Annotated in this window: 46 protein-coding genes and 1 pseudogene; 40 read left to right on the top strand and 7 right to left on the bottom strand. The window is 50.0% G+C overall.

Annotated features, from left to right (window positions below):
- The first annotated feature begins 87 nt into the window (after window positions 1–87).
- The 15 genes from DXA87_RS03070 to DXA87_RS03140 all read left to right on the top strand — a co-directional run bounded on the left by DXA87_RS03070 (window position 88) and on the right by DXA87_RS03140 (window position 12,066).
- Entirely contained in the window at window positions 88–858 is a 771-nt protein-coding gene (locus tag DXA87_RS03070) for a helix-hairpin-helix domain-containing protein (RefSeq protein ID WP_242998005.1), read from the top strand.
- Window positions 859–1,129: 271 nt separating this feature from the next.
- Window positions 1,130–1,828, top strand: a complete 699-nt coding sequence (locus DXA87_RS03075) for a response regulator transcription factor (RefSeq protein WP_015553762.1) — start codon at window positions 1,130–1,132, stop codon at window positions 1,826–1,828.
- A gap of 182 nt (window positions 1,829–2,010) precedes the next feature.
- Entirely contained in the window at window positions 2,011–2,514 is a 504-nt protein-coding gene (locus tag DXA87_RS03080; RefSeq protein ID WP_117503204.1) for a GNAT family N-acetyltransferase, read from the top strand.
- The gene (gene rlmH, locus DXA87_RS03085; RefSeq protein WP_015553760.1) at window positions 2,511–2,990 is read left to right on the top strand and encodes a 23S rRNA (pseudouridine(1915)-N(3))-methyltransferase RlmH; all 480 of its coding nucleotides are present in this window, start codon (window positions 2,511–2,513) and stop codon (window positions 2,988–2,990) included. The genes DXA87_RS03080 and rlmH overlap by 4 nt, the downstream gene beginning before the upstream one ends.
- Window positions 2,991–3,021: 31 nt before the next feature.
- Window positions 3,022–4,269: a DUF4272 domain-containing protein gene (locus tag DXA87_RS03090; RefSeq protein ID WP_117470201.1), complete on the top strand. Its 1,248-nt coding sequence runs from the start codon at window positions 3,022–3,024 to the stop codon at window positions 4,267–4,269.
- Window positions 4,270–4,617: 348 nt separating this feature from the next.
- Entirely contained in the window at window positions 4,618–5,910 is a 1,293-nt protein-coding gene (locus DXA87_RS03095) for a homoserine dehydrogenase (RefSeq protein ID WP_117470202.1), read from the top strand.
- 176 nt (window positions 5,911–6,086) lie between these two features.
- Window positions 6,087–7,058, top strand: coding sequence for a stage III sporulation protein AA (gene spoIIIAA, locus DXA87_RS03100; protein ID WP_117503205.1), 972 nt, complete (start codon window positions 6,087–6,089; stop codon window positions 7,056–7,058).
- Between the two features lie 43 nt (window positions 7,059–7,101).
- Window positions 7,102–7,638, top strand: coding sequence for a stage III sporulation protein AB (locus DXA87_RS03105; protein WP_117503206.1), 537 nt, complete (start codon window positions 7,102–7,104; stop codon window positions 7,636–7,638).
- Between the two features lie 10 nt (window positions 7,639–7,648).
- On the top strand, window positions 7,649–7,843 hold the full coding sequence (gene spoIIIAC / locus DXA87_RS03110) for a stage III sporulation protein AC (protein WP_015553756.1): 195 nt from the start codon (window positions 7,649–7,651) through the stop codon (window positions 7,841–7,843).
- A 14-nt stretch (window positions 7,844–7,857) separates the two neighbouring features.
- Complete coding sequence (locus DXA87_RS03115; protein WP_015553755.1) at window positions 7,858–8,244, top strand: SpoIIIAC/SpoIIIAD family protein; 387 nt, start codon at window positions 7,858–7,860, stop codon at window positions 8,242–8,244.
- The gene (locus DXA87_RS03120) at window positions 8,241–9,506 is read left to right on the top strand and encodes a stage III sporulation protein AE (RefSeq protein ID WP_117470205.1); all 1,266 of its coding nucleotides are present in this window, start codon (window positions 8,241–8,243) and stop codon (window positions 9,504–9,506) included. Before DXA87_RS03115 ends, DXA87_RS03120 begins: the two co-directional genes overlap by 4 nt.
- Before the next feature lie 73 nt (window positions 9,507–9,579).
- Window positions 9,580–10,092, top strand: a complete 513-nt coding sequence (locus tag DXA87_RS03125) for a stage III sporulation protein AF (protein ID WP_117470206.1) — start codon at window positions 9,580–9,582, stop codon at window positions 10,090–10,092.
- The gene (locus DXA87_RS03130; RefSeq protein ID WP_117503226.1) at window positions 10,046–10,675 is read left to right on the top strand and encodes a stage III sporulation protein AG; all 630 of its coding nucleotides are present in this window, start codon (window positions 10,046–10,048) and stop codon (window positions 10,673–10,675) included. Before DXA87_RS03125 ends, DXA87_RS03130 begins: the two co-directional genes overlap by 47 nt.
- Window positions 10,676–10,805: 130 nt before the next feature.
- Window positions 10,806–11,534, top strand: a complete 729-nt coding sequence (locus tag DXA87_RS03135; protein WP_015553751.1) for a SpoIIIAH-like family protein — start codon at window positions 10,806–10,808, stop codon at window positions 11,532–11,534.
- Between the two features lie 148 nt (window positions 11,535–11,682).
- Window positions 11,683–12,066, top strand: a complete 384-nt coding sequence (locus DXA87_RS03140; RefSeq protein ID WP_117470208.1) for an Asp23/Gls24 family envelope stress response protein — start codon at window positions 11,683–11,685, stop codon at window positions 12,064–12,066.
- A gap of 65 nt (window positions 12,067–12,131) precedes the next feature.
- Here DXA87_RS03140 and DXA87_RS03145 read toward each other — a convergent pair whose 3' ends face one another.
- Window positions 12,132–13,040: a hypothetical protein gene (locus DXA87_RS03145; protein WP_117503207.1), complete on the bottom strand. Its 909-nt coding sequence runs from the start codon at window positions 13,038–13,040 to the stop codon at window positions 12,132–12,134.
- Window positions 13,041–13,473: 433 nt separating this feature from the next.
- Between DXA87_RS03145 and nusB the strand changes: the two genes are divergently transcribed.
- The 10 genes from nusB (at window position 13,474) to spoIVB (ending at window position 24,101) form a co-directional block, all read left to right on the top strand.
- Window positions 13,474–13,929 carry a transcription antitermination factor NusB gene (gene nusB, locus DXA87_RS03150; RefSeq protein WP_021905440.1) on the top strand — a complete coding sequence of 152 codons (456 nt, stop codon included), beginning with the start codon at window positions 13,474–13,476 and terminating at the stop codon, window positions 13,927–13,929.
- A 3-nt stretch (window positions 13,930–13,932) separates the two neighbouring features.
- Window positions 13,933–15,201, top strand: a complete 1,269-nt coding sequence (gene xseA, locus DXA87_RS03155; protein WP_117503208.1) for an exodeoxyribonuclease VII large subunit — start codon at window positions 13,933–13,935, stop codon at window positions 15,199–15,201.
- Window positions 15,202–15,302: 101 nt separating this feature from the next.
- Window positions 15,303–15,536, top strand: a complete 234-nt coding sequence (xseB, locus tag DXA87_RS03160; protein WP_015553747.1) for an exodeoxyribonuclease VII small subunit — start codon at window positions 15,303–15,305, stop codon at window positions 15,534–15,536.
- Entirely contained in the window at window positions 15,520–16,413 is an 894-nt protein-coding gene (locus DXA87_RS03165) for a polyprenyl synthetase family protein (protein ID WP_117503209.1), read from the top strand. Before xseB ends, DXA87_RS03165 begins: the two co-directional genes overlap by 17 nt.
- Before the next feature lie 37 nt (window positions 16,414–16,450).
- Window positions 16,451–18,322: a 1-deoxy-D-xylulose-5-phosphate synthase gene (gene dxs / locus DXA87_RS03170; RefSeq protein WP_117503210.1), complete on the top strand. Its 1,872-nt coding sequence runs from the start codon at window positions 16,451–16,453 to the stop codon at window positions 18,320–18,322.
- Window positions 18,323–18,334: 12 nt separating this feature from the next.
- The gene (locus tag DXA87_RS03175) at window positions 18,335–19,144 is read left to right on the top strand and encodes a TlyA family RNA methyltransferase (protein ID WP_117470213.1); all 810 of its coding nucleotides are present in this window, start codon (window positions 18,335–18,337) and stop codon (window positions 19,142–19,144) included.
- Between the two features lie 20 nt (window positions 19,145–19,164).
- Entirely contained in the window at window positions 19,165–20,013 is an 849-nt protein-coding gene (locus DXA87_RS03180) for an NAD(+)/NADH kinase (protein WP_117470214.1), read from the top strand.
- Window positions 20,014–20,120: 107 nt separating this feature from the next.
- Window positions 20,121–20,573, top strand: a complete 453-nt coding sequence (argR, locus tag DXA87_RS03185; protein WP_021905435.1) for an arginine repressor — start codon at window positions 20,121–20,123, stop codon at window positions 20,571–20,573.
- A gap of 332 nt (window positions 20,574–20,905) precedes the next feature.
- On the top strand, window positions 20,906–22,597 hold the full coding sequence (gene recN, locus DXA87_RS03190; protein WP_117503211.1) for a DNA repair protein RecN: 1,692 nt from the start codon (window positions 20,906–20,908) through the stop codon (window positions 22,595–22,597).
- A 226-nt stretch (window positions 22,598–22,823) separates the two neighbouring features.
- Window positions 22,824–24,101: a SpoIVB peptidase gene (spoIVB, locus tag DXA87_RS03195; protein WP_117503212.1), complete on the top strand. Its 1,278-nt coding sequence runs from the start codon at window positions 22,824–22,826 to the stop codon at window positions 24,099–24,101.
- Window positions 24,102–24,223: 122 nt separating this feature from the next.
- Here spoIVB and aroD read toward each other — a convergent pair whose 3' ends face one another.
- Window positions 24,224–24,979, bottom strand: coding sequence for a type I 3-dehydroquinate dehydratase (aroD, locus tag DXA87_RS03200; protein WP_117503213.1), 756 nt, complete (start codon window positions 24,977–24,979; stop codon window positions 24,224–24,226).
- A gap of 531 nt (window positions 24,980–25,510) precedes the next feature.
- Here aroD and DXA87_RS03205 point away from each other — a divergent pair.
- The 6 genes from DXA87_RS03205 (at window position 25,511) to DXA87_RS03230 (ending at window position 33,151) form a co-directional block, all read left to right on the top strand.
- The gene (locus tag DXA87_RS03205) at window positions 25,511–26,590 is read left to right on the top strand and encodes a TAXI family TRAP transporter solute-binding subunit (protein WP_242990658.1); all 1,080 of its coding nucleotides are present in this window, start codon (window positions 25,511–25,513) and stop codon (window positions 26,588–26,590) included.
- Window positions 26,571–27,062 carry a DUF1850 domain-containing protein gene (locus DXA87_RS03210; RefSeq protein WP_117503214.1) on the top strand — a complete coding sequence of 164 codons (492 nt, stop codon included), beginning with the start codon at window positions 26,571–26,573 and terminating at the stop codon, window positions 27,060–27,062. The genes DXA87_RS03205 and DXA87_RS03210 overlap by 20 nt, the downstream gene beginning before the upstream one ends.
- A 63-nt stretch (window positions 27,063–27,125) precedes the next feature.
- Complete coding sequence (locus DXA87_RS03215; RefSeq protein ID WP_117503215.1) at window positions 27,126–29,126, top strand: TRAP transporter permease; 2,001 nt, start codon at window positions 27,126–27,128, stop codon at window positions 29,124–29,126.
- A gap of 198 nt (window positions 29,127–29,324) precedes the next feature.
- A complete protein-coding gene (locus DXA87_RS03220; RefSeq protein ID WP_117503216.1) occupies window positions 29,325–31,088 on the top strand; it encodes a LytS/YhcK type 5TM receptor domain-containing protein in 1,764 nt (587 codons plus the stop codon).
- 80 nt (window positions 31,089–31,168) lie between these two features.
- Complete coding sequence (locus DXA87_RS03225; protein WP_117503217.1) at window positions 31,169–31,891, top strand: LytTR family DNA-binding domain-containing protein; 723 nt, start codon at window positions 31,169–31,171, stop codon at window positions 31,889–31,891.
- 183 nt (window positions 31,892–32,074) lie between these two features.
- Window positions 32,075–33,151: a DnaJ C-terminal domain-containing protein gene (locus DXA87_RS03230; RefSeq protein ID WP_117470333.1), complete on the top strand. Its 1,077-nt coding sequence runs from the start codon at window positions 32,075–32,077 to the stop codon at window positions 33,149–33,151.
- A 77-nt stretch (window positions 33,152–33,228) separates the two neighbouring features.
- Here the strand turns inward: DXA87_RS03230 and DXA87_RS03235 are convergent, their stop codons facing one another.
- A complete protein-coding gene (locus DXA87_RS03235; protein WP_015553733.1) occupies window positions 33,229–34,110 on the bottom strand; it encodes an Rpn family recombination-promoting nuclease/putative transposase in 882 nt (293 codons plus the stop codon).
- 266 nt (window positions 34,111–34,376) lie between these two features.
- A complete protein-coding gene (locus tag DXA87_RS03240) occupies window positions 34,377–35,402 on the bottom strand; it encodes a branched-chain amino acid aminotransferase (protein ID WP_117484394.1) in 1,026 nt (341 codons plus the stop codon).
- Window positions 35,403–35,794: 392 nt separating this feature from the next.
- Here DXA87_RS03240 and DXA87_RS03245 point away from each other — a divergent pair, with 392 nt between their 5' ends.
- On the top strand, window positions 35,795–37,069 hold the full coding sequence (locus DXA87_RS03245) for an MFS transporter (protein ID WP_158553001.1): 1,275 nt from the start codon (window positions 35,795–35,797) through the stop codon (window positions 37,067–37,069).
- Here DXA87_RS03245 and DXA87_RS03250 read toward each other — a convergent pair.
- Window positions 37,005–37,922 carry a LysR family transcriptional regulator gene (locus DXA87_RS03250; RefSeq protein WP_117503219.1) on the bottom strand — a complete coding sequence of 306 codons (918 nt, stop codon included), beginning with the start codon at window positions 37,920–37,922 and terminating at the stop codon, window positions 37,005–37,007. The genes DXA87_RS03245 and DXA87_RS03250 overlap by 65 nt on opposite strands.
- Before the next feature lie 216 nt (window positions 37,923–38,138).
- Between DXA87_RS03250 and DXA87_RS03255 the strand changes: the two genes are divergently transcribed.
- From DXA87_RS03255 to DXA87_RS03275, 4 genes are all read left to right on the top strand, one after another.
- Window positions 38,139–39,416 (top strand): L-serine ammonia-lyase, iron-sulfur-dependent, subunit alpha, encoded by a 1,278-nt coding sequence (locus DXA87_RS03255; protein ID WP_117503227.1) that lies wholly within the window; start codon window positions 38,139–38,141, stop codon window positions 39,414–39,416.
- A 260-nt stretch (window positions 39,417–39,676) separates the two neighbouring features.
- Window positions 39,677–40,621, top strand: coding sequence for a LysR family transcriptional regulator (locus tag DXA87_RS03260; protein ID WP_117470338.1), 945 nt, complete (start codon window positions 39,677–39,679; stop codon window positions 40,619–40,621).
- A gap of 106 nt (window positions 40,622–40,727) precedes the next feature.
- A complete protein-coding gene (gene glsA / locus DXA87_RS03265; protein ID WP_117503220.1) occupies window positions 40,728–41,645 on the top strand; it encodes a glutaminase A in 918 nt (305 codons plus the stop codon).
- Between the two features lie 350 nt (window positions 41,646–41,995).
- Window positions 41,996–43,414, top strand: coding sequence for an alanine/glycine:cation symporter family protein (locus DXA87_RS03275; protein WP_117470339.1), 1,419 nt, complete (start codon window positions 41,996–41,998; stop codon window positions 43,412–43,414).
- Between the two features lie 168 nt (window positions 43,415–43,582).
- Here the strand turns inward: DXA87_RS03275 and DXA87_RS03280 are convergent, their stop codons facing one another.
- Complete coding sequence (locus DXA87_RS03280) at window positions 43,583–44,014, bottom strand: Rrf2 family transcriptional regulator (protein WP_015553725.1); 432 nt, start codon at window positions 44,012–44,014, stop codon at window positions 43,583–43,585.
- Window positions 44,015–44,247: 233 nt separating this feature from the next.
- Here DXA87_RS03280 and cysK point away from each other — a divergent pair, with 233 nt between their 5' ends.
- Window positions 44,248–45,180: a cysteine synthase A gene (cysK, locus tag DXA87_RS03285; protein ID WP_015553724.1), complete on the top strand. Its 933-nt coding sequence runs from the start codon at window positions 44,248–44,250 to the stop codon at window positions 45,178–45,180.
- 516 nt (window positions 45,181–45,696) lie between these two features.
- A complete protein-coding gene (gene rbr / locus DXA87_RS03290) occupies window positions 45,697–46,233 on the top strand; it encodes a rubrerythrin (protein WP_015553723.1) in 537 nt (178 codons plus the stop codon).
- Window positions 46,234–46,470: 237 nt separating this feature from the next.
- Here rbr and DXA87_RS18320 read toward each other — a convergent pair.
- Window positions 46,471–47,184: pseudogene (locus tag DXA87_RS18320) on the bottom strand (transposase).
- Between the two features lie 34 nt (window positions 47,185–47,218).
- On the opposite strand from DXA87_RS18320, the gene DXA87_RS03305 reads away from it, so the two are divergent.
- Together DXA87_RS03305 and DXA87_RS03310 are read left to right on the top strand one after the other, a co-directional pair.
- Complete coding sequence (locus DXA87_RS03305; protein WP_015553720.1) at window positions 47,219–47,812, top strand: hypothetical protein; 594 nt, start codon at window positions 47,219–47,221, stop codon at window positions 47,810–47,812.
- Entirely contained in the window at window positions 47,809–48,663 is an 855-nt protein-coding gene (locus tag DXA87_RS03310; protein ID WP_242990660.1) for a nucleotidyl transferase AbiEii/AbiGii toxin family protein, read from the top strand. Before DXA87_RS03305 ends, DXA87_RS03310 begins: the two co-directional genes overlap by 4 nt.
- Window positions 48,664–48,735: the final 72 nt, after the last annotated feature.

Genomic DNA, 48,735 nt, shown 5'->3' on the forward strand with positions numbered 1-48,735 from the left:
ACAAAAATGCCCTTGTTTTTACAGGACTGATTCGGTAAAATAGAGACAGGCAGAACGATCCCCCTGAAAATGTTCAGGAGGGAATGTATGAAAGAAGATAAGAAAAAAATTTTGACGGCCGCGGCTTTCTTGATCGCAGCCGGACTTGTGTTTGGGATGACAAGAAGCCGGAGTGGAATCCAGAAGCTGGATGAATCCGGAGCGGTCGTTATGAGCGGATCACTGGATGCGGATGGGAACATCAGCTGGGAGAAAAACGGCTCTGCAAAAAGCGACGGCCTGCCGCAGGGGGATTCTGGAAGCAGTACCGAAAAACAGGAGCTTCAGGAACCATTCAGGGATGAAAATGGCAGTGTACAGGGAGAAAGTACCGTGGAGACGCAGGAATATGTGGAAAACTCTGAAAAATCCGGAGTTTATGTGTATATCTGCGGAGAGGTGGCAGCCCCAGGTGTGTATGAGCTTTCGGAGGACAGCCGGATCTACGAGGCAGTGGATGCCGCCGGGGGATTTACGGAGAACGCGGCGAGGGAGAGTGTAAATCTCGCCTCAAAAGTTTCTGATGGCATGCAGATCACGATCTACAATAAGGAAGAGGCCGCGTCGCTTCCGGCGGGCAGCGGGTCTGCAGTAGGAAACGCCGGTCAGGGCGGAACTTCCGGTTCCGGGCTTGTGAACCTGAACACGGCGACAAAAGAGGAGCTGATGACCTTAAAGGGCATCGGGGAGGCGAAAGCCGAGGATATTATCCGCTACCGCGAAAAGAGCGGTGGCTTTAAGAAAATCGAGGATATCATGAAGATATCCGGTATCAAAGAGGCCGGGTTTCAGAAGATAAAGGATAATATTACGGTGTGAAAAGATGAAAAAACGGTAACTATTCAGTGCCTTCATAGTTACGTGCAAAAATCCATTCCAGATCAGCTTCGCTGATGGGATTTTTGCCTTCCAGCCTATGTTTTCTTACGGTCAGCGCAGCAAGTGCGCAGACCTACTGAACAGTTACAAAAAACGTATAATTCATGCTGATTGTGACATTTAAAAACACAGGAGGCGGAAATCAGGTCATAGACATTAGAAAAGCAGCAGGAGAGGACCTGCGCATTACAGCATAACGTGGAGGAGAGAAATGGCAAGAGTTCTGGTAGTTGATGATGAAAAACTGATCGTGAAGGGAATCCGCTTCAGTCTGGAACAGGATGGATATGAGGTGGACTGTGCTTACGACGGCGATGAGGCGATCGAGAGGGCAAAAGAACGGGAGTATGACGTGGTTCTTTTGGATGTCATGCTTCCGGGACACGATGGATTTGAGGTCTGCCAGACGATCCGTGAGTTTTCCGAGATGCCGATCATCATGCTGACGGCAAAAGGCGATGATATGGATAAGATCCTGGGACTGGAGTACGGCGCTGACGATTATATCACGAAACCGTTCAATATCCTGGAAGTAAAAGCGCGGATCAAGGCGATCATCCGCAGAAACAATAAGAAGAGCGGCGCCGCGAAACGCCAGAAATCCAGCGTAGTCACAGAGGGCGACTTAAAGCTTGACAGGGAGAGCCGCAGAGTCTTCATTAAAGATAAGGAGATCAACCTGACCGCGAAGGAATTCGACCTGCTGGAACTTCTTGTCACAAATCCGAATAAGGTCTACAGCCGTGAGTCCCTGCTTGAGTATGTATGGGGAAACAAGGCCATGGTAAGCGGGGATGTCCGCACGGTGGATGTGCATGTGAGAAGACTGCGTGAAAAAATTGAGCCTAGCCCGAGTGATCCGAAGTATGTACACACAAAATGGGGCGTAGGCTATTTCTTCCGCGCCTAGCGATGAGCAGTGCAAGATCAACAGGCTGACTTTCGGCGTTGTGCTTGCACATAAGCCGAAAGTCGGACAGTTGATCTTATAGGGCGAATGCCCGCGAGCCCTGAGTTGGGGCCTGCCCCAATTCAGGGCTCCACTGCGGACTAACCAACAAAATTAATTAAAACCTAAAGGAGAAAAATTTTATGACATACACAATTCGCCCAGTCCGCCCGACGGACCTTGCGGCAGTTACCGAGGTGGAAGCAATCTGCTTCCCGGCGGCGGAAGCCGCAGCAGAGGAATCTTTTAAGGCCCGCATCGCGGCATTTCCGGAGTGCTTTTTTGTTGCGGAAGCGGACGGAAAGATCATAGGCTTCATCAATGGCTGCGCCACAGATTCCAAAACGATTTATGACGAGATGTACGAAAATTCCGCCTGCCACAGGCCGGACGGCGCATACCAGTCTATTTTCGGACTGGATGTGATCCCGGACTACCGCTGCCAGGGAATCGCGGCGGCGCTCATGGATCACATGATCGAAGACTCGAAAAATAAAGGAAGAAAGGGCCTGATCCTCACCTGCAAGGACCGTCTGATTCACTATTACGCGAAATTTGGATACAAAAACATGGGCATTTCCAAGTCTGTCCACGGCGGGGCAGTCTGGTACGACATGATCCTGGAATTCGGGGATCAGAAATCATGAAGGTCACATTGATCACAGTCGGAAAGATCAAGGAAAAGTTCTTTCAGGACGCCATCGCGGAATATTCCAAGCGCCTGAGCCGGTACTGTAAGCTGGAGATCGTCCAGGTGGCGGACGAAAAGACGCCGGATGGGGCCAGCGAAGCGGTGGAGACGCAGATCAAGGAGAAAGAGGGCGAGCGGATTCTGTCTAACATCAAGGATGGCAGCTTTGTCGTTGCCCTTGCGATCAACGGAAACATGCTGGATTCTGAGGAACTTGCGGCAAAAATAGAAAAATGGGGTGTGTCGGGGATCAGCCAGATCGTGTTTATCATCGGCGGATCTTTAGGACTTTCCAACCAGGTCCTGGCACGGGCCGACTATAAACTGAGCTTTTCAAAGATGACATTCCCGCACCAGCTCATGCGGGTCATTCTCCTGGAACAGATCTACCGGAGTTACCGGATCATCCAGGGAGAACCATATCATAAGTAAAAAATGGGGACTTGGCAAGGAGGCAAAACGAGTGGCAGAGGAACAGAAAGCGGGGAAGATCTTTCTTTTCTGCAAGGAATCTTCACAGGAGCGGATCATGAAGTGCCTGCGGGACGCCTTTGACGTTCCGGGCAGCGCACATGATACAGGATTGGAACTTCACAATGGGAATCTGAATGTGACGCTTAGGATCTACTGCGAGAGCGCGGGTGACGAGGAGCAGGAGCTGGTCCGAAGCTGGTCTGACCGGGCAAGAGGCCACTTTTCCAGGGTCGAGACCGCGGTGGTGGATGTGAAAACGAATCTTCTCTATCAGCTGGAAGGAACCGAGAGTATCGTTTCGGTGGACTATGTGTTCGAGGGGGAAGAGTCCGAATTCCTGACAGAGACAGAGGAGGCCGCGAAGAGAAATATGGAGCAGACACTGTTTCGTGTTCTTTCCGATCTTCGTGCAGTCATGGCGTTCAGGGGAGAAAAAAGGGGATTTTACTGCCTGGATGCGTCCGGCATGGAGAAGCTGATCCTGGACGGAAACGGAAACAGTGAGATGGAGCGGTTTCTGCCATATAAAGCGGTGGGCTATGTTCCGGGAAATGAGATCGAGACGGAACAGTTGAACCGCAGGGAGAAGAACCGGAGAGAGTTTGAGGCGCGGGGCGTGTATGTTCCGGTATTTTACCCGCTTTTGGAGACGGAGGCGGAGGCAGACTGCCGGACACCATATGAGATCGCGGCGAGAGCGGTGGCGCTCATGCTGGTGGCGGTATTTTCTGAGGCCATGCTGGCGAAAAAGATGAGCCAGAAAGAGGCATTGGAATTCATCCAGAAGCGGATCAACGAGTTCGGGGCGGATGATTTCTTCTCCCTGAAGGAGTGGAATTACCTGCACAACGAGGATCCGAAAGAATCAGAGAAGATATCCTATTCCTGGCAGTACGAGAATCTGTATGTGATGGAGTGGGCGCTGGGACTGATCGACGGGCCGTTAGATTTCCCGGATCACTTCTGCGCAGTGGCGGAGGCGGCGCAGCTTCTGACAGCCTTTCACTCCATGAGGGAGATCCTGGAGGCGGCGAAGCCGAGGAGCGCGAAGGAACTTCTTGATGCCTGCGATATGATCTTCTGCCTGGACTGGGCATGCACCGATACGAGGATGCGGGATCTTCCCGCGCCTGCGGGAATGGACGGAGGTGTGGTCTTTGAGCGCCATAAAGCGTTAAACTGGCTCGTGGGAGCCGGGGAGAAGGCAGACTGGGACCATGTGCCGGTGGATACGTGAGGAGATAAAGCACAGTAACAAAACACATCATGGAGAGATCTATGGTGTGTTTTTTAATTGCATTTATAACTGTTCAGCAGGTCTGCGCACTTGCTGCGCTGACCGTAAGATAACATAAGCGGGAAGGCAAAAATCCCATCGGTGCAGCCGATCTGGAATGGATTTTTGCAAGTAACTATGAAGGTACTGAATAGTTACTTGCATTTTTTAACGTAGTGTAGTATAATTACGTCACTTTGAAAAAAGACAAATGTCCATGGCTCGCGGTCATGGAAGAATAAAAGAGAAGACTGACGGATGTCTGCAGTTACTAATGCGGCTATGCCGGGGATAGAGGAGATACGAACCATGGGAGAGAGAAATGTGATCAAGGCGGCGCTTCTCGGCGCTGGAACGGTTGGAAGCGGCGTGTATGCCCTCGCCGAGATGTTAAAGGATGAGATGTTCCAGAAGACCGGTGCCAGCCTGGAAATTAAGAAGGTTCTGGTGCGGAACACAAAGAAGGACCGCCCGGGGATCCCGAAGGAGATCATGACGGACAACTGGCAGGAGATCCTGGAAGATGAGGAGATCCAGCTTGTGATCGAGCTCATGGGCGGCGTGGAACCGGCGAGAACCTATATCGTGCAGGCCCTGGAAGCCGGAAAACAGGTGGTCACCGCCAACAAGGACGTGCTCGCGGAGCATGGACAGGAGATCCTGTCACTGGCGGAAAACAGCGGCTGCGATATCCAGTTTGAGGCGGCAGTCGCAGGCGCGATCCCGATCATCCGTCCCTTAAAGCAGAGCCTCGCGGGCAGCATGCTGACGGAGATCATGGGAATCGTTAACGGAACCACGAACTACATTCTGACAAAGATGTCGGAAGAGGGGATGGATTACAAGGAAGCGCTGGCAAAGGCCACAGAGCTTGGATATGCGGAGGCGGATCCGACGGCGGACGTGGAAGGCTACGACGCGGGACGAAAGATCGCGATCATGTCCTCCCTGGCGTTCAACTCCAAGGTGACCTTCAGCGATGTCTATATGGAAGGGATCACGAAGATCACCTCCGATGATATCCGCTACGCGAAGGAATTCGGCTATGTGATCAAGCTTCTCGGCGTTACAAAGCTGGTGGACGGAAAAATCGAGGTCAAGGTCCACCCGATGCTGATCCCGGAGCAGCATCCGCTTGCGACGGTCCGCGACTCCTTCAACGCGGTGTTTGTACACGGCGAGGCCTGCGATGACGCGATGTTCATGGGACGCGGTGCGGGAAAGATGCCGACGGCCAGCGCCGTTATGGGTGATATCATCATCGTCATGAGAAATATCGTTCACGACAACTGTGGCTGGAATGGCGGCGTGGCGTACAAGAATTATCCGGTGAAGCCGATCGAGGAGACGAGATCGAGATATTTCCTCCGTCTTCAGGTCGCGGATAAGCCGGGCGCCCTCGCAAATATTGCGGGCGTTCTCGGAAACAACGATGTCAGCATCGCCCAGGTCGTTCAGAAACGCGCGAGGGACGGTGTTGCAGAGCTTGTTGTGATCACGGATTCCGTTCTGGAGCGCCATTTCAACGACGCGCTGATGATCGTGAAGGGCATGTCCGTGCTTCGTGAGGTGTCCGGAATTATCAGGGTTTACGGGGATTAACAGCCGGTATTTGAAATAATGGAATTAGAAAGCATATCTGTCTGGTCAGGTGAAACTGACTGGGTGGATGTGCTTTTTTATTTTCCGAGAAATATCATAAAAATCCGGGGTGTTCATATATTGTATCAATTCCGGGAAAGGCGGACAGGCAGAACACGGGGAGAAAGGAGCGCGGGATGAATACGGAAACTTTTGAAAGACTGCTGAAACAGGCGGTTCCAGACGGGAAAACGATTCGGGAGATCAGAATCCGGACGGAAAAACCGGTGATGATACTGCTGGAAAGCGGGGAAAACCTCCTTTTTTCGGATGGGACCTGTGGAAAGACGGAAAGTTATGGAAAGAAAAAGATGGGGGCGCTGGAGATAAGAGAAGACTGGAGCGTAGTTCTTGCAGACCAGGAGCTGATCCGCGGGATTCTGGAGACCTGTTCCAGACATTCGCTGTACGCCTACGAGCGGGAGATCAGCCAGGGATTCCTCACGATCTGCGGGGGACACCGTGTGGGAATCGCAGGGAAAGCGGTGGTGGAGGACGGACATGTGAGGACGGTCCGGGATCTCTCATCTTTAAATATCCGTGTTGCCCATGAGGTAAAGGGCTGCGCAAAAAACGTGCTGCCGTACCTGATGGATGGGGAAACATTTCTGGACACGCTTTTGATCTCCCCGCCGGGAGCAGGAAAGACAACACTTTTGAGGGATCTGATCCGGGAACTTTCATGCGGGGGAACATGGGGAGCGGGGAAGAATGTGTCCGTGGTGGACGAGCGTTCGGAGATCGCAGCGTGTTTTGGAGGAGTTGCCCAGTGTGACCTGGGGCCCAGGACCGACGTGATGGACGGGTGCCCTAAGTCTGAGGGAATGCTCATGATGCTGCGCTCCATGGCACCCCAGGTGCTGGCGGTGGACGAGGCAGGAGGGGAAGGCGAGATCCTGGCGATGAAGTATGGGATGAACTGCGGGTGCAGGATCCTGGCGACGGTCCATGGTGCAGATGTTGGGGATATCATGAAGCGGCCGGCGTGGCGGGAACTGGCGGAAGCGAAGGTGTTTTCCCGGTATGTGGTTCTTTCCGGAGTTCCGGGACCGGGAACGATAGTGGGAATTTATGATGTGAATTTTCAGCGAATGGATAAAAGAAATTAAGGTTTAAACAAGACATAGATCGTGAGTGGACGGGGGATGAGACATGAAATATTTAGGACTCTTGTGCATGGCGGCAGCGGCGGTAGCTGGAGGTTTTCTGCTGGCGGGGGAGTGGGAGATGCGGGTAAAGATGCTTGGAATCTTCCGACAGATGGCGGTCTATCTGAAGGCGCGGATCCTGTACTCCAACGAGACGCTGCCGGAGGCGCTAAAGGAGATCGGCAGCCGGTTTTCAGACGGGAATTCCGGGATGGCGGCGGAGGCAGGACTCTTTTTTCTACGGGTGGAAAAGCGGATGGAGGAAGAAACTGGGAAGGCGTTTGCTGAGATATGGAAGGAAGAGATGGAAAAATTCCCGGACGACCTTCCTTTAAGAAAACAGGATCTTGAAGCACTCCAGGCACTGGGGGAAAATCTCGGTTACGCGGACAAAAAGACCCAGGAGCGGACGATCCTGTTCTATCTGGAACAGGCGGATGACTCCCTGGCGTTCTTAAAGAAGGAGATGGAGAGCCGGACGAAGCTTTACCGGTCTCTCGGAATGGCGGCAGGACTTTTTATTCTGGTACTCTTTGCGTAAGGGGGAGACTATGGGGGTAAATCTGATATTTAAGATCGCGGCGGTGGGGATCCTGGTGTCGGTGATGTGTCAGGTGTTGAAGCACAGCGGGCGCGAGGACCAGGCATTTCTCACGAGTCTCGCAGGATTGATTCTGGTGCTGTTTTGGATCGTGCCGTATATCTATGATCTGTTTGAGACAATTAAAAATCTGTTTTCGCTGTGAAAGGAGGGAGAGTTATGGCGGTAGTTCAGGCGGCACTTCTGGGGCTTACGGCAGTTTTGCTTGCGGCGCAGTTAAAACCGCTGAAGCCAGAGTACGCGGTGTACCTGGTTCTGGCGGCATCCATCGGAGTCGGATTTCTTGGTCTGGCAAGACTGGGTGTGCTTTTGGACACCCTGCGGGAGATAGGAAACGGGATCAGGATCCGGCATGTGTATCTGGCGGCGTTATTCAAGATGGCGGGAATCACATATATCGCAGAGTTCACGTCGGGGATCTGCAAGGATGCCGGATACTCTGCAGTGGGGACCCAGGTGGAGATGGTTGGGAAGCTGGCGATCCTCGCGGTGAGCGCGCCGGTGGTGCTGTCGCTGGTGGAGACATTGAAGGTGTTTATGGAATGAGATGGAAGAGAAATGTATTTCTGATGCTGGGGCTTGTTATGGGGATATTCTGGGGAATCAGACAGAGTGAGGTTACAGCTTTTGCCGCAGAGCAGACCGGTTTCAGACAGAAAACAGGGCGGCAGGCTGGATTGTGGACAATTCCGATGCCAACAGCGGAAACAGTGGATTTCGGGCAGAGAGCGGAACCGCAGCAGGATGATGAGATAGCAGATATTGACGTTACAGAAATCCAGGAGTATTTAGACCAGATCGGCGGTGATGATACAGCGGGACTTACATTCCGGGACTTAATGGACATGATCCGGAAAGGTGATGCGGAGAACGTCTTCTTATATGGAAAGGATAGGATTGTCTCCGCACTGTTCTCGGAGATCCGGACAAACACCTCGTTTTTAGCGGAAATCCTGATCTTGTCCCTGTGCGGGGCGGCATGTTCCGGCTTTTTCGGAATTTTCGGTTCCAGCCAGCTGTCGGAGACGGGGGCCTACGTGATCTGTATCTGCGTGCAGACATTCCTGGCGGCGAGCTTTTTTGCCAGTATTCGCATCGCAGAGGAGACCACAGGGGATATCTTAGGGTTCATGAAGGTTCTGCTCCCGGCATATTTCCTTGCAGTGACTATGGCGGGTGGGGCGGTGACATCGGCATCGGTCTGCGGATTCACGCTGGGGGCCATTGGCGTGATCCAGGCGGTGGTTTCGGGATTCCTTTTGCCGATCATGAAGCTCTACATGGTGCTCTCCCTGGTGGGAAATCTGTTCCGGGAAGAAATGTTCTCGGTGATGACGGAGTTCCTGGGAAAAGTCGTGGGGTGGACCGTGAAGACCATGTTCGGTATCGTTGTGGGATTTCACCTGATCCAGGGGCTGGTTCTGCCCCAGGCGGATGCCATGAAAAACGCGGCGGTCGTGCGGACCATCGAGGCGGTTCCGGGAATCGGCGCAGGGGCCGGGGCAATGTCAAATCTTCTGATGGGATCGGCGGTTCTCATAAAGAACACGGCGGGTGCCGCGGCGGTGGCGGTCCTGATCTTTCTGGCGTCGGTACCTATGGTGAAGCTGGCGGTGCTCATGGCGCTCTACTATCTGGCAGCGGCTGTGATGCAGCCTGTATGTGATAAGCGGCTGGCTGCATGTATGGCGCAGAATGCCGTGGGGCATGGGATGTTACTCGAAATCGTCGGGTATTCGCTGGCGTTGTTTGCGGTGACCATCGCAGTGATCAGTTATTCTACGAATGCGGTGTACTATGCGGGATGAGTTGTTGTCACACTGCATATTATCAAGGTGGCTGTGCAAAATGTGAACAGCAGCGGAGAAGTGGAGGAGCGGCATGAAAGCGATTGAAAACTGGGTAAAAGACATCGTTTTTTACATGATCTTCGTGACCATGGTCATGAATCTTCTGCCGGATCCGAAATACGAAAAGTACTTGCGGCTGTTTGCCGGGGCGGTTATGATCCTGCTGGCTTTTGGGCCGCTTGCACGGATCACGGGGATGGAGACAGCGATAGCGGGCATGTTTGAGAAGATCATCTTTGAGGACGATGTGCGGACGCTGAAGGAGGAACTTGGAGCCGTGGATGAGAGGCGGATCGCAGGATTTTATGAGCGGTACCGGGCGGCGGTGGAGTCTGATATCCGGACTATGGCAGAGAGTGATGGTCTGGAATGCGTGAGCGTATCGGCCCGGGTGGCGGATGCCGGGAATCTCAGCCATGTGAAGTTAGTGGTCCGGGGAGAGCAGAATCAGGCAGGAGCGGAGATCGCTTCGGTCAGAAGGAAGATAGGAGCTTATTATGGAGTGGAAGAACGGGACATTGAGGTCGATGTTGAAAGGGAATAAGGAGAAGGTGATTTTTCTATTCTGTTCCGGGCTGCTGCTGTTTGTGATCTCACTGCCGAATGGGAAGACAACGGATTCCGGATTGAGAGCTGGAACGGTGGAGGTGGTTGCGGATGTCAGCGGGGACGATGAGAGCACTGCGTTGGAAGATGCCGGGGAGGAAGCTGCAGCGAAGGAGGAGAGTGGTTCTTACGAGGAGAAGTTGGAGCAGCGGATCCGGGAACTATTAAAGAGTGTGGATGGCGTCGGGGAGGCGGATGTGATGGTGGTGTTGAAATCTTCGGAGGAGAGGATCTGGCATGTGGATAAGAGCAGCACGTCCTCAGTGACGGAGGAGAGTGGGAGCAGCTCCGGGAGTTCACGGGTCATAAGGGAGGAGAACCAGTCAGAGAGCACGGTGCTTGACGGGAAGAGCCAGTCACCGGTGATGGAGAAGGAAGTGAAACCGGAGATCTCCGGTGTAGTCATCAGCGCGGACGGCGGCGGAAGTGCGGTGATCCGGGCGGAGATCTCGGAGGCGATGGAGGCGCTTTTAGGACTTCCGGCGAATAAGATCAAGGTGATGAAGCGGGCGGTGAAATAAAGGCAGTGGATTGCAGAGTATCGGCAAAAATGGGTTCTGTTTTTTACAGAGGAGAGAATTACAGCGGTATATTTCAAGCCTGGAATCATAGAATGGAAGTATGAAAGTATGGGAAAGAAGGAGTTTTGCGATGAAACGGATCTTCAGAAGAAATCAGATCATTATCACGACGCTGGCGGTCATGATCGCGGCAGCGGGATACCTGAATTACTCGTCGAAGAAGGAAGTGGCGGGGGCAGAGGTGTACGAGGCGGGGATGATGGATATTTCCGATTCGGACATTCTGGCGGAGAATCAGGCGAAGAATGGGGTGGATGATGGAAAGCTCAAGGAAATTGCGAGTCTTGACGGGGATGGAGAGGAACTTCTGCCCGATGGAAATGAGGTGGCGGCGATGCCTGAGAGTGCGGAATCTGCTGGTGCAGAAGTTTCCGGGCAGGAGACAGCGGCTGCGGGAATCGAGAATCCGGGCGAGGCGGTGCTCACCGGCGGAACAGGGATCTCCGAGTACATAGCTGGCGTCCAACTTGGCAGGGAGCAGATCCGGGCAAAGAATAAGGAAACTCTGATGCAGATCATCAACAGTGACCAGATCTCGGAGGAGGAGAAGCAGACGGCGATCCAGAACCTCATCGGGATGACGGAGATCTCGGAAAAGGAGAACGCGGCGGAGACGCTTTTAAAGGCAAAAGGCTTTGTGGACCCGGTGGTCAGCATCACGGACGGGAAGGTGGATGTTGTGGTGAACGCGGCATCACTCTCGGACCAGGAACGGGCGCAGATCGAGGATATCGTGAAGAGGAAGACGGAGATCGGGGCAGACGGGATCGTGATCACGCTGCTGGATGTGGATGAGTGATAAGGACGATGGTGCCGGAATATTGGCGTAAAGTGGTATGGTTCCCGGTATCTCTGGCGGCAGGCGCAAAGTGTGATAAAAAGAACTATGCAAAGAGAGGAGAAAATGGTATAATAACTGTATCTTTGATATACAGGAGGTAATTGTTGTGGCAGCGGAAACAGAGAGAAGCAGTCATAAGGTTTATGAAAAGGACAAAATTGGAGAAGTCCAGATTGCGGATGAAGTCGTGGCAATTATTGCCGGCCTGGCAGCAACTGAAGTTGACGGCGTGGACTCCATGGCGGGAAATATTACGAACGAGCTGGTTGGAAAGCTTGGAATGAAGAACCTTTCCAAAGGCGTTAAGGTGGAAGTTACGGAGGAGCATGTAAGTGTGAATATGGCTCTGAATCTGAAATATGGATATAGTATTCCGGACGTCTGCGAGAAGGTGCAGGAGAAGGTTAAGAACGCGATCGAGAACATGACGGGGCTTACGGTGCTTGATGTGAATATTAAGATTGCCGGGGTCAGCCTGGAAGAAAAGTAAAGATTGTGACTGCGTGAGGGCAGGATTCCCGGGAGACACTGGGAGTCCTGCCCTTTTTGGCGAACTTATTTTATCTCGATTGTGTAGTTATAGCTGTAGGTATGGACGTAAAGTGTATTATCCTGGTATACGAGGAGATCAGGCTGCTTTTTTAGTTTCAGGCGGGAGAGGACTTCTCCGGTGTGAAGATTAAGCTGGTAGAGGTAGTCGTCCTCGGAGGTGAAGCCGTATCCGCAGATGATCACATTGTCTTTTACGATAAAGTTCATGGAATTACAGGTCTGGTCAGCGCTTCTCCAGAGGAGTTTGTTATTTTCCAGATCATAGGCAAACATGAAACAGGTATCCAGCTGGGCGTAGCCGTTTGTCACGCTGGCTCCGTAGAAAATACCGTCCTTCAGACAGGCATTGTTTCCATTGATGTACCATTTGTCGGTGGGATAGGTTAAGACATACAGGCAGTTCCCGGTACCGTTTTCAAAAATATAAAGCTCTTCGCCGGACCAGAGGTACTGGTAGTTGTCATCATAAAAGCTGTTCCAGTCGGTGCCGATCATTGGGAGGGATAATCCTTTCCTGTCGTACCATTCGTTTGCAAAATCGATACCGTTTTCTTCTTCGGATACGATTTTTAAATCAAAAGGAGCGGCGGCATCACCGGTGGGATGTGTCTCCCTGGCTGTGGACAGGTCGATGGTAATGTATTTTGTCTCAGAAGCCGTATTTTCGGTGTCAGTATTGGCAGCAGGGCTGGTTTCTGTTTTCATATCGGTTTCAGAGCTTTCTTCTGCCACTGTTTTCGTGTCAGATTCAGAGGTGCTTTCTGACTCTGTTTCCACTGCCGTTTTTAATTCGACTTCGGAAGTATGTACGGCTGTTTCTGTGGAGACTTCCTTCGAAATATTATTTTTATTGCCGCATCCGGTTAATAGCATGCACAGGATGATGAGCGGCAGGTATTTTACTTTGTTCATTGTATTATTTTCCTTTCTGAGGTAAGTTTGGAATTCTGAAGGGATCAGAAAGAGTATACCATACCACAAGGATAAAAGAAACATCTCTCACATAAGGACTTGTGAAAATATACATTTTCATGTATAATCGTAACTGTTCAGTAGGTCTGCGCACTTGCTGCGCTGACCGTAAGAAAACATAGGCTGGAAGGCAAAAATCCCATCAGCGAAGCTGATCTGGAATGGATTTTTGCACGTAACTATGAAGGTACTGAATAGTTACGTATAATCCTAAATTAGGAGTACTCTGTTCTGCGCTCACATCTGCAGAAGCTGCAAAAGGCAGCTTTTTCGGAAGCATGGCTGCAAAAGAGCAGTTCAGAGATTGATAATCAGAGCAGCACGGACTGACGGAAAAGCCCGTCGGCCCGTTCAGATAAACGGAGGTAGAAAAGTGACCAGAAGGGAAGCCAGAGAACATTGTTTTAAAATGCTGTTCTGCCAGGATTTTTACCCGGCAGAGGAGAAGGAAGAGCAGTTAGAGAGATATTTTGAAGCGCCGAAGGAGGATGTGACCGGCGAAGACGGAAAAGATGAGATCCTTCATGATCCGTTTGAGAAAGAAGAGGATCGCGCATATCTCGAAAAACGCGTCGAGAAGATCATGGAACTGATCCCGGAGATCGATGAAAAGATCAACGAGATCGCGGAAGGCTGGAGAACAAGACGTATGGGTAAAGTTGAGCTTACGATTTTACGTCTTGCAGTGTTCGAGATGAAATATGATGAGGAGATCCCGGAGAAGGTTGCCATCAACGAAGCGGTTGAACTCGCAAAGAAATTCGGCGGAGATGAAGCTCCGGCATTTGTAAACGGTATCCTTGCAAAACTGATCCAGAAAGGCAATTAAACGATGGCAGGTGTTTACTCTGTTGCACAGGTAAATTCATACATCAAAAATATGTTTGCACAGGACTTCCTTCTTCGCCGCCTATCGGTGAAGGGGGAAGTTTCCAACTGTAAGTATCACAGTTCCGGACATATCTATTTCACACTGAAAGACGGCGGCGGAACACTTCAGGCTGTCATGTTCGCAAGCCAGCGCCGCGGCCTCAACTTTAAGCTTGCCGAGGGACAGCAGGTTGTTGTAAAAGGAACTGTGGATGTCTACGAGCGGGACGGAAAATACCAGCTCTACGCGTCAGAAATCGAACTTTCCGGGCGCGGGGACCTGTATCTGAGATTTGAAAAACTCTTAAAAGAGCTGGAAGAGATGGGGATGTTTGACCCACAGTATAAGCGGCCGATCCCGCGGTTCGCAAAGACCGTGGGAATCGTCACAGCGCCCACGGGAGCTGCAATCCGGGATATCATGAATATCTCCCACAGACGGAATCCATATGTCCAGCTGATCCTCTACCCGGCCCTGGTTCAGGGAGACGGCGCAAAGGACAGCATCGTAAAAGGAATCCGGACGCTTGATGCGATGGGACTGGATGTCCTGATTGTCGGGCGCGGCGGCGGTTCGATCGAAGACCTTTGGGCCTTCAACGAGGAGGAAGTCGCCAGAGCGATCTTCGCATGCAATACGCCGGTGATCTCCGCAGTCGGTCACGAGACCGATGTGACGATCGCGGATTACGCGGCAGATCTTCGGGCACCGACTCCGTCAGCGGCGGCAGAGCTTGCGGTATTTGATTATTTCCAGTTCCGGATGGATCTGAATGCGAGAAAACAGCGCCTGATGAAGGAGATGGGTACAAGTCTTGAGCGGGCTAAAAGCAGGTTAAAGCATGATGAGCTGACATTGCGGTTTTATGACCCGAAGAGCCAGCTGAATGAGAAGAAAAAACGGCTGGCGGACGCGGAAGATACACTTTTACGTCTGATCGCAGAGCGGCAGCAGGAGACGGGACGTGATCTGCAGAATGCGGAGACACTGCTCAGAAGATCCATGGCGGACCGGCTTGCGGCTGATAAGAGAAATCTTGCGGTGAAGAGTGAACGTCTGTGGGGACTGTCCCCGTTAAAGAAGATCAGCGGCGGATTCGGATTTATCACGGACAGGGATGGCAAACGTCTGGAGACTGTGGAACAGGCGGAAGCCGGAAAACGGATCACGGTCCGGGTGAAGGACGGTCGGATCGGGGCTGTTGTAGATCATGTTGAGAAGTATCAGTAGAAATGGATTTTTGCACGTAACTATGAAGGTACTGAATCGTTATGTAGTTTGCGGGAAAATAGAACAACACGGCAGTACATTCTGCCACAGTGAGGAATCATATGGATGACGAGACAAGAAAACAGATGAATGTCGAGGAGACATTTGCGGCTCTCGACCGGATCATCGGAAAGCTGGAAAAGGGAGACGGATCTTTGGAGGACGCTTTCGCTGATTATGAAGAGGGCATGAAGCTTGTAAAGAGCTGTAACGAAAAAATTGAGACGATCGAAAAAAAGATCCTTGTTTTGAGTGGAGATCAAACGGAGGAAAAGGAAAATGGCGGACAATTTTAAGGAAAGGTTCAGTCAGGCGGTCAAGGAGACTGAGACAGTCGTATATTCATATTTGCCGGAGGAGACCGGACATCAGAGGACGATCTTTGAGGCAATGAATTACAGTGTAAAAGCAGGTGGAAAGCGCTTAAGACCGCTTCTCATGCGGGAAGTGTACCGTCTGTTCGGCGGAAACGGTCCGGAGATCGAGCCGTTCATGGCGGCCATGGAGATGATCCACACCTCGTCCCTGATCCATGACGATCTGCCGTGCATGGATAACGACGAATACCGCCGCGGAAAACTCACCACCTGGAAAGCCTACGGCTATGACATGGCAGTACTGGCGGGTGACGCGCTGATGATCTACGCGTTCGAGACTGCGTCAAAGGCCTTTTCCATGGGCGCTGATCCGGCAAAAGTCGGCCGCGCCATCGGGATCCTCGCAGAAAAGACCGGAATCTATGGCATGATCGGCGGACAGACCGTCGATGTGGAGCTCACCGGAAAGGCGGTTCCGAGAGAAAAACTTGATTTCATCTACCGGTTAAAGACCGGTGCTCTCCTCGAGGCCTCCATGATGATCGGTGCAGTCCTTGCGGGCGCGACCGTGGAAGAGATCAAAGAGGTGGAAACGATGGCCTCCGAGGTCGGTCTCGCGTTCCAGATTCAGGACGATATCCTCGATGTGACGAGCACTCAGGAAGAGCTTGGAAAGCCGGTTCTGAGCGATGAAAAGAACGAAAAGACCACTTATGTGACCTTAGAAGGCCTTGAAAAGGCAAAACGGGATGTAAAGGAAATTTCTGACCGGGCAGCAGGAAGACTTGCGGGGCTGCCGGGAAAAAATGAATTTCTGTACAATATTATTGAAATGCTCGTGAATAGGAGAAACTAATCACTATATAAAATATGTAAGGGAGTAGTCTGGAAACATGCTGCTTGATCATATAAAACAGTCTTCGGACATCAAAAAACTGAAAGAAGACCAATATCCGGAGCTTGCGCAGGAGATCCGCCAGTTCCTGATTGAAAAAATAAGTAAAACAGGCGGTCATCTCGCCTCAAACCTCGGGGTTGTGGAACTCACGATGGCGCTGCATCTGGCGTTCGACCTTCCGAAGGATAAAATCGTCTGGGACGTGGGCCATCAGGCCTACACCCACAAGCTTTTAAGCGGAAGAAAAGCCGGATTTGATGACCTGCGCCAGTTTGGCGGAATGAGCGGATTCCCGAAGAGAAAGGAAAGCCCTTACGATGCCTTTGACACAGGACACAGCTCCACCTCCATCTCTGCGGGTCTTGGACTTGCCCAGGCGAGAGAGATCACGGAGGAGGATTATTCGGTGATCTCGGTCATCGGAGACGGCGCCCTGACCGGCGGAATGGCATATGAGGCATTGAACAACGCGGCCCAGATCAAAAAAAATTTTATTATTGTTCTGAATGACAATGAGATGTCCATTTCCAGAAACGTAGGCGGAATGTCGAAATATCTCAGCAGTGTCCGCACAAAAGAAGGATATGCGGAGCTAAAGCTCCGAGTGGAACGGACACTTTCCGCGATCCCTGTGATCGGAAGACCGCTGGCATGCGGTCTGTACCAGTTAAAGAACGGGATCAAACAGTTCCTTGTTCCGGGAATGTTATTTGAGGACATGGGGATCACGTATCTGGGGCCTGTGGACGGCCATAACGTTCAGGAAATGATCCGTGTATTTAAGGAGGCGAAGCGCGTCCAGCATGCGGTCTTAGTCCATGTTATCACGAAAAAGGGAAAAGGCTACAAGCCGGCGGAAGAAAATCCGGCGAGATTCCACGGTGTGGAACCATTCGATATCAAGACCGGAAATCCTTTAAAGAAAAAGGAGTTTCCGAGCTACACGGATGTATTCTCAGAGAAGATCTGCGAACTTGCCGGAAAGAATAAAAGAATTGTGGCTCTGACAGCAGCCATGCCGGACGGAACAGGACTCACGAAGTTTGCGAAGGAATTCCCAAAACGGTTCTTTGATGTGGGAATCGCGGAGGCCCATGAGGTGACATCGGCGGCAGGCATGGCGGCAGCGGGACTGAAGCCTGTAGTTGCGGTATATTCTTCTTTTTTACAGCGTGGCTATGACCAGGTGCTTCACGATGTCTGTATTCAGGATCTTCCGGTCCTGTTTGCCATCGACCGGGCCGGTCTTGTGGGAAGCGACGGGGAGACGCATCAGGGAATTTTTGATATTTCCTTCTTAAGTCTTGTGCCAGGAATGAACATCATGGCACCGAAAAACTGCTGGGAGCTTCAGGACATGCTGGAGTTCGGCGTGAATTTTGATGCGCCCCTTGCCATCCGTTATCCGAGAGGACAGGCGTACCGCGGACTGGAAGAATTCCGCGCTCCTGTCGAATATGGAAAGGCGGAGATGCTCTACGAGGAGTCAGAGATCGCACTTTTTGCCCTCGGCAGCATGGTGAGCACCGGCGAACACGTCCGGGAAAAATTAAAGGAAAAAGGACAGCCCTGTACCTTAGTGAACGCGAGATTTGTAAAGCCGCTCGATACGGATATGATCGATCGTCTCTGCAAGACGCATAAACTGATCGTCACCATGGAGGAGAATGTTCTCCGCGGCGGCATGGGCATGTATGTCACAAAATATATCCATGAAAAACACCCGGAGATCCGCGTGATCCAGATCGCGCTTCCGGATGCCTATGTAGAACACGGAAACGTTTCTGTGCTCAGGGAGATGCTTGGAATCAACAGCGATTCTGTGATCAGACGCATTGAGACGGAATTTTTAAACGAGAAGAGATAAGGAGCAAAGCCAATGAAAGAACGGTTGGATGTTCTGCTGGTAAAGAGAAATCTGGCGGAGTCCAGAGAGAAGGCGAAGGCGGTCATCATGTCCGGCATCGTCTATGTGGATGGACAGAAGGAAGACAAGGCGGGATCCATGTTCGACGAGACAGCGAACGTGGAGGTGCGCGGAACCACATTAAAATATGTGAGCCGCGGCGGACTGAAACTGGAGAAGGCCATGACACATTTCGGCGTGACATTAGAGGGAAAGATCTGTATGGACGTCGGAGCGTCCACGGGCGGATTTACGGACTGCATGCTTCAGAACGGGGCAGTGAAGGTTTATTCTGTGGATGTGGGGCATGGACAGCTGGCGTGGAAGCTCAGAAATGATGAGCGCGTGGTCTGCATGGAAAAGACAAATATCCGTTATGTGACTCCGGAGGAGATCCCGGACAGGATCCAGTTTGTATCCATTGACGTCTCCTTTATTTCTTTGACGAAGGTCCTGGGGCCGGTGAAGGCGCTCATGGAGCCGGACGGAGAGGTCGTATGCTTAATTAAGCCGCAGTTTGAGGCAGGGCGTGAGAAGGTCGGAAAGAAGGGGGTTGTCCGCGAAAAATCCGTCCATCTTGAGGTCATTGAGATGGTCGCCTCCTTTGCGGGCAGCATCGGTTTTGAGACCCTCCATCTGGAATTCTCCCCGATCAAGGGGCCGGAGGGAAATATCGAATATCTGCTCCATTTAAGAAACTGCACGGATGGAAGTACATTTGCGAACGACACCATCGGCGCTTCCGAGATCGTTGAAAAGGCACACGAGACACTGGATAAATAAGGCATAACAGGCATAATTTTATGAAGAAATTTTACATCGTTGCAAATCCTGACAAAGAGAATACGAAGAATATGCAGGCGGCTATTGAAAAGTACCTGAAAGCTCACGACGCGGGAGTTTCCGTGGGGAAAAGCGTGTCCGGACATGGAAATCCGTACACGGATCCGGAGGAGGTACCTGCGGATACCGAATGTGTCATCACGCTGGGCGGGGACGGAACCCTGATCCAGGCGGCAAGGGATCTTGCAGGGAGAAAACTTCCGATGATCGGTATCAATCTCGGCGGCCTCGGCTATCTTACCCAGACCGGCCGGGAAGGCGATGTAAAGGAGCTTCTGGATGCGCTTTTGGAGGACTGCTATGAACTTCAGGAACGCATGATGTTGAAGGGCTGTGTTTACCGGAACGCAAGGCCGGTGAAAGAGAGCATTGCGCTCAATGATATCGTCCTGACAAGGGACGGAGATCCACGGGTATTAAAGCTAAAGCTTTACGTGGACGGACAGTTCCTAAATGAATTCAGCGCTGACGGTATGATCGTTGCGACTCCTACGGGATCCACAGCGTACAATCTGTCGGCGGGGGGACCGATTGCCCAGCCGGACGGACAGCTGATGATCCTTACACCGATCTGCCCGCATACGCTGACGTCGAGAACGATCGTTTTCGGAGCGGATAGCCGGATCAGGATCGAGATCCCGGCAACAAACCGGGGCAGTCAGGTGGCGGCTTTTGACGGCGACACGTTAGTGCGGCTGGAAAATGGGGATTATATTGAGATCACAAAGGCAGAGACGGTGACAAGAGTTGTGAAGCTTGATCACCGGTCATTCCTTGATATTTTAAAGATGAAGATGTACGACGCGTGAATTTACAGCGGAATAGCGCTGCAGGACACGCAGGGCGGTGTGCGGATCACTTCAAAAGAAGTGAACTGGACACTGATACAGGACGAGATCAGAAAGGGGCAGCAGACATGAAGGTTGACAGACACAGTAAGATCGTGGAGCTGATCGGAAAATATCAGATCGAGACGCAGGAGGAGCTTGCGGAGTATCTGAAAAAGGCCGGATATCATGTGACACAGGCGACAGTATCGAGGGATATCCGTGAACTGAAGCTCACGAAAGCTCCTGGAAAAAATGGCCGCCAGTGCTATGCGGTCATGCAGCATCAGAAAGATTTTGGCGAGAAATATATCCGTATTTTCAGGGACTGCTATGTGTCCATGGACATGGCACAGAATATTCTTGTGATCAAGACGGTTTCCGGTATGGCGATGGCAGTCGCTGAGGCACTGGATGTGATCGGTTTTCATGAGATCGTCGGATGTGTGGCCGGAGACAATACGATCATGTGCGCGGTGCGGACCGTGGATGACACGATCATTCTGATGGATAAGCTGAAGAAGATCATTGAAGGAAAGTAACTGTTCAGTAGGTCTGCGCATTTACTGCGCTGAACGTAAGAAAACTTAGAATGGATTTTTGCGCGTAACTGTGCACTGAACAGTTACGGGGGAAAATAGGTTTTGAACCTTTTGGTTTAAGGCAGAATATTGTAGAAATATTGAGCCCTGCGGAGCAGAAACGGGATAATTACCTGGTTTTGCTTTGCAGGGGTTTATTTTTTTATGGAAGCAGAACTAGAAGAGAACAGTTGTTCGAAAAAACGCTGGACAATCGAACGTATGTGTGGTATACTCGTTTTATCAAATCGAACAAATGTTTTATCCTTATAGAGGGAAAGCGAGGGAACAGGATGCTTGTTGGTTTACATGTAAAAAATCTTGCTCTGATCGAGCAGGCAGATGTAGAATTTGGAAATGGTCTGAATATCCTGACCGGTGAGACCGGAGCCGGAAAATCGATCATCATCGGCTCTGTTGCCCTGGCGCTGGGCGCAAAAGCTTCAAAAGATATGATAAGACGCGGAGAAGAATACGCGTATATTGAACTTATTTTTTCTGTGGATGACGAGAAAAAACGGGAAGAATTAAAGAGAATGGATGTCTGCCCGGACGATGACGGTCTTTTGATCATCTCAAAAAAGATCACACAGACGAGAAGCATCAGCCGGATCAATGATGAGACAGTAACGACCGCGCGTTTAAAAGCTGTGACCGGAAAACTTCTCGATATCCATGGACAGCATGAACATCAGTCTCTCCTTCATAAGCAGAAACATCTGGAGATTCTTGATGAATATTCCTGGAGAGAGACAGGAAGCCTAAAAAGAAATGTGGCAGAGAGTTACCGGAGATATCTGGAATTAAAGGGAAAGCTTGACGGATTCTCTCTGGATGAGGAAAGCCGGAAGCGGGAACTTGATTTTGTGAGATTCGAGATCGATGAGATCGAGGATTCTGCATTAAAACCGGGCGAAGAGGAAGAACTTGCGGCGAAATTCCGTAAATTTTCCCATAGTCAAAAAATTATGGAAAGCTTACAGGGAGCTTATCAGGCGGTAGATGGGGACGCGATCGGGCGTGCGTACCGTGAGATGGAAAGTGTGGCATCCTACGATGAAAGGCTGTCCGGGATCGCTGCGGGTCTTTCTGACGCGGAAAGTATTTTATCGGATATCTGCAGGTCGATCTCGGACTATATGGATGAGATGGAGTTTTCTGGGGAAGATTTTAAAAAGACGGAAGAACGTCTGGATCTTGTCCGTGGAATTATGGCAAAATACGGAAACAGCGAGGAAGCTGTCTTAAAGAGTCTGGAAGAAAAGAAAAAACGACTTGAGGACTTGGAAAACTATGCGGAACTGGCGTTTGCCGCAAAAGCCGAGTTTGAGGAGCAGAAGCGGGTTCTGGGACTTCTCTGCGGACGGCTCTCGAAGGAGAGAGAAAAAGCAGCAAAGATTCTGGAGAACCGGATCACGGAGGAGCTTGAGGATCTGAACTTCCTTCATGTGGAATTTCGGGTAGATGTACACCGGACCGATCACTTTACGGCAGCCGGCTCCGACGAGGTGGAATTTTTGATCTCCACAAATCCGGGAAGTATTCCGCCAAGGCCGCTGGGGGAAGTTGCTTCCGGCGGTGAACTTTCAAGAATTATGCTGGCGATCAAGACGGTCCTTGCGGACACGGACGATATTCCAACTTTGATCTTCGATGAGATCGATACCGGTATCAGTGGACGGACAGCCCAGAAGGTATCGGAGCGCCTGTCCTATATCGGAAAAAAGCACCAGGTACTCTGTATTACCCACCTTCCGCAGATCGCGGCAATGGCGGATACGCACTTTGAAATAAAAAAATCTGTGGAGAATGGTGTGACTGCGACGAAAATCAGAAAACTAACAGAGAAGGATGAGGTGGATGAACTCGCAAGACTCCTAGGCGGAGCTGAGATTACGGAAAAAGTACGGGAAAATGCCGAGGAGATGAAACGTCTGGCAGAGGAGACGAAGAATCACAGAGCTGTACTTCAAACAGCGGGATGAATCGGCAGAATGAGAAAAAACTGACAGGGTGAAAATAAAAAAGCATCACATAATAGGAGAGGAGCAAAAAAGCTGCCTCTCCTTTTTTTATAACGGTTTCTGTGACGGCTGGGAATGACTGTCTGATAAAGTGGAAACGATAAAAGGGAAGCGGCAGCTTCGGAAAACTGCAGTGCAGGCGCGACAGCGGCGTTGCAGATAAAGAATGAATAAAGGAGGAGCTGCCATGATGAAAAAAGAATCGTTTCGACGGATCCTGATCCGGATATTCTGGATTTCTCTCGTCTTTACAATCGGATTTTCCTGGGTCTATATCCGGTATGCAGTGCCGGATCGGCTGAATCTGGTGGTCAATGAGGAAGAAGTCTTTCATTTTGCTCTTCCTCCCGGAGTGACCTTTGAGAGTGACAGCGAGGAGGTTGTCCTGAAGAATGCTTCAGAAATCCCGCAAGGAATGATCCGGATCGAACGCCCGGATGCAGTCTCTATGTATGGGAAAAATGAGGGAAGCTACCGGGTTGGAATGAAGTTCCTGGGACTTATCCGGATGAAAGACATTCAGGTGGAGGTGGTGGATGGATCTTATGCGATCCCCTGTGGAATGCCGGTGGGAATCTATTTAAAATCAAAGGGCGTTATGGTGATCGGGACGGGGCAGGTCACAAATGATACGGGAAACGTTGTGGAACCTGCTTATGGGCTTTTAAAGTCCGGAGACTATATCCAGACGGTGGACGGAGAAGATCTGGAAGATAAAAATGATCTGGTGGACGCGGTGAGCGCGTCAGACGGAAAGACGCTGGCGCTCGGAATCCGGCGTGATGGTCGCAGGATCGAGGTCGATATGACACCGGTTCTTGCGGAAGACGGAAGCTATAAGCTTGGTGCCTGGGTCAGGGATGATACTCAGGGAATCGGAACCATGACTTATGTGGATATGAACGGAAATTTTGGTGCTCTTGGGCATGGAATCAGTGACAGTGATACCGGGGAACTGGTGGATATTGAAGGTGGGGAACTCTACGAGACCCAGATCCTCGGGATCGAAAAAGGCCAGACCGGAAAGCCGGGAGTCATGTCAGGAGTGATCTATTACGGAAAAGGAACAAAACTGGGGGAAGTGAAGGAGAATACGGCAGAGGGAATCTACGGAACCGTAAACAACCATTTTCTGGATTCAATAAAAACCGATGCGATTCCCGTCGGCTTCCGACAGGATACTCACAAGGGAACTGCGTACATCCGAAGCAATGTGTCCGGGGAAGTAAAAGATTATGAGATCGAAATTCAGAAGGTGGATTACGGCAGCATTCAGAAAAATAAAGGCCTGGTTCTCCGTGTTGTGGATGAGGAACTTTTAAATTTGACAAGCGGCATTGTTCAAGGTATGAGCGGTTCACCAATTATCCAGGACGGAAAACTTATCGGGGCTGTGACCCATGTGTTTATCAACGATCCGACGAGGGGGTATGGGATCTTTGCGGAGAATATGATCTCGCATTGAGCGGGTACAATTTATGGTAAAGGTATTTAGAGCTTATAGGGGTTTAACAGAAAGTGAGCAGAGGGGAGCTGGACACAGGGGGGTATCGTTGTGAAGGAGCTCATATCCGTGTGAACAGTCATTTATGCCAGCGTTTGCAGGAACGTGCTTAACAGGTTCGCCGGGATCTGCCCTGGCGCAGATGCCTTTCCTGCGGTTCCGAAGGTCACGCAGGAGCCGACGAGCTGACCGCAGATACGGCTGATGACGCCGGTGGGGCTCATGGACATGGTGATCACCGGGGTATCACTGTGCTCCTCCTTCATGGTCAACGTTGCGTCAAGCAGTGTCAGGACATCCCGCTCACACTGCGGCATCACCGCGAATTTCACGATATCAGCGCCCAGGGACTGCATCAGGCAGAGATTGCTTATGATGATGTTCTTATCCGGCGTTGCGGTAAAGTCATGGCGGGAAGCGACGACCTTCACACCGACCCGGTGGGCTGCCGCGACGATTGTTTTCATCGTCTCTTCCCCGCGGGAGAGCTCCACGTCCACGAGGTCAATAAGACCGCTGTCGATCACGGCGAGGATCGTCTTCGTGTAGGTCTCCGTATCGATCTCCATCATTCCGCCTTCCACTCTGGTACGGATCGTGAAGAGCACCGGAATATTTCCTAAAGCATTCCGGAATAAGGTCATTGCCTTGGTCCGGACTTCGGGATCTTCCATACCGGTGTAGAAGTCCGCACGCCATTCGATCAGGTCGAACGGAGTATTCCGGATCAGATTTACAGATTTTTTCAGGTCATCGAGATTTGTATCCGTAACTGGAATGCAGATCTTCGGCATTCCGTCTCCCAATTTTACATTTCTTACTTTTACAATTGCTCCCATAAGCGGTTACTCCCCTGTTTCTATATGATTGATGTAATATCCGGTCATGCGTTATATAACGCACATCTCGCAGAAAGAATGCCGGTGCTTTGTATTCCAAATCGGCAAAGCCTGCGAGGCGTGATCCGCTATGTCCATAGTATAAAGACAGGAGAGAGAAAAGTCAACACTTATGCGCGTTAAAGTTTAAAAATTTAAAGCAATATATTAACAGGAACGATCAATTCCTGCCGATCAAGCAAACTCATCGATCGATCGCAAAGGTGTGCAAAGAATTGTTAAAATAATATCATATAGATTCACAGGAAAACTGTCTTATTCCTGCATTTCACACATCAATTTTTACCATTCATACACGATTTTGTGCAGTTTGCACGAACCCCATTGTATCAGGGTTATGTTTACGTTAAAATTTAGACATGAAATGTGAAATATTTATAAAGAATATGAAGCATTTGAAAAGTGGGTATGTAATGATCCGGGTGGGACCGGATCGTTACGGGTAAACAAAAAGAAGGAGAGGTAAACAGTATGAGATTAGTGAAGAGAATCACAGCAGCAGCTATGGCACTCACAATGACAGCAGCTCTTGCAGGATGCGGCAGCAGTTCCGGCAGTACATCTACAACAGCAGCTGACACAACAGCGGCAGCCGTAACTGAGAAAGCGGCGGATGGTTCCAGCGCAGAGGCGGGCAGCACATCCGTGAGCATTGACAGGGCGAAAGAGTTTGTCACAGTCGCAACCGGTCCTACGAGTGGTATCTACTACCCGATCGGCGGCGCATTTGCAACCGCATTAGGAAATGCAGGATATAAGACATCCGCACAGGCAACCGGCGCTTCGGTTGAGAACATCAACCTGATCTTAAACGGTGAGGCAGAGCTTGCAATCGCAATGCAGGACTCCGTCGTACAGGCGTATGAGGGCTTTGGTGCGTTTGAGAAGGCAGAGCCGGATCTGAGAGCCATGATGAGACTCTGGCCGAACTACGTACAGCTCGTAACCGTAGCAAGCACAGGCATCAAGAGCGTTGAGGACTTAAAGGGCAAGAGGGTCGGTATCGGTGCTCCGAACTCCGGTGTTGAGTTAAATGCGAGAATGATCTATGAAGCATACGGCATGACATATGAGGATAGTGATGTTGACTACTTATCCTACGGTGAAGCGATCGACCAGATGAAAAACGGCCAGTGCGACGCGGCATTCGTTACCTCCGGTCTTCCGAACGCAACCGTCAGCGAGCTGGCATTCAGCTACGATATGGTGATCGTTCCGATCGACGGCGAAGGCAGAGATAACCTGATCGAGAAGTATCCGTTCTTCTCCGCAAGCACGATCCCGGCCAATACATACAACAACAAAGAGGACGTGGAGAGCGTATTCGTTTACAATATCATGCTTGTAAATAAGGACGTATCCGATGACATGGTCTACGATATGCTTGACTGCATCTTCTCCGACGATGGAATCGCTACCATCAAGGCATCCCACAACACAGCAGACAAGAACATCGATGTTTCCTTCGGTGTTGACGATGTAAAGATCCCGCTTCATGACGGTGCTGCGAAGTGGTGGCAGGATCACGGTTATGAGACTCCTGAGAACTAAATTAAAAATCCTGATTCCGGTTCTTCTGGTAATCACAGCAATCTCTGCTGCCGTATTTATACGGCAGCAGAAAAAAATTCTGGTGATCGAAGAGCTTGAGACCGGAAACGTATACCGGGAGATCCCGGTAAAGACCGGTGACGAGCTTTCCTTCCAGTGGGAACATTCCTTTGAGCATATTCCGTGGTACGAGTATTACGAGATACAGAAAGACGGAAACTTCATCCTCCACACTATCGCGGTCGCGGGCTTCGGTGCCGGGATCCCGGCGGAGATGGACTGCAAATACCGCTACGAAGACGGACTCGTCTACATGGATGAGATCGAAAGCGTCTTTCCACAGTTCAACTGGATCAATTCCCAGACAGCCCTGAAGAATATCAAGGTGAATGGCGAGCTCCTGATTCAGGGCTCTGACATGCCGCATCACGTAAAAATGGTGCTGAGGATCCGGAATGGTTTCGAAAAATAAGAAAAGGAAACTGCTGAAGAAACACCGACAACAACTCTGACAACGAAGGGAAGGGAAATCTGTATGAGCGAAAAAGAGAAAAACATCGTCCCCAGTACAGCGGAAGCAGAGATGAGCGAGGAAGAAAAACAGAAACTCCTCGAGCAGTTTGATAAAGAGAGCAAGACGAGAAAGTTCGGATCCCCGGTATTAAAGAAAGCTTACCGGGTATTCGCGATCATCGTTACCTTATATCATCTGGTTTTCGCATCCGGCCTTTACATGCCGGAAACATTAAAGCATCGTTCCATCCATGTCGGCATGATCCTGATCCTTGCCTTCATGCTTTATCCGGCCACGAAAAAAGCGAGCCGCAAAGTGATCGCGTGGTATGATTATGTATTTATTGCATTGTCAGCCGCAGTTCCGATCTATATGTGCGTAGATTATGTAAACATCATCAACCGTGCCGGAAAGCCGGACATGATGGATGTCGTGATCGGTACACTCTTAACCCTGGTCGTTCTGGAGGCAACGAGACGTGTCTGCGGCATGGCTCTCCCGATCATCTCCATTATCTTTATGATCTACAGCTTAATGGGGACAAAGCAGGGACTCATCCCGATCGATGTCCCGGGCATTTTCCTCCACAGAGGATACACATGGCAGAAGTTAATGAGCCACTTCTTCTCGAACACGGAAGGTATTTACGGATCGTCAGTCAATGTTGCGTCCACCTACATCTTCCTCTTCATCGCCTTCGGTGAAGTCATGAACAAGTGTGGTATGGGTCAGTTCTTCAACGACTTCGCGAACGCCATCGCGGGCGGCACAAAGGGCGGCCCGGCAAAGGTAGCGGTCGTTGCTTCAGGTCTTCTCGGAATGATCAACGGTGCAGCCGTAGCCGTCGTTGTTACGACCGGTTCCTTCACGATCCCGCTTATGAAAAAATCCGGCTATGACGACGAGTTCGCAGGCGCCGTTGTTGCGACCGGTTCTGTCGGTGGACAGCTGATGCCGCCGGTTATGGGTGCTGCCGCATTCATCATGGCAGATACGCTCGGCATGAAATACAATGAACTTCTTTTATCCGCGATCATCCCGGCAGTCATCTACTACATGGGCATCCTGTTCCAGATCCAGATGAGGGCTGAGAAGATGGGAATGCAGGGAACCCCGAAGGATCAGCTTCCGAAGATGTCCCAGGTCATGAAGGAGTACGGTCATCTGGCACTCCCGATCATCTTCCTCGTTTACATGCTGTTCTTCTCCGGAAAGACGGTTATCATGGCTGCGTTCTATACGATCGTATTCACGATCATCGTGGCGCAGTGCAGAAAGAATACGAGAATGACCTTCCAGGATATTCTTGATGCGATGGTAGCGAGCGCGAAGTCTACCGTATCCGTAGCGATCGCCTGCGCCTGCGTTGGTATCATCGTTGGTTCCTGCTCGATTACAGGTTTCGCCCTGAATATGGCAAATACCATCATCAGCATCGGCGGAAAGAGCCTGATGTTCACACTGGTATTCACAATGATCACCTGCATGATCTTAGGTATGGGTCTTCCGAGTATCCCGTCCTATATCATTACATCTACGATCGCAGCTCCGGCTCTGGTACAGCTTGGTATCCCGGCCCTGGTTGCCCACATGTTCTGTTTCTACTTCGCAATGTTCGCAAACCTGACACCGCCGGTTGCCCTTGCAGCTTTTGCGGCAGCAGGTATCGCAGGCGGAAGTCCGATGAAGACAGGATGGGCATCCGTAAAGCTTGCGCTTGCAGGATTCATTCTTCCGTACATGTTTGTATACAATACAGACCTTCTGCTGCTTGATACTCCGCTTGCAAAAGCGATTCAGGTTGCAGTAACTGCTGCAGTTGGTGTATTCTTAATCAGTACAGCAGTCGAAGGTTTCCTGTTCACAAAGGTCAGCATCGTATTGAGAATTGCCAGCCTCATTGGCGCTTATCTCCTGATCGACAGCGGTCTTGTGACAGATATCGCAGGTATCGTGATCTGCGCAGTTGTATTCGTATTCCAGAAAGCAGCTGCAAAGAAGAGTGCACCGGCGGCAGCGTAGACCTTCATAGATAACCGGTGAACACACAGGGACTGCTGCAGAAAATTTACTGCGGCGGTCCCTGTTTTTCTATATGTGTCTGTTAGAACACACCGGGTCAGGCGTCGGACAGTTGTGATCCATGCTGCGCGCAGATTGCAATAACCACTGCGGACAGATATAGAAAAACAGGGATCGTCAGAGACAGGAGGAAACAACATGCTGCTTGATGTTATTTACAGTATCTGCTTTAACATCTGCCTATTGGTAGTGCTCGCCTTCATGATGACGAAGATGGACTTTGTCCAGAGACTTCTATTAAATGAAGAGGGCGGAAGTGAGGAAGGAAGAGGAGAGAGCGTCTGGCAGAGGCTCTGGGAAAAGGTGCTTCTCGGTGTAATCTTCGGCGTCTTCTGCATCATCTCTGATTACATTGGGATTCAGGTGACAGGGGCGCTGCCGAATGCCCGGGTGATCGGTGTCCTGTCCGCCGGATTTCTGGGCGGTCCTGTCTCCGGCTTTATCACGACAGCGATTGCGGCGGCTCACCGGTATCTGATCTTCCCTGAGCGGATCTCCACGGTGGCCTGTGTGCTCTCCGCAATCATCCACGGGATCATCGGTTCCTTTATCGGCTGGAAGAAGAAGGAAAACCGCCAGTACTCGAATACATTTCTGCTTGGAGTCACGTTCATTTCCGAGATGATCCATATTGTTCTGATCCTGCTGCTCACCCGACCGTTTGATGCGGCCGTTGAGATCGTAAAGATCGTGATCGTTCCGATGGTGATCATCAATTCCGTCGGCATGGTGATCTTCTTTAATGTTTTTAAATCGATCTTCAACACGGAGGACTTGAAGGTTGCGTCCAAGGTCTCCCTCGCAATGAGAACCGCCGAGCGGTGTACCCCGTATCTTGGCTCTGTGGAGAAGGACCGGAAGACGGCGGGAAAGATCATCGACATTATTATGGAAGAGTACCACTGTCAGGGCGCGGCACTGATCGATGACATGAAATTTTTGGCAAGGAGCGGGGCATTTTCCAGTATCGTTCTCACAGAGAACAATTATCCGAGACTTTTATCTGCAACAAAGACCTTCAAGACAACGAGGATCAGCCGCGTGCCTTTACCGGAGGACGGATTTTATCCTCTTTATAAGGAGAATGTGATCATCTCTGCACCGATCCTCCTCGATGAGGGAAAGGTTCTGGCGCTTGTGATGCTGGTGAAGAAAAATGCCTATTCCTATCGGGCGGATATTGAATTTGTCACGGGACTGGCGAATCACTTCGCGATGCAGATCAAGCTCTCGGAGATGGAGAAACAGAAGGAAGAGCTGAGAAAAGCGGAGCTTCGGACCCTGCAGTCCCAGATCAATCCGCACTTCCTGTTCAATTCTTTAAATACGATCTCCTACTTCTGCCGGGAAAAGCCGGAGAAGGCGAGGGAGCTCTTGCTGGCACTGAGCTCCTATTTCCGCAGCATGCTGGAGGATACCGATTATATGGTAACTCTTGACACGGAACTTGAGCATGTAAAAGCCTATACGATGCTTGAGGAGGCGCGGTTTGAAAAACGTCTCTCGATCGAGATCAATGCGGATCCGGAGGCGCTGCGAAGCTGCGTGCCGAACCTGATCTTACAGCCCATCGTGGAGAATGCGGTCCATCACGGGGCAATGCAGAGGGAAAAAGGAGTCGGAAAGGTCATCGTAAACGTAAAACGGGAGGAACGGTCCACGAGGATCGACGTGATCGACAACGGACCGGGAATGGACTACCGGATCGTCCAGAGCCTGTACGGCGGGGAAAAAGTGGAACACACAGGAATCGGAATGATGAACGTGCAGCAGAGACTGATCTCCTTATACGGAAAGTCCTACGGACTCCAGATCGTGACAAGTGAAGAAGGGACGGACGTGCGGATGAACATTCCGGACAGCGCGGCTGGAAGCGCGCAGCAGGAGAAAACGCCAGGCTGACGATCTTCTGAAAGAACAGATGACAGCAGCCTGCTGTTTGGAACAGCGGCGTTTTTGACAGAACATGGGAGGCATGAGGTATGAGAATAGCAGTAGTTGACGATGAGCGCCCGGCAAGAAGCGAACTTAAATATCTGGTGGAACAGTGTGAGCCGGAGGCGGAGATCGCGGAGGCCGACGGAAGCGAAGAATTTCTTGCAATGCTGGAAAATGAGACCTTTGATGTGTGTTTTGTGGATATTAATCTGGGTGGAATGAACGGCACTACGCTGGCATCCATGATAAAGAGAAAGCAGCCGGACACGCTGATCATCTTTGCCACTGCGTTCCAGGAATACGCGGTAAAGGCCTTTGAGATCGGGGCGGTGGATTATCTCTTAAAACCCTTTGACTATGAGCGCGTCAAACGGGCGATGGAGCGGGTCCATGAACACATAAAGGAAAAGGCCGCCGGTCCCGGATATGAAATCGGGAAGATCATGGTGAACGTGGGCTCCAGCTTTCAGGTTGTTGACGTGGCGGATATCGTGTTCATCGAGACGGAAAAGCGTTCCTGCAAGATCCATATGAAGGACGGATCCTTCTATCTGCAGAACGAGTCATTGAACAATTATGAGACCCACCTGAAAAAGAGCCGGTTCTTCCGGATCCACAAGAGCTACCTGATCAATCTGGATTATGTGAAGGAGATGCAGGTGAGCTACAATAACGGATATTGTGTGAAGATGAAGTACTATGATGCTGAGGCATTGCCCATCGGTCGGACCCAGGTAAAGGAATTCCGGCAGATTTTTGAAAAGTAGGAATAATCAGAACAGTAAAGCAAATATTGAAAAATAAAGATCCCGCCAAAAGCCAGGACGTACAGATATTGTACAGAGGAAGGTTTCGGCGGGATCTTTAAATATCACAAAAAATTCACATACCTCCCTTGACATTGAATATTTGATATGTTACATTACATATAGAACAGTGAGGTGGTGAATATGTCATCGACAAAGAGAGATTATTATGATGTGCTGGGCATCTCGAGAGACGCGGATGCTGCGGCAATTAAACGTGCATATAGAAAATTGGCAAAGAAGTATCATCCGGACTCCAATCCTGGCGATAAGACGGCGGAGCAGATGTTTAAGGATGTAAATGAGGCTTACGACGTTTTGAGTGATCCAAAGAAGAAGAAGCTTTACGACCAGTTCGGACATGCTGCCTTTGATGAGACGGCAGGTTACGGACAGGGCGCCGGAGCAGGTGCCGGTGGTTTTGGCGGTTTCGGCGGCTTCGGAAACGGTGCCGGCGGAGCATACCGGTCTGGATCCTTCCGCTCCGGAGATGGAACATATCATGAATTCCATTTTGAGGGCGGTGACGGGGATGATATCTTCGGTGATCTGTTTGGAAATATGTTTGGCGGCAAAGGAAGAGCTGGCAGCGCTGGCTTTGGCGGTTCCGGCTTCCATGGCTTTGGCGGCGGAAATGGATTTTCCGGTTCTGGATTTTCTGACCGCGGCAACGACTTAAATGCGGAGGTCCAGATAACCTTCGATGAGGCCGTTCATGGCTGCGAAAAGACCATCACGATCCAGAACCCGAACCAGCCTGGCAGCAGACCGCAGACCCTGAAGGTAAAGATCCCGGCAGGCATCGAGACCGGAAAGAGCATCCGGCTTGCAGGTAAAGGAATGCCGGGAACCGGCGGTGGTGCCGCGGGCGACCTGCTTCTCAAGATCACAGTCGGTGAGAAGCCGGGCTGGACGAGAAAGGGCATGGATGTCTACAGCGATGTGGAAGTTCCGTTCACCACGGCCGTCTTCGGCGGTGAGACTCTTGTCCACACGTTATATGGCGATGTGGTCTGCAAAATCAAAGCCGGAACCCGCTCCGGTACAAAGATCCGTCTCCGCGGCAAAGGTATCGTCTCCTTAAAAGACCCGTCACTCCACGGTGACCAGTACGCCGTCGTAAGAATACAGGTTCCGGATGACTTAAGTCCGGAGGCAAAGCAGAAGCTTAAGGAGTTTGAGGATATCTGCAGGCGGGATGGAAGATTCCATGCGGCATAAATAAAGAAAAATTAAAGAGATCCGGGATCCCATCATGTATGGATGGTCTCCCGGATCTTTTTGATGAATATGGATAATTATTTCCCAAAAGAATCAATGTATTCTTTCGCAGTGATCTGATCCAGATCAAAATTTTTACATATTTGTTCCAGAATAGTATCATCGCTTAAATGGAATTCTCTTCCCATGCGAATCATTGCTAATATTCCTTTTTTCTGTCCAATTTCGATTCCCTTCTTCTCACCAATTTCAATTCCAGTAGATAAAATACTCATACGTGCGACCTCCCATTCTTCATTTTGCTTAACCTCAGCTACTATCGCATCGAGTGTTTTCAATCGTTCGTCCAATATCGTGATCTCCGGATTATCAAGCGTAGAATTCTTACAGTACTGAAGAAAACTCACAAGCTCATCCCGTCCATTCTTGCTGGTCATATTTAAAAATATTTTCTTAGTTCCATCTTCTAACTCCATCTCGGGAAACTCATGACACCGCTCAGTAAACGTATACATTGCGCGGTCTTTCCCGAAAATATCCTTCTGAGTGATAAATGTCACGATCGTTGAAGGCAGATGGCGGTATTTTGTTTTCCTTCCGGACTTCAGTATCGGACTGTCCAAAAGTCCCTGATAAAACCTTGATCGCTTTCGCACATCATCGATGTCTGAGTCATTCTGCATTTCCGTCGCAAAATGCCGGGAATCCTCAGATACCGCCCATGCATCCAGCCGGATGCCCCGTTCTCCTTTTGCGTTAAGTACAACTTCCTCCACATGAACCTGATTCAGCTTTAGATCAGGCTCCCCTAAAATAATACTCAGCACGCATTCATGTGCCTTTTTGCGCTTCATGACCGCCAGAAATAAGGCAAAATCACTGAGATTTACTTTCGAAGGATCAATGATATCCGCATACTCCGCCGGAATATCATAAGCATAATGATTCTGTTGTTTCATACCAGACCTTCCTTTCCTGAGATTAGGCAGGAAAGTGCTTCTTTCGACTCCCTGCCAGATGATTTTGGTGTTTTAGCAAAGAGTCTTCAGATGCCGAATCCGGCTTAGATGATATTAGATAATAGAATTCATTAGAAACCTTGCTTAAATGTATCTTAACATGGTGCTTTTGGAAAAGCAAGGGAGTCCGGTATAAAAGAATTATAAAGAAAAAAGAGCAGGACTCCCCCAAAGGAATCCTGCTCTGATACAATTCACACGGTTAATTATTTGATCACATGGATCCAGCCTTCCGGTGCCTCGATGTGGCCCATCTGGATGCCTGTTAATGTGTCGTAGAGCTTCTGGATCACCGGACCCATTTTCTCCATGCCGCTCGGGAAGCAGATCTCGTTGCCGTGGTCTACGATCTTGCCGACCGGGGAGATAACAGCAGCGGTACCGCAGAGACCGCACTCAGCGAAATCTTTTACTTCTGTAAACGGAACCGGACGCTCCTCTGTCTTTAAACCGAGGTAATGCTCAGCAACGTAGAGGATGGAGCGGCGTGTGATGGACGGAAGGATAGAGTCGGACTTCGGTGTTACGACTGTGCCGTCTTTTGTAACGAAGATGAAGTTTGCTCCGCCTGTCTCCTCAACATAGGTTCTTGTAGCAGCGTCGAGATACATGTTCTCATCATAGCCCTGTTTGTGAGCATCAACGATGGCATGTAAGCTCATTGCGTAGTTTAAGCCGGCTTTTACATGACCTGTTCCGTGAGGTGCTGCGCGGTCGAAGTCTGTGACACGGATTGTGATCGGCTTAGCGCCGCCCTTGAAGTACGGGCCGACCGGTGTACAGAAAGCACGGAACTGGTACTCGGATGCCGGTTTCACACCGATTACCGGGTTTGTACCGAACATATACGGACGGATGTAAAGAGTTGCGCCGGAACCGTACGGCGGAACGAAATCAGCGTTTGCCGCAACCAGCTTTGTGATCGCGTCAATGAAGCGCTCCTTCGGGAACTGCGGCATCTCAAGTCTTGCTGCGGAGTTCATCATACGCTCAGCGTTTAAGTCCGGGCGGAAGGTTACGATGTGGCCGTCTTCTGTTGTGTATGCCTTTAAGCCCTCGAAGCAGGTCTGTGCATACTGGAATACACATGCACACTCGTTTAAGGTGATCATATCATCAGTTGTAAGAGTTCCCTCATCCCAGGAACCATCTTTGAAGTTGGATACATATCTGTAATCAGTTTTGATGTAACCGAATCCGATATTGGACCAGTCGATATCTTTCTTTGCCATTGGAAATTCCTCCATTCTGCCGTCTGACCGGCATTGTATTTTTTGCCGCCGGGGTCGGACGGTAATGTCTTTTTACTGCGGTACTGTTTCGATGTAATGAACAGTTACCGTGTTTTCTATTATAAGTACTTAAGATTTATCCTGCAAGTTCTTTATGGCAAAAAGATGAAAAAAATATGGGAAAATGGGAGAAATAATGCTACAATATAACCTTAAGGAATAAAGAATATTCCGCAGATTTATTCAGCATGCCCGCAGAGGCCAGACGCCTGCTATAAGAGTGAGTGAGGGAGCTGTAACTGGCGGACATGTAGCCGGAACCTTTCGGGGCAGACAGACGGATACCGGAGATGTGCGGAAAAGAAAAAAGCTGGGGAAAGGCAGAAATAACAATGGAACAAAAGAAAAACAGACTGCACTACGCCTGGTTCATCCTTGCGGGCTGCTGCATCCTGCAGGGGGCGACTCTGGGACTCATCAACAACTGTGCCGGTGTCTTTTACTCCCCGATCTGCAAAGAGCTGGGATTTGAGCTGGGAAAACTTACGATGTACCGGATGCTCTACTGCATCAGTTCTGCTTTGGCGCTGCCATTTGTGGCGACAAGCTTTCGGAAACATGATGTGCGGATCGTGATCAGCATTGCAGCTGTCATATACGGAGGCTGCGCGACCCTCATGGGTACCTTCCATGAACTGTGGCAGTGGCATTTGACAGGCATCATTCAGGGAATTGCCTCGTCCTTCGTCTGCATGATCCCGGCGCCGATCATTCTTGGAAACTGGTTTAAGAAAAAGACCGGAATGGCGGTGGGAATCTCCGCGGCGTTCTCCGGTCTCGTCGGCATGATCGGCAGCAGCTTTCTTGGAATGGCGATCCCGGCATTCGGATGGAGGGTGAGCTATGTGGCGGTTGGAATCGTCAGTACCGCGCTGGTCCTCCCGATCTCCCTGTTCATTCTCCGCTATAAGCCGGAAGAGATGGGACTTCTGCCGTACGGGGCAGAGAATGTGGAGCAAAGGGCTGTATCAGGTACATCAGCGCCTGCATCCGTGGAAAACGGGACCCCGATAAAAGAATTGCTGCGTCAGCCGGAATTTTATATTGCCGTAGGTGCATACTGGACCAGTGTGTCATGCGCGTACCTGAATTCCTTCCTGACGCCCTGTGGGATCGCAGCCGGCCTTACGCTGCAGGCAGCGGCCATGATGACGAGCATCTCCCTTCTCGGAAATATGTCCAGCAAGCTGATCCTCGGAAAGATCAGCGACAGCCTTGGGATCATCAGGACCTTTGAAGTTTCGATTGCGCTGGCGTTTCTTGGACATGTACTGCTGTTTGTCGGTTCTCCGGAGACGGTGATGGCGGGCTCCCTGTTTTATGGTGTGACACTTCCCCTATCATCCGTCATGATGCCGCTGTTCTGCAGGATCTTCTGGAATGGTGAGACCTATAGTACAGCATATGCCTATTCCACCATGGTGGGAACGCTTCTGGGAGCGCCCTTCAACATGTGGTTTGGAACCTTTTATGATATAACGGGAGATTACAGGCTGACCATCGGAGTGAGCGCGGCGATGCTTGTTATGTTAACATTCCTCATCATTCTTGAGGGTGTTCGTCTGAACCGGGCGAAGTCCGGAAAGTCTCCTTCGCAAGCTCGATAAAGGCGTCCATCTCACCGGTGTGCCATTTGTCTTTGTGATAGAGGACCTGCCGGTAGAGTTCCATGTGAAAATCCTTTACCGGCAGGATCGAGAGGATGCCGGATTCCACTTCATGCCTTACGGCAAACTCCGGGAGAAATGAGATCCCGGCGTTCTGCTTCAACATATTGATAATGAATTCAGTGTTTCCAATTTCCAGGAAAGGCTTGATCTCCTTTCCGAGAGATGCCAGACACCGGTCAAGAACGAACCGGTAGCTGGCATTTTTTTCGGTCAGGAGGAACGGGTGGCTGATGACCGAGGCAAGGTCTGTGGGATCATTTTTTGCCAGCGTGTGGACGGAGGAAGAGACAAAGGAAATATTTTCCGGCGCTTCCAGAACTTTTATAAAACGCTTGTCGTCAATGGGCTGGTCGAGGAGATAGACCAGATCGATAGAGTTCTTGTTCATGCGGTCCAAAAGAACATCCGGGGAGTCCAGAACGATGCTCACGGAGACGTTCGGGTAAAGCTGATGGAATTTCTTTAAAAGATCCGGAAAGATGGATTCACAGATGGATTCAATGGTTCCGATGGTGAGGTCACCGGAGAGCTCTGTGGAGGCGGAAACAGCTTTTTTCGCGTCGGCGACGGTGCCAAGGATCGTCACGGCATAGCGGTAAAAGATCTCCCCGTGATGGGTCAGGACCGTCTTTTTTCCGAGACGGTCAAAGAGATGGATGCCGAGTTCCTCCTCTAACTGCTTGATCTGGACCGTGACGGCGGCCTGGGAATAGCCTAACGCCTCGGCGGCTTTTGAAAAACTCTGCTTTTGCGCGATCTGTAGAAACGTGCGGATTTCTCGAAGTTCCATGGCGGATTCCTTTCTGCCCTATAAAAATTTATAAACGATCTGTTTAAAACGTTCAATTTTACTTTTAGCACTTCTTATGATACGCTAAGAATATAGAAATTGCAAGAAAATAGCAGGATAGAATGCGAATTTTCAGGATGTGAGACTCGGAGTCATGAATGGCAGGCGGAAAAAGTGATCCGATCGGCAGAAAAGAACGGAGAAAGGACGGATACAATGGAGAAAAGCGATATCAGATATCAGGCATATGTGAGTATTCTGGAAGAGGAGCTGAAGCCGGCGATGGGATGTACGGAGCCGATCGCCATCGCTTACTGCGCGGCAGTCGCGAGGGAAGTGCTCGGCGGACTCCCGGAGAAGGTGAAGGTAGGAGCCAGCGGCAGCATGATCAAGAACGTAAAATCCGTGATCGTCCCGAATACGGATCATTTAAAGGGAATTCCGGCGGCGGCGGCGGCAGGAATCGTTTCAGGTGATCCGAAAAAGGAACTTGAGGTCATAGCGTCTGTTACAAAAGAGCAGATCACGGCGATGAAGGAATTCCTTCAGACGACCCCGGTGGAAGTGGAACATATTGATAACGGCATCACCTTTGATATTATTGTGACACTGACACGCGGAACAGATACCAGCATGGTCCGCATCGCAAATTATCACACGAATGTGGTACATATTGAAAAGAACGGAGAAGTCATCAGGGATATCCCGGTGAATGGTGAGGAGGAGGAAGGTCTTACGGATCGCTCACTGCTCAATATGGAGCATATCTGGGACTTTATCCATACAGTGGATGTGAACGATATCAGAGAGGTTCTGGAGCGCCAGAAAACTTACAATATGGCAATCGCCAGAGAGGGAATGCGTGGGCAGTATGGATCCAACATCGGCGCACTTCTTCTCGATATGAACGGAAATGATGTCCGTACACGGGCGAGAGCCATGGCGGCAGCCGGATCCGACGCACGAATGAACGGATGTGAGCTTCCGGTTATCATCAACTCCGGCAGTGGAAATCAGGGAATCACGGCTTCTGTTCCGGTCATCGTATACGCAACGGAGCTGGGAGTCGATGAAGATACCATGTACCGGGCGATGGCACTCTCAGATCTCACGACGATCCACCAGAAGACGCCCATCGGAAGACTTTCCGCCTACTGCGGTGCAGTCAGCGCGGGTGCGGGGTCCGGAGCGGGGATCGCGTATCTCTCCGGAGCGTCCTATGATGAGGTGGTACACACCGTGATCAATGCGGTAGCCATTATCTCCGGTATGGTCTGTGACGGCGCGAAAGCGTCCTGCGCGGCAAAGATCGCTGAGGCGGTGGACGCGGGGATCATCGGCTACTATATGGCAAAGCGTGGTCAGAACTTTGATGACGGTGACGGAATCGTGACGGCCGGGATCGAGGCGACGATCCGCAACGTGGGACGTCTCGCAAAAGAGGGAATGAAGGAGACGAATGATGAGATCATCAGCATTATGATCGGGAGCTGAGGTCTGTCATCCCGTGTGAATTAAGATATGAAAGTATGGTTTCGGAGTGTTGTCCAGGTGACGGCACTCCGCTTTTGATGTATAAGGTTTTTTCTGTGAGAAATAACCTTAGTTTGATAAAGAATAACAAAGAAGTGGAAAGATATGGCAAAAAATGATACATTATATACAAGAAAAGCCGCGGGAATGTGCGGCTTTCAGAAATTCTTTTCAGCAGTGATGCGTGGGAAGAGAGATAGAAAAATGAGGGAGGGAAGAACATGAGCTATGATATCAATCTGAAACATCTGGAATACTTCATCAAGGTGGCGAGACTTGGTTCCATCAACAAGGCGGCCCAGATGCTCTATGTTTCCCAATCCCATCTTGGAAAGATCATTCATGACCTGGAGGAGACCGTTGGAGCGCCGCTCTTAAATAGGAGCCGTCAGGGCGTGACTCTGACTCCCGAAGGAAATGAGTTTTTGGAGCGGTCGGTACGGATCTTAAAGGAAATGGAAGAAATGCACCTGCGGCCTTTAAAAGAGATGGAGAAGACAGAGCCCCTGGCGGTGTCCATGACAAAGTTCTCCCATGTAATGGAGAGTTTTATCACTATCGTGAGACGTTACCAGGATCAGCCGGAATTCACCCACCGCCTGTATGAGGGGCAGTTGGAGGATGTCATCGAGGATGTGGTCTCCGGGCGGGCCGACATCGGAATTTTCCATTTCGACAGCCAGAGACATGAGGAGATCCAGGTGATGGCGGCGGCAAAAGGCCTTACATATCGGTTCCTCTCCTATGTGGAACCGCAGATCGTGATCTCAAAGGATCATCCGCTCGTCCGGGAGAAGAAGCCGATGACGAGGGAGAATCTTGCGAATTACGGATTTATCCGCTATATGGGGCTGTATGACGATATTCTCTCCAATATCCTCGGACCAAATGAGGATGGGGGAAGTACGGGAAAGAAGAAGGAGATTTATGTGACAGGGCGTGCGACGCTCATGAACCTGATCTCACAGACGGATTTTTACAGCATCGGAATCCATGACTTTGACAAGCAGCTGTCGGATTTCCGGGCAGTTTCCGTGCCGATTCCGGGGTGCGAGGTGAAGCTGGAATTCGGGTATGTGACACTTGCGGATGTGCCGATCTCCGGGATCGGGGAAGAGTTTTTGAAGGAAGTAAGAGAGCGGCTTGAGAGGGGACAGGACGTTTAAAATAAGAAAAAAGCACGGAAAATGTGCTGACAGGAGTTTCCTGCGAAGTATGGAAAGTGCGGCAGCAGGAGTGAAAGGTCATATAGGAAAGGAGTAAACAAAAGTTATGTTTCAGGATCTGATCAATGAGGCGCTGGAAACGGGACGCCCATACATCAAAGAGGGGGAGGTTGCGACGTACATTCCGGAGCTTGGAAGAGCGGACAAGAATAAGCTCGGAATCAGCATCTTCTGCCGGGATGGAAGCCGGTTCTCCTGCGGGGACACGAGGGATCGGTTCAGCATCCAGAGTATTTCGAAGGTTATCAGCCTTGCGGTAGCCCTTGAGGTCTGCGGGTTTGACATGGTGTTTGAGAATGTGGGGATGGAACCGTCGGGGGACGCCTTCAACTCCCTGATCAAGCTTGAGGGATCTAACAGCCATCCATACAATCCGATGATCAATTCTGGAGCAATCGCAGTGGCGAGCTTTATTGAGCCGAAGGTATCGTTTGAGGAGATGCTGAAGCTGGCGAGATGTTTCTGTCAGGATGACGGGATCGTTCTGGATGAGAAAGTCTACGGTTCAGAGATGTCAACGGTGGCGAGAAACCGCGCCATCGCCTATCTTTTAGAGAGCAAGGGCGTGATCAATGGAAATGTGGAGGAAGCGCTGGATTTCTATGTGAAAATGTGCTCGCTGAGCGTCACGGCGGAAAGCCTTGCGGGATTGGGACTTCTGCTCGCGAATGACGGAGTGGATCCATCCGGAAAGCGGCTGCTGAATTCCGATACCGTGAGAGTCGTGAAGACGATCATGCTGACCTGCGGCATGTATGACGGGTCCGGGGAATTTGCGGTCCGCGTGGGGATCCCGTCGAAGAGCGGTGTCGGCGGCGGGCTGCTCTCTGTTGTTGACGGAAAGATGGGGATCGGAATCTATGGTCCGTCCCTGGACGCAAAGGGAAACAGCATTGCGGGGAGAAAGATCCTGCAGTTCCTTTCCTCACAGATGAAATTGCATATTTTTGCGAAGAAAGACTGAGCAGTTTTTTGATGAAGGGTAACAGTTCATCAGGTTACGATGAAAGTATGAAAGTGGTACGGGCCCCAGGGAAAAATGGGCGGACGGAAACTTTCTTCTTTAGAGAAAAATTAGGAAGGGGAGGTATTAAGAGAGAAAATCAGGCAGAAGTTTGGGCTGATGATCACACAAAGATGCAGGTTGTCGCAAGCGACCGCGCTCGGCACGAGAATGTGTCGAGGTACATTCTTCTTCGGGGATAATGAAATGTGTGGTCCTGGCAAAATTTCCTGGCAAAATGATTGTAAATACGGGTAACTTACAGTAAAATTTTGGGGTAACAAAAAAAGAAAAAAGAGGGGTAACAACACATGTACGATTTGTATGGGGCACTGATCGGGAATCTCAGTAATTATCTTTACACATACATCCTGATCATCTTACTTGTTGCAGGCGGAATCTACTTTACGGTCCGCACAAAGTTTGTTCAGTTCCGCTATTTAAAGGAATCTTTGCGGGTCGTTCTCGCACCGAGTGAGGATGACAAGGCGATCTCGTCCTTTCAGGCACTCATGGTTTCGACGGCATCCCGTGTGGGAACCGGAAATATCGCAGGCGTATCCACAGCAATCTGTCTCGGCGGACTCGGATCATTATTCTGGATGTGGCTCACAGCGCTTCTGGGAATGTCTACTGCTTTCGTGGAGGGAACTCTGGCTCAGATCTACAAGCGCCGTTCCGATGACGGCGGCTGCTACGGCGGTCCGTCCTACTATATCGATCAGGCAACCGGAAAACACTGGCTCGGAATCCTGTTTGCAGTGTTCATGATCCTGACCTACATGGTCGGCTTCAATCTGGTTGCATCCTTCAATATCGCAGATGCATTCCGTGTCATTCCGGCATACTCCCAGAATGAAAACCTTGCAAAATGGATCATCGGCGGCGTGCTTGCAGTGTTATTCTTCGTCTGCATCAGCGGCGGTGGAAAACAGATCGCAGGGATCACGGAAAAGATCGTTCCGTTCATGGGATTCTTCTACATTGCGGTTGCCGTGTTCGTGATCGTGACCCATATCACACTTCTTCCAGGAGTGTTCGCAGAGATCTTCCGCAACGCGTTTGATGTGAAAGCAATTTTCGGCGGATTTACGGGGTCTGCGGTCATGCTTGGTATCAAGAGAGGTCTTTTCTCTAACGAAGCCGGTGTCGGCGCTGCTGCGTGTGCGGCTGGTTCCGCGGGTGTTTCCCATCCGGTAAAGCAGGGACTTGTTCAGGTGCTTTCTGTATTCCTTGATACCTGTATGATCTGTACAGCAACTGCGATGCTGCTGCTCTGCTCCGGTGTGGAGCCGGATGCGGATATGGCCGGAATGGCCTATGTGCAGGCGGCTATGAACAACACACTCGGCAAGTTTGGTGTTGTGTTTATTACAGTTTCCCTGTTCCTGTTTGCATTTACGACTCTGCTTGGAAACTTCTATTATGCGGAGACAGGGCTTGCGTATCTTTGCGGCATGACTCCATCTAATGGGGCAAAGTGGTGCATGAGGATTGTTGCTGCGGTGGTTGTGTGCGTCGGCGCTACGATGAAGCTTGGTATTGTCTGGGATACAGCGGATGTGCTGATGGGCTTCATGGCGCTGATCAATGTGCCGGTGATCGTTATTCTCCTGAAGCCGGTACTGCGGTGTCTTGAGGATTATACAGAGCAGAAAAAGGCCGGAAAGAATCCGGTGTTTAAGGCGGAGCATATTGGACTGAAGGAGAAGGTGGACTTCTGGAATTAGGGACGATATTTCCGGGAATGGAATTGGATATGGAAATAGGTGAAGGGCAGCCGCAAGGCTGTCCTTTTTTTGGGGGGACGGGAGCGACGAGTTTGGAGAGAGTACGCTGCCGGTCTGCCTCCTGGCGGCAGACCGGCAGCTGGTCGTGGCTGTGCGAAGGAAAAGTTCTTATATTACATAGTCATCTCCGGGCTGACCATTCTGAACGAGGTCGGCGATGGTGACGCCGTCCAAGTATTCGTTGACGACTTTGTCGAGACCCTGCCAGAGAGGGAGAGTTTTACAGCTTCCCATTCTGGGACAGTCGGTGCTGCCGGGCTCTAAGCAGGCTACCGGAGCCATGGAGTTTTCAGTGAGGCGAAGAATGCTGCCGACTGTGTACTGTTCCGGTGCTTTTGTGAGGCGATATCCGCCGCCTTTACCGCGGACCCCCTCTAAGAGTTTTGCCTTTACGAGGATTTTGATGATGCCCTCGAGGTATTTTTCAGAGATTTCCTGTCTCGCTGCTGTATCTTTTAATGGAATATAGCCGTCTGTCTGGTGCTCCGCAAGATCGATCAGGACGCGGAGAGCGTAGCGGCCTTTTGTTGAAACCATCATAATCTGTATCCTCCCATGCTGCTGCGTGTTGCTGAATATTTTTGATCGTAATGTAAGTTTAACATTATTCCTATTATAATACAAGGTTTAAGGGAAATAAAGACAGTGAAAAGGATAAAGGTGTTGTGATATATGATAGAAATTTTCTAACATGATATCCGGAATGAGACTTGACAAACAGATGATATCGCCATATAATCCTATTAACATATATTAAAGGTGGGTAATAACATATGGCAAACATATATACATCCGCAGACCAGCTGATCGGAAAGACTCCGCTCTTAGAGCTTACACAGATTGAAAAATCCGAGGGACTTAACGCGAAGATCCTTGCGAAGCTGGAATATTTCAATCCGGCCGGATCGGTAAAGGACAGGATCGCGAAGGCGATGATCGATGACGCTGAGGCGAAGGGAATCTTAAAGACTGGTTCTACGATCATCGAGCCGACTTCCGGAAACACAGGAATCGGTCTTGCGTCGGTTGCGGCTGCCCGCGGTTACCGGATCATTATCGTTATGCCTGAGACCATGAGTGTGGAGAGGCGCCAGCTTATGAAAGCCTACGGCGCGGAGCTTGTGCTCACTGAGGGCGCAAAGGGAATGAAGGGCGCGATCGCAAAGGCGGAGGAGCTCGCAGAGGAGATTCCGGGAAGCTTTATTCCGGGACAGTTTGTAAACCCGGCGAATCCGGAAGTTCATGAGAGAACAACCGGGCCGGAGATCTGGGAAGATACGGACGGCAAGGTTGATATTTTTGTCGCTGGTGTCGGCACCGGCGGAACCATCACCGGAACCGGAAGATATTTAAAGAAGCAGAATCCGGACGTGAAGGTCGTTGCGGTGGAACCGGCAAGCTCCCCGGTACTGAGCCAGGGCAAGGCAGGCTCCCACAAGATCCAGGGAATCGGAGCCGGATTTGTTCCGGATGTTCTCGACACAAAGGTTTATGATGAGATCATCGCTGTGGAGAATGATGACGCGTTCGCGGCAGGAAAGTTAGTTGGAAAGAAGGAAGGAGTCCTCGTGGGAATTTCCTCCGGTGCGGCGATCTGGGCAGCGATCGAACTTGCGAAGAGACCGGAAAACGCAGGAAAGACGATCGTGGCACTGCTTCCGGATACCGGCGACAGATACCTTTCCACACCGTTATTTGCGGACTAAGGAAAGAAAAAACAGATAAAAATATATGAGAAAGACTGCGGGTCCATATCGGTTGATATGTGGATCTGCAGTTTTTTTATGCAACAGGAAATGTCGGGGAATTCCCTGTTGCATAAAAGGCATTAACGTGCTAAAGATGCGCACTCGCGCAAAGATGTAGATTGCCGCACGCGACCGCGCGAGGCGCGAGAATGTGCCAGGCACATTCTTTTTCTACAATGGAAGCTCCAAATGTGCCGGGCGTATTTTTTGCGTTTTTGACAGAAGGTCGTGAAAAACTGTTTGGAGCAAAAGTAAATAAATCCTGCAAAACAATAATAATTACTATTATTGACATTTAAAACAAAGTATGTTAGAATACAACCATAAACAAGACGATACGCAACAGACAAGACGATATACAACAAAAAAGACGACCGTCAGACAGAAACGGTAAATTACAGGAACAGAAAGAATCATTTTGCAAAAAGAAGGGAAAACAATAAGAAAACAAGAATCAGAAAGGAGTTCAACACTATGAGCAGATACGCAGGAACAAAAACAGAAAAGAACCTCGAGGCAGCATTCTCCGGTGAATCCCAGGCAAGAAATAAATATACCTACTTTGCATCCGTAGCAAAGAAGGAGGGATACGAGCAGATCGCGGCTTTATTCTTAAAGACAGCTGACAACGAGAAAGAGCACGCGAAGATGTGGTTCAAGGAGTTAGATGGAATCAGCGATACCGCTGCGAATCTTGCAGCCGCTGCAGCCGGTGAAAACTACGAGTGGACCGATATGTACGAGGATTTTGCGAAGACCGCCGATGAGGAAGGTTTCCATGCTCTCGCAGCAAAATTCCGTATGGTAGGCGAGATCGAGAAGCACCATGAGGAGCGCTACCGTGCCCTTCTTAAAAATGTGGAGACAGCTTCTGTATTCGAAAAGAGTGAAGTAAAGGTATGGGAGTGCCGCAACTGTGGGCATATCGTGATCGGAACAAAGGCACCGCAGGTATGTCCGGTCTGCAGCCATCCGCAGAGCTACTTTGAAGTTCGCGAAGAAAATTATTAAGTCATATGCTTACGTTATGGCACTGTTCTATTTCATTGCCTGCTGAATGAAAGGCATCGAAAAGAAGGGGCTGTCGCATTAGCAAATATTTTTTGCTGGGCGGCAGCCCTGCTTTATGCCCAAATGGCATCGAAATCGGTCACGTTTTCGATGCCATTCTTTATAAACGCAGTTCATTCCCAGGCATCCCTTTCGGCATGCCTTATTTCAGGCTGTTTTGTTTTCAACCATTAAAATCTATGCTGTCTTTAATGAAAAAAGATGACTCCCCGTTCTTCCGGTCTGAATCTTGCAATGGAGCCTATTGATATTTCGTCCCATCGCCAGAAGGATGCTCTCTGCCAGTGCATTTGCCTTTCCACGATACAGATATCTTCGAAAATTCATGTCCTCTTTTACGTCAGCAAAAGAACCTTCTGCCTGAATACTGCGATTCATACGGAGCATCGTTCCCTACTCACTTGTGATCCGTTCCAGATCTTCTGCACGTTTTTGACTCATCGTCTTCGAGACCATCAGCACTTTATTACGTTTTTCCATAGGTGTTTTGCAGTTGTTTCCCTTGATACATTCCGTTTTATAAGGACAGCCGGTACAGTCTGGACTTCTGTAATAAGTTTTTACACTGACATATCCGCTGGCTGTTTTACTTCTGCGTTCATTTGTAACAGTCAGTTCCCTTCCATTCCGATAGATATAGCTGTCTCTGTCTGCGTGATACTCCATGTTTTCTCTTCTGCTGATGTCTTTTTTGTATTTTCGGGTTTTCGAAATCTCATAGTTCTGCGGCTTTATATAGGCGGTCTGTCCGTTTCCCTCTGTTGTTGTTCGATTTTTGGTGTATGGTAAATGTCTTGCTTTAGATTGCCGTTTACTTCGGTCGTAATTTAATTGTAAATATTTTTTGAATGTTTCCAACAAGATATTGACTTTAATCGTAATTATGAGCATAATGTTATTGAGTTATTATAACCGAGGTGAGTGTATGGATTACATGACTGAACTCACCGCTATTGCAAAAACGCATGGCGGAATTATTGAAACGAAAATAGCAGCGCAACGCGGCATCTCCAAGGCGATGCTTTATAAGTTGTGCAAAGAAGATAAAATCCATCGTATTGTAAAAGGCCAGTACATTCTTCCCGATGATATGCAGGATGAATTATTGGCAATCAGTAACCGTTCAGAAAGAATCATTTTTTCTCACGAAACAGCTCTTTACCTTCACGGAATTTCTGACCGTACTCCATTTGAGCATACGGTTACTGCACCGTCTGGTTGTATTCCTTCTGCGGCAATTAAATCTGAATGCAAAGTGTATTATATCAAGCCTGAATTGTTTGAACTTGGCAAAACAACGCTGAGAACACCTGCTGGAAATGATGTTCCTGCATACGATCTTGAACGCACCATTTGTGATGTAATTCGCAGCCGTAACAAATTGGGAACTGAAACATTTTTAGCGGCACTTAAAATGTACGCCGCAAGCCCGAAGAAAAACCTAAACCAACTGAATACATATGCAAAACAGATGCGTGTTGAAAAAGTGTTGCGTCAATATTTGGAGGTGCTTCTGTGAGTAAAGCAATGAGTTTGAAGGCGAAAATTCGCAATATCGCAAAACAGAAGAATATCCCTGCACAGGTCATTCTGCAGAACTATATGTTTGAGCGTCTGCTTGTCCGCCTTTCCGCTTCCGAATACAAAGAGAAGTTTGTATTAAAGGGCGGTATGTTGGTAGCCGCCATTGTCGGACTCGACAACCGCGCAACCATGGATATGGACACCACTCTTAAAAATCTGCCCCTTACACCGGAAGCAATTCGCAGTGCGTTGGAAGATGTTTGTGACATCGCATTCGATGACGGCGTTGTATTCGAGATTGGCACAATTTCGCCCATCCGTGAAGATGATATTTACGGCGGATACCGTGTCATGCTGAACGCCAAGTTTGATACTCTGCTGACTCCACTTAGCATTGATGTGTCCACCGGTGATGCTATTACACCCCATGCGGTGCAGTACAACTTCTCTGAAATTTTCGATGATGAGAAATCTTATGAGCTGTGGGCATACAACATTGAAACCGTCATGGCTGAAAAGGTTGAAACTATTTTACGCCGTGGCGTGTTCAATACTCGTCCCAGAGATTTTTACGATACCTATATACTGACCACAACGCAGAAATTCGATAATGCGGTATTTGCTGATGCGTTAAGTGCAACTGCCAAGCATCGTGGCACTACAGAACAGATTGCAGATGTTCCTTCTATTCTTTACAACATCGAAGAAAGCCCGGAACTCAAAACAATGTGGGACAAGTATCGCAAGCAGTTTTCTTATGCGAAAGATATTACTTACGAACAAATTATGGATTCCATAAAGACTTTGCTCAAACCTGAATTATTCACGGAGCAATTTCTAACCTAAACCTTGCACCATGAATTGAAAAAATGATCCATGCAGCCATAACTTCTCTCAATTTGTCAGAAAAAAGGCCAT

This window comes from Desulfotomaculum sp. OF05-3 (assembly GCF_003435535.1).
GTDB classification, from domain to species: Bacteria; Bacillota; Clostridia; order Lachnospirales; family Lachnospiraceae; genus Pilosibacter; species Pilosibacter fragilis.

What these genes read in the sequence shown, in the direction of transcription:
- DXA87_RS03070 (WP_242998005.1), top strand. Translation starts at nt 88, where the DNA reads ATGAAAGAAGATAAGAAAAAAATTTTGACGGCCGCGGCTTTCTTGATC.
- DXA87_RS03075 (WP_015553762.1), top strand. Translation starts at nt 1,130, where the DNA reads ATGGCAAGAGTTCTGGTAGTTGATGATGAAAAACTGATCGTGAAGGGA.
- DXA87_RS03080 (WP_117503204.1), top strand. Translation starts at nt 2,011, where the DNA reads ATGACATACACAATTCGCCCAGTCCGCCCGACGGACCTTGCGGCAGTT.
- rlmH (WP_015553760.1), top strand. Translation starts at nt 2,511, where the DNA reads ATGAAGGTCACATTGATCACAGTCGGAAAGATCAAGGAAAAGTTCTTT.
- DXA87_RS03095 (WP_117470202.1), top strand. Translation starts at nt 4,618, where the DNA reads ATGGGAGAGAGAAATGTGATCAAGGCGGCGCTTCTCGGCGCTGGAACG.
- spoIIIAA (WP_117503205.1), top strand. Translation starts at nt 6,087, where the DNA reads ATGAATACGGAAACTTTTGAAAGACTGCTGAAACAGGCGGTTCCAGAC.
- DXA87_RS03105 (WP_117503206.1), top strand. Translation starts at nt 7,102, where the DNA reads ATGAAATATTTAGGACTCTTGTGCATGGCGGCAGCGGCGGTAGCTGGA.
- spoIIIAC (WP_015553756.1), top strand. Translation starts at nt 7,649, where the DNA reads ATGGGGGTAAATCTGATATTTAAGATCGCGGCGGTGGGGATCCTGGTG.
- DXA87_RS03115 (WP_015553755.1), top strand. Translation starts at nt 7,858, where the DNA reads ATGGCGGTAGTTCAGGCGGCACTTCTGGGGCTTACGGCAGTTTTGCTT.
- DXA87_RS03120 (WP_117470205.1), top strand. Translation starts at nt 8,241, where the DNA reads ATGAGATGGAAGAGAAATGTATTTCTGATGCTGGGGCTTGTTATGGGG.
- DXA87_RS03125 (WP_117470206.1), top strand. Translation starts at nt 9,580, where the DNA reads ATGAAAGCGATTGAAAACTGGGTAAAAGACATCGTTTTTTACATGATC.
- DXA87_RS03130 (WP_117503226.1), top strand. Translation starts at nt 10,046, where the DNA reads ATGGAGTGGAAGAACGGGACATTGAGGTCGATGTTGAAAGGGAATAAG.
- DXA87_RS03135 (WP_015553751.1), top strand. Translation starts at nt 10,806, where the DNA reads ATGAAACGGATCTTCAGAAGAAATCAGATCATTATCACGACGCTGGCG.
- DXA87_RS03145 (WP_117503207.1), bottom strand. Translation starts at nt 13,040, where the DNA reads ATGAACAAAGTAAAATACCTGCCGCTCATCATCCTGTGCATGCTATTA.
- xseA (WP_117503208.1), top strand. Translation starts at nt 13,933, where the DNA reads ATGGCAGGTGTTTACTCTGTTGCACAGGTAAATTCATACATCAAAAAT.
- xseB (WP_015553747.1), top strand. Translation starts at nt 15,303, where the DNA reads ATGGATGACGAGACAAGAAAACAGATGAATGTCGAGGAGACATTTGCG.
- DXA87_RS03165 (WP_117503209.1), top strand. Translation starts at nt 15,520, where the DNA reads ATGGCGGACAATTTTAAGGAAAGGTTCAGTCAGGCGGTCAAGGAGACT.
- dxs (WP_117503210.1), top strand. Translation starts at nt 16,451, where the DNA reads ATGCTGCTTGATCATATAAAACAGTCTTCGGACATCAAAAAACTGAAA.
- DXA87_RS03175 (WP_117470213.1), top strand. Translation starts at nt 18,335, where the DNA reads ATGAAAGAACGGTTGGATGTTCTGCTGGTAAAGAGAAATCTGGCGGAG.
- DXA87_RS03180 (WP_117470214.1), top strand. Translation starts at nt 19,165, where the DNA reads ATGAAGAAATTTTACATCGTTGCAAATCCTGACAAAGAGAATACGAAG.
- argR (WP_021905435.1), top strand. Translation starts at nt 20,121, where the DNA reads ATGAAGGTTGACAGACACAGTAAGATCGTGGAGCTGATCGGAAAATAT.
- recN (WP_117503211.1), top strand. Translation starts at nt 20,906, where the DNA reads ATGCTTGTTGGTTTACATGTAAAAAATCTTGCTCTGATCGAGCAGGCA.
- spoIVB (WP_117503212.1), top strand. Translation starts at nt 22,824, where the DNA reads ATGATGAAAAAAGAATCGTTTCGACGGATCCTGATCCGGATATTCTGG.
- aroD (WP_117503213.1), bottom strand. Translation starts at nt 24,979, where the DNA reads ATGGGAGCAATTGTAAAAGTAAGAAATGTAAAATTGGGAGACGGAATG.
- DXA87_RS03205 (WP_242990658.1), top strand. Translation starts at nt 25,511, where the DNA reads ATGAGATTAGTGAAGAGAATCACAGCAGCAGCTATGGCACTCACAATG.
- DXA87_RS03210 (WP_117503214.1), top strand. Translation starts at nt 26,571, where the DNA reads ATGAGACTCCTGAGAACTAAATTAAAAATCCTGATTCCGGTTCTTCTG.
- DXA87_RS03215 (WP_117503215.1), top strand. Translation starts at nt 27,126, where the DNA reads ATGAGCGAAAAAGAGAAAAACATCGTCCCCAGTACAGCGGAAGCAGAG.
- DXA87_RS03220 (WP_117503216.1), top strand. Translation starts at nt 29,325, where the DNA reads ATGCTGCTTGATGTTATTTACAGTATCTGCTTTAACATCTGCCTATTG.
- DXA87_RS03225 (WP_117503217.1), top strand. Translation starts at nt 31,169, where the DNA reads ATGAGAATAGCAGTAGTTGACGATGAGCGCCCGGCAAGAAGCGAACTT.
- DXA87_RS03230 (WP_117470333.1), top strand. Translation starts at nt 32,075, where the DNA reads ATGTCATCGACAAAGAGAGATTATTATGATGTGCTGGGCATCTCGAGA.
- DXA87_RS03235 (WP_015553733.1), bottom strand. Translation starts at nt 34,110, where the DNA reads ATGAAACAACAGAATCATTATGCTTATGATATTCCGGCGGAGTATGCG.
- DXA87_RS03240 (WP_117484394.1), bottom strand. Translation starts at nt 35,402, where the DNA reads ATGGCAAAGAAAGATATCGACTGGTCCAATATCGGATTCGGTTACATC.
- DXA87_RS03245 (WP_158553001.1), top strand. Translation starts at nt 35,795, where the DNA reads ATGGAACAAAAGAAAAACAGACTGCACTACGCCTGGTTCATCCTTGCG.
- DXA87_RS03250 (WP_117503219.1), bottom strand. Translation starts at nt 37,922, where the DNA reads ATGGAACTTCGAGAAATCCGCACGTTTCTACAGATCGCGCAAAAGCAG.
- DXA87_RS03255 (WP_117503227.1), top strand. Translation starts at nt 38,139, where the DNA reads ATGGAGAAAAGCGATATCAGATATCAGGCATATGTGAGTATTCTGGAA.
- DXA87_RS03260 (WP_117470338.1), top strand. Translation starts at nt 39,677, where the DNA reads ATGAGCTATGATATCAATCTGAAACATCTGGAATACTTCATCAAGGTG.
- glsA (WP_117503220.1), top strand. Translation starts at nt 40,728, where the DNA reads ATGTTTCAGGATCTGATCAATGAGGCGCTGGAAACGGGACGCCCATAC.
- DXA87_RS03275 (WP_117470339.1), top strand. Translation starts at nt 41,996, where the DNA reads ATGTACGATTTGTATGGGGCACTGATCGGGAATCTCAGTAATTATCTT.
- DXA87_RS03280 (WP_015553725.1), bottom strand. Translation starts at nt 44,014, where the DNA reads ATGATGGTTTCAACAAAAGGCCGCTACGCTCTCCGCGTCCTGATCGAT.
- cysK (WP_015553724.1), top strand. Translation starts at nt 44,248, where the DNA reads ATGGCAAACATATATACATCCGCAGACCAGCTGATCGGAAAGACTCCG.
- rbr (WP_015553723.1), top strand. Translation starts at nt 45,697, where the DNA reads ATGAGCAGATACGCAGGAACAAAAACAGAAAAGAACCTCGAGGCAGCA.
- DXA87_RS03305 (WP_015553720.1), top strand. Translation starts at nt 47,219, where the DNA reads ATGGATTACATGACTGAACTCACCGCTATTGCAAAAACGCATGGCGGA.